The 57,671-nt window shown below is 38.7% G+C and carries 57 protein-coding genes, 1 tRNA gene and 1 pseudogene (2 of these 59 running past the window's edge); 30 read left to right on the top strand and 29 right to left on the bottom strand.

The window, feature by feature from the left end; all coding sequences use genetic code 11:
- The 5 genes from mobC to H8S90_RS24285 form a co-directional block, all read left to right on the top strand.
- A protein-coding gene (gene mobC / locus H8S90_RS24305) for a conjugal transfer protein MobC (RefSeq protein WP_187340350.1) crosses the window boundary here: on the top strand, window positions 1-1,898 show its 3' portion. The gene continues 130 nt to the left of window position 1, outside the view; only the last 1,898 of its 2,028 coding nucleotides appear in the window; the start codon falls outside the window, past its left edge; its stop codon occupies window positions 1,896-1,898.
- Window positions 1,899-2,005: 107 nt separating this feature from the next.
- Window positions 2,006-2,566: a hypothetical protein gene (locus tag H8S90_RS24300; protein ID WP_187340349.1), complete on the top strand. Its 561-nt coding sequence runs from the start codon at window positions 2,006-2,008 to the stop codon at window positions 2,564-2,566.
- A 204-nt stretch (window positions 2,567-2,770) separates the two neighbouring features.
- Window positions 2,771-3,331, top strand: coding sequence for a MauE/DoxX family redox-associated membrane protein (locus H8S90_RS24295; protein WP_187340348.1), 561 nt, complete (start codon window positions 2,771-2,773; stop codon window positions 3,329-3,331).
- A 34-nt stretch (window positions 3,332-3,365) separates the two neighbouring features.
- Window positions 3,366-3,653: a hypothetical protein gene (locus H8S90_RS24290; protein WP_187340347.1), complete on the top strand. Its 288-nt coding sequence runs from the start codon at window positions 3,366-3,368 to the stop codon at window positions 3,651-3,653.
- A 75-nt stretch (window positions 3,654-3,728) separates the two neighbouring features.
- Entirely contained in the window at window positions 3,729-3,974 is a 246-nt protein-coding gene (locus tag H8S90_RS24285) for a hypothetical protein (RefSeq protein ID WP_187340346.1), read from the top strand.
- Window positions 3,975-4,042: 68 nt separating this feature from the next.
- Here H8S90_RS24285 and H8S90_RS24280 read toward each other — a convergent pair whose 3' ends face one another.
- The 4 genes from H8S90_RS24280 to H8S90_RS24265 form a co-directional block, all read right to left on the bottom strand.
- Window positions 4,043-5,413, bottom strand: coding sequence for a redoxin family protein (locus tag H8S90_RS24280; RefSeq protein WP_187340345.1), 1,371 nt, complete (start codon window positions 5,411-5,413; stop codon window positions 4,043-4,045).
- A gap of 23 nt (window positions 5,414-5,436) precedes the next feature.
- Entirely contained in the window at window positions 5,437-6,819 is a 1,383-nt protein-coding gene (locus tag H8S90_RS24275) for a RagB/SusD family nutrient uptake outer membrane protein (RefSeq protein WP_187340344.1), read from the bottom strand.
- A gap of 10 nt (window positions 6,820-6,829) precedes the next feature.
- On the bottom strand, window positions 6,830-9,796 hold the full coding sequence (locus tag H8S90_RS24270) for a SusC/RagA family TonB-linked outer membrane protein (protein ID WP_187340343.1): 2,967 nt from the start codon (window positions 9,794-9,796) through the stop codon (window positions 6,830-6,832).
- 366 nt (window positions 9,797-10,162) lie between these two features.
- Window positions 10,163-10,777 carry a hypothetical protein gene (locus H8S90_RS24265; protein WP_187340342.1) on the bottom strand — a complete coding sequence of 205 codons (615 nt, stop codon included), beginning with the start codon at window positions 10,775-10,777 and terminating at the stop codon, window positions 10,163-10,165.
- 507 nt (window positions 10,778-11,284) lie between these two features.
- Here H8S90_RS24265 and H8S90_RS24260 point away from each other — a divergent pair.
- The 3 genes from H8S90_RS24260 to H8S90_RS24250 all read left to right on the top strand — a co-directional run bounded on the left by H8S90_RS24260 (window position 11,285) and on the right by H8S90_RS24250 (window position 12,594).
- Window positions 11,285-11,680 carry a helix-turn-helix domain-containing protein gene (locus H8S90_RS24260; protein WP_187340341.1) on the top strand — a complete coding sequence of 132 codons (396 nt, stop codon included), beginning with the start codon at window positions 11,285-11,287 and terminating at the stop codon, window positions 11,678-11,680.
- A gap of 2 nt (window positions 11,681-11,682) precedes the next feature.
- Window positions 11,683-12,036, top strand: a complete 354-nt coding sequence (locus H8S90_RS24255; protein WP_187340340.1) for a helix-turn-helix transcriptional regulator — start codon at window positions 11,683-11,685, stop codon at window positions 12,034-12,036.
- Between the two features lie 105 nt (window positions 12,037-12,141).
- A complete protein-coding gene (locus tag H8S90_RS24250; RefSeq protein WP_187340339.1) occupies window positions 12,142-12,594 on the top strand; it encodes a soluble adenylyl cyclase-like protein in 453 nt (150 codons plus the stop codon).
- Between the two features lie 35 nt (window positions 12,595-12,629).
- On the opposite strand, the gene H8S90_RS24245 is transcribed toward H8S90_RS24250, so the two are convergent.
- Window positions 12,630-12,839, bottom strand: a complete 210-nt coding sequence (locus H8S90_RS24245) for a hypothetical protein (RefSeq protein WP_187340338.1) — start codon at window positions 12,837-12,839, stop codon at window positions 12,630-12,632.
- Window positions 12,840-13,043: 204 nt separating this feature from the next.
- The gene (locus H8S90_RS24240; protein ID WP_187340337.1) at window positions 13,044-13,865 is read right to left on the bottom strand and encodes an Rpn family recombination-promoting nuclease/putative transposase; all 822 of its coding nucleotides are present in this window, start codon (window positions 13,863-13,865) and stop codon (window positions 13,044-13,046) included.
- Between the two features lie 146 nt (window positions 13,866-14,011).
- Here H8S90_RS24240 and H8S90_RS24235 point away from each other — a divergent pair, with 146 nt between their 5' ends.
- Both H8S90_RS24235 and H8S90_RS24230 read left to right on the top strand, forming a co-directional pair.
- Window positions 14,012-14,446, top strand: coding sequence for a hypothetical protein (locus tag H8S90_RS24235; protein ID WP_187340336.1), 435 nt, complete (start codon window positions 14,012-14,014; stop codon window positions 14,444-14,446).
- A 16-nt stretch (window positions 14,447-14,462) separates the two neighbouring features.
- Window positions 14,463-15,827, top strand: coding sequence for a M43 family zinc metalloprotease (locus H8S90_RS24230; RefSeq protein ID WP_187340335.1), 1,365 nt, complete (start codon window positions 14,463-14,465; stop codon window positions 15,825-15,827).
- 717 nt (window positions 15,828-16,544) lie between these two features.
- Here H8S90_RS24230 and H8S90_RS24225 read toward each other — a convergent pair.
- Both H8S90_RS24225 and dinB read right to left on the bottom strand, forming a co-directional pair.
- Window positions 16,545-19,487: a DNA polymerase III subunit alpha gene (locus H8S90_RS24225; RefSeq protein WP_187340334.1), complete on the bottom strand. Its 2,943-nt coding sequence runs from the start codon at window positions 19,485-19,487 to the stop codon at window positions 16,545-16,547.
- Between the two features lie 3 nt (window positions 19,488-19,490).
- Complete coding sequence (gene dinB / locus H8S90_RS24220; RefSeq protein WP_187340333.1) at window positions 19,491-20,651, bottom strand: DNA polymerase IV; 1,161 nt, start codon at window positions 20,649-20,651, stop codon at window positions 19,491-19,493.
- 300 nt (window positions 20,652-20,951) lie between these two features.
- On the opposite strand from dinB, the gene H8S90_RS26300 reads away from it, so the two are divergent.
- The 7 genes from H8S90_RS26300 to H8S90_RS24190 all read left to right on the top strand — a co-directional run bounded on the left by H8S90_RS26300 (window position 20,952) and on the right by H8S90_RS24190 (window position 27,763).
- Window positions 20,952-21,083 (top strand): hypothetical protein, encoded by a 132-nt coding sequence (locus H8S90_RS26300; protein ID WP_255501724.1) that lies wholly within the window; start codon window positions 20,952-20,954, stop codon window positions 21,081-21,083.
- Between the two features lie 52 nt (window positions 21,084-21,135).
- Window positions 21,136-21,498: a hypothetical protein gene (locus H8S90_RS24215; protein ID WP_187340332.1), complete on the top strand. Its 363-nt coding sequence runs from the start codon at window positions 21,136-21,138 to the stop codon at window positions 21,496-21,498.
- A gap of 23 nt (window positions 21,499-21,521) precedes the next feature.
- Entirely contained in the window at window positions 21,522-21,821 is a 300-nt protein-coding gene (locus tag H8S90_RS24210) for a transposase (protein WP_187339052.1), read from the top strand.
- The gene (locus tag H8S90_RS24205) at window positions 21,734-22,684 is read left to right on the top strand and encodes an IS3 family transposase (protein ID WP_187342851.1); all 951 of its coding nucleotides are present in this window, start codon (window positions 21,734-21,736) and stop codon (window positions 22,682-22,684) included. Before H8S90_RS24210 ends, H8S90_RS24205 begins: the two co-directional genes overlap by 88 nt.
- 189 nt (window positions 22,685-22,873) lie before the next feature.
- Entirely contained in the window at window positions 22,874-24,613 is a 1,740-nt protein-coding gene (locus H8S90_RS24200; protein ID WP_187340331.1) for an ATP-dependent RecD-like DNA helicase, read from the top strand.
- Window position 24,614: 1 nt separating this feature from the next.
- Window positions 24,615-27,170, top strand: a complete 2,556-nt coding sequence (locus H8S90_RS24195; protein ID WP_187340330.1) for a lipopolysaccharide assembly protein LapB — start codon at window positions 24,615-24,617, stop codon at window positions 27,168-27,170.
- A 26-nt stretch (window positions 27,171-27,196) separates the two neighbouring features.
- Window positions 27,197-27,763 (top strand): hypothetical protein, encoded by a 567-nt coding sequence (locus H8S90_RS24190; protein ID WP_187340329.1) that lies wholly within the window; start codon window positions 27,197-27,199, stop codon window positions 27,761-27,763.
- 93 nt (window positions 27,764-27,856) lie between these two features.
- Here the strand turns inward: H8S90_RS24190 and H8S90_RS24185 are convergent.
- From H8S90_RS24185 to H8S90_RS24170, 4 genes are all read right to left on the bottom strand, one after another.
- Window positions 27,857-27,930: transfer RNA gene (locus tag H8S90_RS24185), tRNA-Pro, on the bottom strand.
- A 371-nt stretch (window positions 27,931-28,301) separates the two neighbouring features.
- Window positions 28,302-29,078: an HAD-IIA family hydrolase gene (locus H8S90_RS24180; RefSeq protein WP_187340328.1), complete on the bottom strand. Its 777-nt coding sequence runs from the start codon at window positions 29,076-29,078 to the stop codon at window positions 28,302-28,304.
- 100 nt (window positions 29,079-29,178) lie between these two features.
- Window positions 29,179-29,886, bottom strand: coding sequence for an LrgB family protein (locus H8S90_RS24175; protein WP_187340327.1), 708 nt, complete (start codon window positions 29,884-29,886; stop codon window positions 29,179-29,181).
- On the bottom strand, window positions 29,883-30,221 hold the full coding sequence (locus H8S90_RS24170) for a CidA/LrgA family protein (protein ID WP_187340326.1): 339 nt from the start codon (window positions 30,219-30,221) through the stop codon (window positions 29,883-29,885). The genes H8S90_RS24175 and H8S90_RS24170 overlap by 4 nt, the downstream gene beginning before the upstream one ends.
- 128 nt (window positions 30,222-30,349) lie before the next feature.
- On the opposite strand from H8S90_RS24170, the gene H8S90_RS24165 reads away from it, so the two are divergent.
- Window positions 30,350-31,180, top strand: a complete 831-nt coding sequence (locus H8S90_RS24165) for an AraC family transcriptional regulator (RefSeq protein WP_187340325.1) — start codon at window positions 30,350-30,352, stop codon at window positions 31,178-31,180.
- Here the strand turns inward: H8S90_RS24165 and H8S90_RS24160 are convergent.
- The 5 genes from H8S90_RS24160 to H8S90_RS24140 form a co-directional block, all read right to left on the bottom strand.
- The gene (locus H8S90_RS24160) at window positions 31,177-32,553 is read right to left on the bottom strand and encodes an amidohydrolase family protein (protein ID WP_255501723.1); all 1,377 of its coding nucleotides are present in this window, start codon (window positions 32,551-32,553) and stop codon (window positions 31,177-31,179) included. The genes H8S90_RS24165 and H8S90_RS24160 overlap by 4 nt on opposite strands.
- 80 nt (window positions 32,554-32,633) lie before the next feature.
- Window positions 32,634-33,293 carry a hypothetical protein gene (locus H8S90_RS24155; RefSeq protein ID WP_187340324.1) on the bottom strand — a complete coding sequence of 220 codons (660 nt, stop codon included), beginning with the start codon at window positions 33,291-33,293 and terminating at the stop codon, window positions 32,634-32,636.
- On the bottom strand, window positions 33,290-34,120 hold the full coding sequence (locus H8S90_RS24150; RefSeq protein WP_187340323.1) for an ABC transporter permease: 831 nt from the start codon (window positions 34,118-34,120) through the stop codon (window positions 33,290-33,292). Before H8S90_RS24150 ends, H8S90_RS24155 begins: the two co-directional genes overlap by 4 nt.
- Complete coding sequence (locus H8S90_RS24145) at window positions 34,117-34,968, bottom strand: ABC transporter ATP-binding protein (RefSeq protein ID WP_187340322.1); 852 nt, start codon at window positions 34,966-34,968, stop codon at window positions 34,117-34,119. Before H8S90_RS24145 ends, H8S90_RS24150 begins: the two co-directional genes overlap by 4 nt.
- Window positions 34,968-35,513 (bottom strand): hypothetical protein, encoded by a 546-nt coding sequence (locus tag H8S90_RS24140; protein ID WP_222852185.1) that lies wholly within the window; start codon window positions 35,511-35,513, stop codon window positions 34,968-34,970. Before H8S90_RS24140 ends, H8S90_RS24145 begins: the two co-directional genes overlap by 1 nt.
- A 439-nt stretch (window positions 35,514-35,952) precedes the next feature.
- On the opposite strand from H8S90_RS24140, the gene H8S90_RS24135 reads away from it, so the two are divergent.
- Both H8S90_RS24135 and H8S90_RS24130 read left to right on the top strand, forming a co-directional pair.
- Window positions 35,953-36,366, top strand: a complete 414-nt coding sequence (locus H8S90_RS24135) for a nuclear transport factor 2 family protein (RefSeq protein WP_187340321.1) — start codon at window positions 35,953-35,955, stop codon at window positions 36,364-36,366.
- A gap of 212 nt (window positions 36,367-36,578) precedes the next feature.
- On the top strand, window positions 36,579-37,733 hold the full coding sequence (locus H8S90_RS24130; RefSeq protein ID WP_187340320.1) for an aldose epimerase family protein: 1,155 nt from the start codon (window positions 36,579-36,581) through the stop codon (window positions 37,731-37,733).
- A gap of 41 nt (window positions 37,734-37,774) precedes the next feature.
- On the opposite strand, the gene H8S90_RS24125 is transcribed toward H8S90_RS24130, so the two are convergent.
- On the bottom strand, window positions 37,775-38,203 hold the full coding sequence (locus H8S90_RS24125) for a CBS domain-containing protein (protein WP_187340319.1): 429 nt from the start codon (window positions 38,201-38,203) through the stop codon (window positions 37,775-37,777).
- 642 nt (window positions 38,204-38,845) lie between these two features.
- On the opposite strand from H8S90_RS24125, the gene H8S90_RS24120 reads away from it, so the two are divergent.
- Both H8S90_RS24120 and H8S90_RS24115 read left to right on the top strand, forming a co-directional pair.
- Window positions 38,846-40,135, top strand: coding sequence for an amidohydrolase family protein (locus H8S90_RS24120; protein ID WP_255501722.1), 1,290 nt, complete (start codon window positions 38,846-38,848; stop codon window positions 40,133-40,135).
- Window positions 40,136-40,159: 24 nt separating this feature from the next.
- Window positions 40,160-40,831, top strand: a complete 672-nt coding sequence (locus tag H8S90_RS24115) for an ankyrin repeat domain-containing protein (RefSeq protein WP_187340317.1) — start codon at window positions 40,160-40,162, stop codon at window positions 40,829-40,831.
- A 152-nt stretch (window positions 40,832-40,983) separates the two neighbouring features.
- Here H8S90_RS24115 and H8S90_RS24110 read toward each other — a convergent pair whose 3' ends face one another.
- From H8S90_RS24110 to H8S90_RS24105, 3 genes are all read right to left on the bottom strand, one after another.
- A complete protein-coding gene (locus H8S90_RS24110; RefSeq protein WP_187340316.1) occupies window positions 40,984-42,648 on the bottom strand; it encodes a WG repeat-containing protein in 1,665 nt (554 codons plus the stop codon).
- 89 nt (window positions 42,649-42,737) lie between these two features.
- On the bottom strand, window positions 42,738-42,899 hold the full coding sequence (locus H8S90_RS26060; protein ID WP_222852184.1) for a hypothetical protein: 162 nt from the start codon (window positions 42,897-42,899) through the stop codon (window positions 42,738-42,740).
- A 41-nt stretch (window positions 42,900-42,940) separates the two neighbouring features.
- Window positions 42,941-43,537: an SIMPL domain-containing protein gene (locus H8S90_RS24105; protein ID WP_222852183.1), complete on the bottom strand. Its 597-nt coding sequence runs from the start codon at window positions 43,535-43,537 to the stop codon at window positions 42,941-42,943.
- Between the two features lie 504 nt (window positions 43,538-44,041).
- Between H8S90_RS24105 and H8S90_RS24100 the strand changes: the two genes are divergently transcribed.
- The 6 genes from H8S90_RS24100 to H8S90_RS24075 all read left to right on the top strand — a co-directional run bounded on the left by H8S90_RS24100 (window position 44,042) and on the right by H8S90_RS24075 (window position 52,509).
- Window positions 44,042-44,887 carry a helix-turn-helix transcriptional regulator gene (locus H8S90_RS24100; RefSeq protein WP_187340314.1) on the top strand — a complete coding sequence of 282 codons (846 nt, stop codon included), beginning with the start codon at window positions 44,042-44,044 and terminating at the stop codon, window positions 44,885-44,887.
- 312 nt (window positions 44,888-45,199) lie between these two features.
- Window positions 45,200-47,368 (top strand): hypothetical protein, encoded by a 2,169-nt coding sequence (locus tag H8S90_RS24095; protein ID WP_187340313.1) that lies wholly within the window; start codon window positions 45,200-45,202, stop codon window positions 47,366-47,368.
- Between the two features lie 347 nt (window positions 47,369-47,715).
- Window positions 47,716-48,402, top strand: coding sequence for a hypothetical protein (locus H8S90_RS24090; RefSeq protein WP_187340312.1), 687 nt, complete (start codon window positions 47,716-47,718; stop codon window positions 48,400-48,402).
- Window positions 48,403-48,486: 84 nt separating this feature from the next.
- On the top strand, window positions 48,487-50,868 hold the full coding sequence (locus tag H8S90_RS24085; RefSeq protein WP_187340311.1) for an outer membrane beta-barrel family protein: 2,382 nt from the start codon (window positions 48,487-48,489) through the stop codon (window positions 50,866-50,868).
- A gap of 262 nt (window positions 50,869-51,130) precedes the next feature.
- A complete protein-coding gene (locus H8S90_RS24080; protein WP_187340310.1) occupies window positions 51,131-52,210 on the top strand; it encodes a linear amide C-N hydrolase in 1,080 nt (359 codons plus the stop codon).
- A gap of 104 nt (window positions 52,211-52,314) precedes the next feature.
- Complete coding sequence (locus H8S90_RS24075; RefSeq protein WP_187340309.1) at window positions 52,315-52,509, top strand: hypothetical protein; 195 nt, start codon at window positions 52,315-52,317, stop codon at window positions 52,507-52,509.
- Between the two features lie 71 nt (window positions 52,510-52,580).
- Here H8S90_RS24075 and H8S90_RS24070 read toward each other — a convergent pair whose 3' ends face one another.
- From H8S90_RS24070 to H8S90_RS26050, 8 genes and pseudogenes are all read right to left on the bottom strand, one after another.
- Window positions 52,581-53,156: a hypothetical protein gene (locus tag H8S90_RS24070; RefSeq protein ID WP_187340308.1), complete on the bottom strand. Its 576-nt coding sequence runs from the start codon at window positions 53,154-53,156 to the stop codon at window positions 52,581-52,583.
- Window positions 53,157-53,279: 123 nt separating this feature from the next.
- Window positions 53,280-53,714, bottom strand: a complete 435-nt coding sequence (locus tag H8S90_RS24065; protein WP_187340307.1) for a hypothetical protein — start codon at window positions 53,712-53,714, stop codon at window positions 53,280-53,282.
- A gap of 194 nt (window positions 53,715-53,908) precedes the next feature.
- Entirely contained in the window at window positions 53,909-54,283 is a 375-nt protein-coding gene (locus tag H8S90_RS24060; protein ID WP_187340306.1) for a hypothetical protein, read from the bottom strand.
- Between the two features lie 36 nt (window positions 54,284-54,319).
- A pseudogene (locus H8S90_RS26515) lies at window positions 54,320-54,556 on the bottom strand (relaxase/mobilization nuclease domain-containing protein); the annotation flags it as partial.
- 337 nt (window positions 54,557-54,893) lie between these two features.
- Window positions 54,894-55,760 (bottom strand): alpha/beta fold hydrolase, encoded by an 867-nt coding sequence (locus H8S90_RS24050; RefSeq protein WP_187340304.1) that lies wholly within the window; start codon window positions 55,758-55,760, stop codon window positions 54,894-54,896.
- 269 nt (window positions 55,761-56,029) lie between these two features.
- Window positions 56,030-56,599 (bottom strand): hypothetical protein, encoded by a 570-nt coding sequence (locus H8S90_RS24045; protein ID WP_187340303.1) that lies wholly within the window; start codon window positions 56,597-56,599, stop codon window positions 56,030-56,032.
- 137 nt (window positions 56,600-56,736) lie between these two features.
- Window positions 56,737-56,961 (bottom strand): hypothetical protein, encoded by a 225-nt coding sequence (locus tag H8S90_RS26055; protein WP_222852182.1) that lies wholly within the window; start codon window positions 56,959-56,961, stop codon window positions 56,737-56,739.
- Window positions 56,927-57,106, bottom strand: coding sequence for an Arm DNA-binding domain-containing protein (locus H8S90_RS26050; RefSeq protein WP_222852181.1), 180 nt, complete (start codon window positions 57,104-57,106; stop codon window positions 56,927-56,929). The genes H8S90_RS26055 and H8S90_RS26050 overlap by 35 nt, the downstream gene beginning before the upstream one ends.
- 102 nt (window positions 57,107-57,208) lie before the next feature.
- Here H8S90_RS26050 and H8S90_RS24035 point away from each other — a divergent pair, with 102 nt between their 5' ends.
- Both H8S90_RS24035 and H8S90_RS24030 read left to right on the top strand, forming a co-directional pair.
- Window positions 57,209-57,541 carry a helix-turn-helix transcriptional regulator gene (locus tag H8S90_RS24035; protein ID WP_187340302.1) on the top strand — a complete coding sequence of 111 codons (333 nt, stop codon included), beginning with the start codon at window positions 57,209-57,211 and terminating at the stop codon, window positions 57,539-57,541.
- 103 nt (window positions 57,542-57,644) lie between these two features.
- A protein-coding gene (locus H8S90_RS24030; protein WP_187340301.1) for a helix-turn-helix transcriptional regulator crosses the window boundary here: on the top strand, window positions 57,645-57,671 show its start. The gene runs 306 nt beyond the window's last position; 27 of the gene's 333 nt are visible here — the first part of the coding sequence; its start codon is at window positions 57,645-57,647; its stop codon lies off the right edge, out of view.

The following is a 57,671-nucleotide window of genomic DNA, read 5'->3' as shown; positions in this document are numbered from 1 at the left end:
CAGAAATAACCGACCGGATCATAGGGGTTATTACAAAAACAGGACTGTATTCAGGAATTACTTTACCCAAGCTCGCAGCATTGGGACTGCTCTTCATATTCCTACTTGGTATAAAAGGGAAAAAAGATGAGAAAATGGAGATCAGAACTATTATCGCCTATCTGATTACCGGACTGATCCTATATTTTATCAGTATCCTTTGTTTTTATATCCCAACCAATGTTGAAATTATTGCAGCACTTTATATCATCATTACTACAGCGGGCTACCTATTAATCCTGACAGGCGGTACTTACCTTTCAAGACTTATAAAAGATAAGCTTAATAAGGATATTTTCAATATCGACAACGAAACCTTTCCTCAAGAAGAGCGATTTTTGGAAAACGAATTTTCAATTAATCTTCCCGCCAAATACCGTCTGAAGGATAAATTTAGGAACAGTTGGATCAACTTTATCAATCCTTTTCGGGGGCTGTTGGTGGCAGGTACTCCGGGAGCAGGAAAAAGTTACTTCGTTATCCGGCACATCATTGACCAACACATCAGGAAAGGTTTCAGCATGTTCATCTACGATTTCAAGTTTGATGACCTTACTAAGATAGCATATAACAAGCTTTTACAATACCATAATAATTATGCCGTCAAACCAACATTCTGGGTAATTGACTTTGATACAATCTACCACCGTTGCAATCCTTTAGATCCCATAAGTATGGAAGACATAACAGATGCGACCGAAGCAAGCCGTACCATTATGTTAGGATTAAACAGAACGTGGGCCACGAAAATTGGCGATTTTTTCGTCGAAAGTCCAATAAATTTTTTAACCTCGATTTTATGGTTTTTAAGGAAATATGAAAATGGCAGGTATTGTACGCTGCCCCATGCAATAGAATTAATGCAAGTGGATTATGACCCGCTTTTTGCGGTATTACAAACGGAAGAAGAGATTAAGGTATTGATTAATCCCTTCACGTCAGCCCTACAAATGAAAGCAAAAGAGCAACTTGAAGGACAGATCGCAAGTGCCAAAATTGGGTTGGCAAGGTTATCATCACCCAAAATGTACTATGTTTTGAGCGGTAACGATTTTACGTTAGATATAAACAATCCCAAAGAACCTAAGATCGTAGCTATGGGGAACAATCCCCAAAAGCTACAGACCTATGGAGCAGTTCTGTCTTTGTACATTAACAGGATGATCAAGCTCGTTAATAGAAAGAAACAGCAAAAATGCTCTCTCATCTTTGACGAATTTCCAACAGTTTATGTTGGAGGTTCAACGGGTGTAGACTCACTTTTGGCTACTTCTAGAAGCAATTTTGTGGCAACCACATTGGCGGTTCAAAATTACGAACAGTTAAAGAAAGATTATGGTGGGGAACAGGCCGACGTTATTACGAGTATAGTGGGCAATATCATTAGTGGTCAGGTTACCGGAAACACAGCCAAGAAGCTATCCGAGATTTTCGGCAAAATAGTTCAGGATCGGGAAAGCTTAAGCATAAACAGCAGTGATACATCCATATCGAAATCTACCCAGCTAGACTTCGCCATCCCTGCTTCCAAGATCGCAACGCTATCTTCCGGTGAGTTCGTTGGAGTAGTTTCTGATACCCCAGATAGTAAAATACCTCAAAAAATCTTCCATGCAGAAATACAGAACGACCATGAGGCAATTAAGGAAGAAGAATCGAGATTCAAAGATCTGCCTATGGTGGCGCAGGTTACGAATGAAGATATCCAGGCAAATTACATGAACATAAAAGAGGATATAGAACGTCTCGTAAGAACAGAATTGGCTAAGATAACACAATCGTTACCTAAAGAACCAGATTCGGAAGAAAAGGAGAATGCGCCTTCAAAGAGCACGGATTCTGATACTTTATCACTTTAACAGCCTTCAATAACGAACTTATTAAATTGGGTGGTCATTTTTTACCACCCTAACCACCCACTTTACGTATAAAATAATTCTTTCTTAGCATTATAGATATTGAAGTTATGGAAGAATTACGCTCAAAACTATCAACTCTCAAAACAGCCGATATGAAAGCAATTAGTTTGCTCGAAGATCTTTTTGTACCAGTAAACTTTAAAAGAAATTTATTACTCTCATCCAACCTGACGGGCATTTCAGCAGCCAATCTTTACTATATCTCGAACGGTCTGGTCAAAGGGGTAATTTCAGGCCTCAAGAATGAATACTGTTTATGGATTATCAATCAGGGCTTTATAGTTCCGGGTAGCGGTTTTCTCACAGGAATTGAAACGAACGAAAACATAGAAGTTTTAGCCGAAACTAGAGGTTATTCCCTAAACCTTCTTCGAGCAGATACCATTGCCCGCAATAATATCAATATGTACCGTATGCTTTTAGAAATTTATGAAGAGACTTTATTGGAAGGTAGAAAAAGAGAGATTATGCTACGGATGAAAAAAGCTGCTGACCGCTACAAATATTTTCATAAAAATTACCCCACGCTAAGCAATAGGCTAACCCTTGAACAGCAAGCAGAATATCTACACATTGATCGCAAATATTTCTACAACATAAGAAATTAATTTGAGGCCGCTATTCCCTTTCTTTTCTTGAAAAACAGCAATAATAGGTTTGTAATGATCGTTTTTGTCAGAATTCTGACACCCTTTATGTCAGAATTCTGACATCAGATATGTCGGATTTATGGAAAAAGTTTTCAGAATTTACTACCTAAAATATATTGTTGTCTCCTTAATTTTATCACACTATATCACACATATAAAATTATGAAGGCAGTTATTTCATATTCGAAGAGCATATTTATACATCTTTGGCACACTGTACAAAATTTTTGGAACGTCGCTCGCTCTTGGGACTGGAAGGAGATTTTTTCCGTAGCAGTAGTAATGTTGACAATCTTACTATTTTCTTACACCGCAGTAAGTAAACTACTAGACCATGAAAGATTCGTGTTCCAAATGCGTTTGGCTCCAGTCCCACTGATGAAGACTGTGGCACCTTTTGTAGGATGGATTCTTCCGTTTATTGAATTGGCAGTAGCATTTATTCTCTATAAGGAAAAAACCCGATACCTAGGATTTATCGCCTCACTAATATTAATGATTCTTTTTGAAATTTATATCAGTTGGATGAAGATTGTCTCAATAACAACAGGTGTCGATTTACCTTGCACGTGCGGAGGTATCATATCCCAGATGGGTTGGGGACAACATCTAATCTTCAATGCAGTTTATATTATCCTTTTGGCTCTAGCAATATATTGGCACAAAAAGGAACCGCTTGGAAATGATAGATTTAAGCTAACAAATATTTATGAGAAACCATAATTCAAACTGTTTTACTTAATAAAATCCATAGGCCATGAAAAAGCTAAGTTTGAAATCAAAAATTCTTTTAGGCGCATTGCTTCTTGGAAGCGGGGGAGCAACAGCAAACGCCATAAACGGTAAAGTCGTTTTTCAGGAAACAACATACAACTGGACACATTTTAACACAGACGGTAGTCCAAGTGGATTATTTTTATTGGGCGCAACAATATCTAACGCAAGGACAACACTTGGATGTCCAGGGTTAACAAACATTGTTTGTGCATCGGGTGAAAGAGTCTCTGGGTCAGGGCCAATGATAGCTACAATCTATTACGAATAACATCACAATTCATATATTTTTTAACTCCTTAAATTTAATGCTATGAAAAAGCAAAGTTTAAAATCAAAAATCCTGTTGACAACATTTCTATTAGGTAGTGGTATCGCAGGTGCAACTGAAATCGTCAATCATTTTACCAGTTCAACACAGCAACAGTACAGTTGGCAGCAGGTGGATAGGCAAGGCAATAACATTGGGTTGCCTTTCAATGATACAGTTTCAGGTGCTCAAAGTAGAACTGGGTGTAGTGGTGATGAAGAGACATGTGCAACAGGGACATCCGGTACTTTGCCTCCAGTTACTATACAATACAATGATTAGCTACTATAAATTGTATTGTATAGTAACACCAAATGGATGAATAATTTCATCCATTTGTTGTTAGGTTGTTATTTGTCGCTAATTACTAATATGGGATATGGTTTGATTTTTTTATTAAAAGAAAAGCCTAAATTCTCCAAACGTTTCATAATAATTTCTAAATCTATCCCATTTTTACCGATATCTATACCTAGATCCTGACTGAAGTCTATCTCAAGATCGAAATAATATGGATAATCTGATTCATCAACTATAGGTTCATTCAAATTTTTAAAACTTCCCATTAGGAATTTAGCTAGATCTTTTGTCGTGATATTTTCAGCAATTAATTTTGGATATTCAATTCTAATTGGTGAATAGGTGTGTTTTTCAGGCATCTTAGATCTCATTTTTTTTAGCTTTGAAGCATTGCCTTTCAGAACGATGCACTGAATCTTTTTTTCGACAATCTCTGTTTTATAACCAAAAAATCTATCCAAATCTTGAAACATATAAGTGACAAAAAGACTATCTTGTATTCTTTCTGGAAGTACCAATTCATAACAAAAGAGATTATCTCTTGACCACAATTCATGGTTTTCATATTTCGAATTCAAGAGTAATTTATTATTGTTCTTTAAAGGTCCTAAAAGCCTTAGACTATCTTTTACATCTGCTTGTATGAGATAAGGCTTATAATTGGGTTGAAATAAACTATATGCATTCCAATAAAGAGTAATAATGCGATTGTTAAATGCAAAGAAACGGTTTACTTTATGATCCTTATAGTCCACTAATACTCCACTGTTGATTTCAGGTATCATTGGAGTGATTATGGAACGGTACTTATACATTTGGTCACCCAAATGGAAAGGCTGCAAAAAATCAAAATTCAGATTATCTTTTTTTTCCTGAAGATCGGGTGGAATGTCCTGATTTGCTAAAAAGTAACTAATGTTGCCTTTACTTATGTGTTCACCTCCTGTTATTGCTTTAATTACTCCTATAGAGTCAATCCAAATATTGTGAGGTAAATACCTATGTTTAAAATATTGGCTAAAGGTAGTGTCATTTGAAACAATCAAAGACGATTTGTTATTAATGTCTATGTTGGAAGGTGAAGACAGAAATCTTTGAACCTCTGAAGAATCTTGGTAGGTTATTGCTAGTGAACTAAAATTTTCTGAAAAATTTATTTTTAAAGAATCTATTTTTTTTAACTCACTTATGCAAGGTTTACACCAAGTTGCCCAAAAATCTATTATTAATAGTCCTTTTTCATATAGATTTTTTATTTTCAGGTTCTTATGATTCTTTCCTATGGTATTCCCTATTGTTAGATTGGGAATTGTGTCCCCAACTTTCAATTCCCTGATGTCGGAACTTAAGGACTGTCCGAGTACATTAGAACAAGATATACTCAGGACAAGAGATATAAAAACACTCTGCTTTTTAAACATGTCTCTTCAGTTGAAATTATAATTCAGTATCCTGAATTTTGAAATAAATTTGGGTTATATGTGATTTCATCTTGCGGAATTGGCAGTCTAGTACTTATCCCTGAACGCCAAGATGATTTATATTTCTCCATAAAATTATCTAGTGTCCCTGAACGCTTTAAGTCCATAAAACGATGACCCCATTCTCCAAAGAGTTCCAATTTTCTCTCATTTTTTATTACTGTTTGGATTTCAGTTATGTTATTATCAAAGGATAGAGGATTTAATCCCGCACGATATCTTATAGAGTTTATATCTTCAATAGCCCCATCGACATTGTTTAAATTTGACCGTGCCTCCGCTCGAATAAGATATATTTCACCCAAACGTAATACCATCAAATATTCAGGCTGACTAGTGTTATTTGTATTGTTCTTGTATTTATTAGGATAATAATAGATGATTTCTATCCCAGTACTTTCAGTTACAGTATTAGACGCTAACCAATCTCTCTTCCTTAAATCATTATCTTCAAAATCATTATAAAGGGACATCGAAATAGGGTAGTTTGGTATTGAAGTTGGGTTTGGGGGAATTAGATTTGTAATAAAAGGAACAAAGCCATTTTGTGTCCATAACTGAAGTATCGCTTCGTCACTACCCGCATAAAATACACTTGACGCATCAGAAAGAAAATACGAATCTGAACTTATAATAGATGATGCCTCCTTTTCTGCTGCTTCCCAATCCTCTTTGTAAAGATATATTCTCGCAAGTAAAGCTATGGCAGCCCACTTGTTCGCTCTAACCTTTCCAGTTCCTTGGTATCCATTCTGTAAACCATTTTTGGCATCGTTTAAATCGGATATTATCTGATCATACACAGAAGAAGAGTCTGCCTGAGATGCTAGTCTATTTTGGTTAACGTCAGTGCTAAGAATTAGGGGGACATTGTCATATAGATTTTGTAAATAGAAATATGAATATCCTCTAAGGAATTTTGCCTCGCACGATAAAAGATTCTTAGTTGTTTCTGTTAATCCATTGCTTGACGACACTTTTTCTATTATGTTATTACATGAATAAATTACCTCATAAAAGCGAGTCCAGATATTTTTATTAGTTGCGTTGTCTATAGAAACGGTACTTTGAAAGAATTGTTGAGGGTCAGTTGCTGAAGTCGTTAACGAATATTCATCCGTATATAGACTTATATTGTTAATGTAAGCGCCACCGACAGATGCGGATACGCTTCCAAGATAAGCATAGGTATTGACCAACGCTGAAACTGCTGATAATGAATCATTGAAAACAGTTTCATCTATTAGTTGATTCTTGGGATTACCGACTTCAATTAACTTTGAACATCTCCAAGAAAGGATTCCAGCCATCAAAATGGTAATTGTAAATATATTTAAAGTTCTCATTTGATTATTTCTATAAGCTAAATTGGGCTCCAAAGATAATTGCTTTAACAGGCGGGATATTCCTGACAGAAGAGCTAATTGCACCAGACTCTGGGTCAACTATTGCTGAATTTTTATCCCAAAAAGTAAATAGATTCTGCATCTGCACGGATAACCTTATGCCTTTTGACTTGAGTGTTTTTTTTATTTTGTCTGAAAAGCTGTAGGAAAGTGAAATATTCTTTATTCTAAAATAGTATACATCGAATAAATTGGCAGTTGAAAAGTTATAGTAAAAATCAGGTAGATTGGAGCTTTTGGGAACCGAAACATTGTCTCCAATATTTGCCCACCTATCCAATACAAGAGAGTAGTTATTGTAAGCATAAGCACCGGGAGAGTATAAAAGTCCTCCCTCTAACATCTGCTTTGAGAATTGGCCAAAGACGTCAAGTTGGAAGTTTTTAAAGATAATACTGTTCCCAATACCTCCGTAAAACTCTGGTGATCGTTTGCCTCTTCTATGGTACCCATAAGGTACAGATGATGCCTGCCCGTATTCATCAGAATATTGACCTAACCCTGTATTTGGATCTACACCAATAAATTGGTAGCCATAAATTCGAGTAATATCATAACCTATTTCATGAGTGTTCCTATAACTACTGTTTTCTAAATCCGTAAAGCTTTCTAGCTTGTTTTTTGGTAATGTGATATTAAAAGTAGTTGACCATCTGAAATTTTTATTCTGAATGTTAACGGTATTAAGCTCAACCTCCAATCCTGAATTTTGAACTACAGCAGGTAAGTTTGCCTGATAACTACTGAATCCCGTTAATGTAGGAATTGGATAACCAACTAATTGATCATCACTCTCATTAAAATAATAGCCAGTTGAAATCAAAATTCTATCTTTAAATGCTCCAATTTCGAGTGCTGCTTCTAGTTTCTTAGTTGTTTCCCATTTAAAATCGTCATTTGCAATTCTTGAAGGCCTCAAACCTGAGATATCCTGATAAAAATTCCCTGAACTATAGGTAGAAAGATATTGATAATCAATTATCTGATCATTCCCTGTTTTGCCGTAGCTTACACGTAGTTTTCCATAGCTCAATACGCTTATATTATCCTTAATCCAATTTTCATTACTAAAAACCCAGGCAAGACCAACAGAACCAAAATTCCCAAAGCGATTGTTCGGACCAAATCGGCTACTCCCATCCCTACGTAATACGCCGTTGAAAATGTACTTCTCAAATAGATTGTATGTAATCCTACCGAATACAGAGGCGTACTTATAATCAGTGAAATTATTAGTTCTACTGTCAACTGTCCCTGCTGATGAAAGATTCTCCATCAAGCTTTCATTACTGAAATTAGATGCCCTTATAAATTGGCTTTCGGAGTTGCTAGATTGATAAGTTGCCCCAACTAAAAACTCCATCTTCGAATGTTGAAAAATCTTCATATATTCTATTTGCGGTTCAACTATAAATGAATTTTTATCGTTGGTTCCAAAATTCGTATAGTTTACAGTTCCCGGATATAAAGAATTTGACGGGAATATCTGTGTTTGCTTTAAATCTATGCTATTGTATCCCGCACTTGCTTTAATATTCAATTCAGGAGTAATTGAATAAGATAGAGTTATATTACCGACTATATTATTTGTTTTTGCGTCGCTGGTTGCCTCTAATTGGGCTAGCGGATTTACACCTGCATACCAATTATAACTATTATCGGGATTGAATAAAGGGTAATTTGGCGGCAATAAAATGCTCTGATTTAAACCAATAGTTGGATTCGGTAAACGGTTGTCATCTGTGTTATAAGTACCCGAAAATATAAGCTTAAATTTTTGGTTATCAGACGAATGGTTTAATCCCACCTGAAATCCCGTTCTCTTATAACTGCTTTCTCCCGCTAAGATGGTACTCTCTTTTCGATAATTTGCTCCAAGCCTAAAACTTGTCAGGTTGTTTCCTCCTGAAACACTAGCTTGGATATTTGTTACATTTCCGTTATTTCCTAAAAGGTATTTTGGCCAATCAACATTCTGGGTCGTGTCCCATACCATGAGGTCTGGTGCATAATCGGGCGATAGAGGATCTGAGGAAGGTAACCTGTTATCATTGAGAAAGGCTTCATTTCTCATTTTTAAGTACTCTTGAATTTCTAATAGATCGGGATAATTGGCAACTGAATTTGTTCCAAACTGGACATTAAAGTCGGCCTGTGTTTGAGCATTTTGCCCTTTCTTTGTTGTTATTAACACTACTCCGTTACTCCCACGGCTGCCATAGATTGCAGTTGCATCTGCATCCTTTAACACAGTGATACTTTCTATATCGTTTGGATTTAAGCTGTTTAGTGGGCTAATCGCACCCAAAATATTTTGTGAAGTCAACGCACCAGCAGGATTAGTAAATGTTCCATCAAATGGCACACCATCAATTATATACAATGGAGACGTACCTGCTGCTATTGATCCTGTTCCTCGAATTTGGATGTTGATATTACCTCCGGGCAAGCCATTTGTGGTCTGAACGAATACTCCGGGCATACGCCCTGATAAAGCGGAAAGAACGTTTGTTACAGGTTGTTGTTCAATTTCCTTTGCGGTAATGGAAGAAATACTCCCTGTATTAAAGCGCCTACTAGTCTCTCCATAACCGATTACTACCGCCTCGTCCAATGAGTTTTCCTCTGGATCAAGATTAAAGTTATAGGATAGGCTACTGTTAATATCAAAATCGATTTCTTTGTTCTGATAACCTAGATAGGAAACTTTGAGTCTCCCATTTTCCTGATCGATGTTGATAGTAAAATTTCCACTTTGGTCTGTCTTGGTAACATTTCGTGTATTGTTGATTTGTATTGTAGCTCCTGCTAGCGGAGCATCGTCAGCACTTGACTTTACCGTTCCTTTTATGGTATAGGTCTGACAGTAGGCTAAATAGCCTGTTAAGGAGAGCATTAAGGTAAAAAGGGATTTCATTTATTTGAATCCCCCTTTCGCTGATGTTCTATTATTGTCTTGACTTGTGCTTAAAACTAAAACTGCTTTGGCAGCAGACCCCTGTCGCATTGGAGCCTGCATCGCCTCAGCAGCAAACACATGATTGTTTAATATTATTATAGATAGTCTTATATGATTAAAATGGGAAAGACATAGCAATCCCCTTATGAGCGTTAAGTCCATTTTCTTTATTAGGGTTGGTTTGGTTTAAAAAGAAGAAATCTCTGGCTTTTTTATTACAGGAGAAGGGAAAGAAAGGGGAATTACACGGGAGATTTTATTATGTTCTTGTAGAGGTTTTTGAGATTTGAACATTCTTTAATTAAGGGGGTACGCAGGAGGTGTCTATTGAGCATAAGACCCTCCTTTACTATTCAGAAATGAGTTTTCCGGTTTTTCTTTTGAAATGGTATATAGGGCAAAAAGAAGGTGCCTTAAATCGTTATTAAACTTGGCAAGTTCGCCTCTATTAGATTCTCCATTGGCAAGAGATGCCAAAAGGTCAAACGCTTCCTTTAACCCATAACGAATAAAAAAGCGTGTAGCGATATCCTTTAGCTGAAGATGTTTTGCCAAAAGCTGCCTTACTACTTTGAAGTCAATATGCTGATCATAATTTGATCTGTTTTCAATATTTTCAGATGTAGGAACTTTGTTAAAAAACGGCTGGTATAGAAGAGATACTGATTGCTTTAGCTTATTGGTTCTTTCAAGATTTTGGTTTTGGTGAGTTTTAGGTGAGGTATTGGTAGGCTCTAAGGTTAAAAGTAGTTTGTCGCATCGTTCTAAAAATGCTACGAGGGAGGATTTTCGATTATCGCTTATCCCTGATTTTTCGTCCAGCGCACAAATAGTAATTGCATCATATAACAACTCAAAGAGCAACCCACCCGGATATTCATTAAAGAAATCTTTAATGGTTTGGTTAGTTGATTGCGATATTTTGTTGTCAATGCTCATTATCGTTATTCATAGATAACGAGCCAAATGTCCGTGCAACTTACCCCCTAAAGAGGGGGTTGGTCGCACACTTAACATCTAATTGTAACCAGGGTACTGCTAAGACCCCCGTACTCACCCAACAAGGTCGGGTTTTCCGTTTCACTAGTCTTTTCAGACAAGCTTATCGCACAAAAAGACATAAGGTGCGCCAACCCCACCTTTTTTTGGGCAGGGGCAAATATAAAATATTTTGGCGCAACACTTATACCTCGTGCGATATTTTAGCAGTTTCGGTTACGAGGCCCGTTGCTACAATTCCTTTTAGAATTGCAAGTGTATGTTGTTCTGTTTTTTTTCTATTCTAAATTATTATGCAATATTTTTATTAACTTTAACTCTCAGTAGAAAGCTATAATGCTTCCTGCCATTTGAATGGTAAATATCAGTGTTTTACAAGAAAAAAGCAATTCGGCATTGTAATTACTTTATTCATCTTTATTACTTTTTGTGGTTATTTTGTAGATTATGAATATAGGTGCTAAACTAAAAAAACTTCGAGACGAAAACGGGTATAGTCAGGAATTTGTGGCTAGTGAATTGGGAATTAGTCAATCAACATACCATAAGCTTGAATCTGAACAAATAAGGCTTACAGTAGAAAGAGCTAAACAATTGGCTAAATTGTATGATATTGATCCAGAATATTTTTTTTCTACAGAAGCAAGTGCAATCTACTATAATAATGGTCAAGGCAATTACCATAACAGTATAAATAGTACTATCGAAACATATGATAATAGAACAGGAGATCTAAACAAAGAACTCTTTGAATTATTGAAAGATGAATTATCTCAGGCTCGGCAGGAGCGAGAAAAATTTACGTCATTATTAGAAAAATTCTTAAACTCTCAAAACAAATAAAAATGGTTTCCTCAATTATAATCGAAGAAGAGAATAAAAAACGAAAATGGACAGTAGAAGAAGCAGCAGAGTTAGCAAAAATTGATATTTCAGAGTTTAAAGCGCTCGCTTTAGGAGAAAGAGACCCAAGCTATGAAGAAGCGAACAAGCTGTCCGCTCTTTATAATTTACCTATTGCACTTTTTGTGTCTTCCAGCAAGCAGCCTATATACGTTAATACCGGTACAGGCACTTACAACAATAGTGTTAATTGTTATATTGGAACATACTCAGGAGATTCAAGCTTGAAGGATTTAGTAAAAGATTTGATTTCAACTATTAAGCCAGATATTGTTTGGCCTAAAGAAGAGAAATAACAGCTTATTTTCACGAATTTATTAGACCACCTCTAATTGAGGTGGTTTTCGTATTTTGTATTATACATTAAAAATTTTTTTAAGAAATTCAGCCGATAAAAGGTTATGGCGAGTCTAAAAGCAACACCTAAACAAATAATTGACTATCTCATGGAGTTAAAAGTGCAGCTAGAGCAAAAGATTTTTCACATAGATAGAACAATTTCATATTTATCCAGTCCGTCTATAAAAGAATTAGGAACTGCTACACCATCTGATGTTGATCAAATTGATATAAATGGCTCTTCAACCCATAAACCAAAAAATCACATAAGGTTAAAACCCGAAGAAAAATTCAATTCCCATTCCAAGCTCGACAACAAAATTGCCTTTGTCCTTACCCAAATTGGTGCTGGATTTAAAGATGATATTGTAGAAGAACTCTTAAAAGTCCAACCTCATCTTGATCCGTATAAGCTAGAAAAAGCGATAGCCGTCAGATTGTCTTATTTGCTAAAAATTGCGGCTATTCAGGGAAGAAAAATTTCTAGGCGTTATGAATACTCTTTATTTGAATAGGTTCACCTTAATGAATAGGTTGGTAAGTGTAGTGACTATATCTTACCTTCCTGTATATCCCGATAAAACTCCATCAAGTGCCAATAATCTGGACAATTGTTATAGTTGCCCTTGAATTGACTTATACACATCAAGGCATTGTCGATGAACTTCTTCGAGTCTGTAATCTTGGCCCATTCTTTCCACCGTATTTGTTTAGGAGGGGGATTGTTTTCAAAATATTCTTGCAGTTCTTGTGGGGTCATGCAGCGAAGATAAATATATTGATTTAATAAATGATGGATTTAGAAACAAGGAAGCCCTTCCGTGAATACGTGTGGGACGTGAGGAGGGCTTCCAACCTAAACCTATTGATACAAACGTACAAAAAACAATGTAGAGGATGCGGTCACCAAAAAATAAAAGCCATTTTGGGATGGCTTTTATCATTATATCTATTATGAAAAAGACTACAACTTCTCGATCTCTTTGAGAGAAAGCTTGGTGAATTTGGCAATCTGATCTACAGGTATCCCATCCTTTTTCATCTCACGGGCAATAGTAGTCCGCTCCTTTAATTCGCCTTTTGCTTCTCCCTTTGCCTCACCTCTACGGAATAAAGGATCTTTTTCCTCTTTAAAAAATTTTGTTATCGTTTCCATAGCTTCGTCGAATTGATGTTCTAATTTACGTAATTGAACCAAGACCCGCAACTGGTTAAAATATCGGCTCTCCGTTAAGTCACCGCCAGCAACAGACCTTATCTCCTGTAGTATCATTGTAATTGCCTCTACAGGGCTGTCATCTACAAAGTTAGCTAAAATTGCCAAGATTTTCTCTTCCGGTTTATCAGATTGAAGAAATATTTTGTAGTCTATCGTGGAGAGTGATACCAGATTATAACGGAACTGCAAATCTTCCGTTGCAAGGTTTACGGCCATGTTCGGTTTGGCCGCTCCAATGAAAATAACATACTGCTTGACGGAAATATGATATCTCCGCTGCAACATGATGCTGTACTCGGCCATGCGGAATATCATATCCTTATCGTTTTTAGCCTGATATTCTATATGGAGAACGTAAGTTTCTCCATTGGTATCGGTTACTTTTTTAAGCAGATCAGGCTTGCGCTCTTTGGTGTGCTGCACATCGTCGGGCAATTCTTCGCTACTCACAATGTTGAGCTTTAACAGATGTTCAACGATCCCCGGTAGTACTGTTTCCATGTTTTCACGGAAAATCTTATCATACTGATTGGTTTGTTTGTTCTGTTTGTCTCTGTTATTGGGCATATGCAAAAATAAGGACTGAAAGTTTAATTATGGCAATGATCTCTGGAAAAAACAAAATTAATTTCAATATTGATGTAGCAATAAAGATAGACTAAACGTCTTAATAATAACCATTTTACCGCATATACCACATTTAATATCCGCATATGAAAAAGTTCCTGATGACCATGATTATAATATCTTTATTTTTTAATAGTTCCTGTGATAAGGATGACAACGGTGACAATAACGGCCCCATTGCCCTTCAGGGGAAATGGAAACTGACAGAAACACTAAGGACGGATGTCTACTACACCGATGAACAAAATTCAGCATGGCAAAAGGTGCCGGACAGTGAATCTTTTGAAATTGAATTAACCGTAGACAGTCAGTTGATCTCTTACGAAACAGATCCTCCATGTCAAGGAACCTATTCCGTAAAAGAAGACAATACGATAGAAATAAAAGCTCCCTGCATGTCAGAAGGTTTTGATCCTACCTATCCCCCCGGTATGAGCCTTACAGAAGAGAATCTTTTAATCTCTTACAGAGCAGGTGATGAAGGGAGCTTTATCAGGAAGTTTACTAAAATTTCTAATTAACATAAGTTTTTAAGTTATGAATGGAACCACTGAAAATGAGAACGCTCAAGGAGCATTGAACATTGTTTGCGGTACGGTAACCGATATTCCGGATATCCTTTTGCAACAGGAGGCACTAGTAACCCCTTTATTGGAAACCCCCGCTTATTTTAAGTTTTTTTTCCATATTGTCCGATATAGCAACGGTTCGGGAAATGAACCGGCAAGTTATCTCAATAGTATGGTGAGCTCGATAAATCAATACTATGAAGACACTGATATCTTCTTTCTTCATGCGGGATACGATGAGATATTGAGCGACTATTTCGCAAATATGACGCCTAACATGTATGCTGAACTGTTCGCCACCAATGTTCAACCAAATGTTATTAATGTATACCTGCTTCCGAATGATTTTCCACCTGGCTCCGGTGGTTGGGGCGGAAGAGCTGATAACATACCGGGTACTGCCCTGATTATGGCTTATTCGAATTTTGTCATCGGTCAAAGCACATTTCCCCATGAAGTTGGACATGTTCTTGGCCTGTATCATACGCATCATGCCCTTGAACCCGGAGGGTGTGCCGAAACACCAACTAACTGTACAGTATGCGGAGATTTTGTCTGTGACACACCGCCCGATCCCGACCTGTCAAACACAGGATATGTAGATTCATGGACTTGTGCGTACACGGGACCATCGGGATATTCTCCTGATACGGCAAACATTATGTCTTATTCATTTGATAATTGCCGTACAAGGTTTTCACTGGGCCAGATCACAAGAATGAAAAGCATTATAGACGGTAACGTTCCTCTGCAACTCATGCTGTTCAGGATTGCCGGTCCCGATAGCATCTGTGATACAGGAACTTTTAGTGTTCCGGGTATAACTGGCGCCACTTATACTTGGAGTGTCGGTACAGGGCTGACAATATTATCGGGTCAGGGAACCAATTCCGTGCAGATACAATCAAATGTTCTTACAAACAGTGCCTCCATAAGTCTTTCGGTAAGCGGGCTATCCTATTTACCCGCAGGCGTAACCATTAGCCGTACCATTACGACCATACTGACACAGGATCTTATTACCTTTGAAGGGATTGCCAATAAATTTGCTGTTCCCATCTGTCCGGGTCAGACGATCATGGTTTCCCTATTATATAATGGTCAGTCGTTGTCGATAGGAAATCCATATGGTATAACAAGCGCCCAATGGGGGCCAGCAGCTCCGGGCTTATCGATCGCCCCAACAACGGGTACGCCAAGCCTTGTAAGCGGCTCATCATGTTATGTAACCAGAGCACCGGAGGGCCAGCTTATCGGTGGAAGTGTGAGCGTACACCTTGTGGACAACTGTGGTAACAGAACCGGGCAGTACATCACTTTCGTAAATTGCTAGTACTATTAAATCAATGATTTCAAAGACTTCGCAGTAGACGAAACTGTTGATTTATTCTCTATTTAGAAATTAATATTATCTTTACGTAGGTTTAGGTTGATTGCCCTGATAGCACTTCCCAAGTGCTGTTGGGGCATCTATATAATCTTTTTCCCGGACTCGATGCATACGATATGCTCATAAACTTAAAGTATGGATGACAGAACCGGATAAAACTAAATAGGCGATGAACAATCCCGTGTATCTAATGGCTTTTTTGATGGTTTTACCATGTCTAATCCTTGGTGTTACTATCAGTGCAATTGGAATATATTGGTTACAAGGAGGCACGAGAGGATTGGCATTGATACACGGTATACCAGTGTTGAAAAGAAGGAGTTTAAGGTTTTTGGAAAAAATATTCTATGTAGTTATCACTTTTCTTCCTTTGTTAATTTTTCTCACAGATCTTTCTATACTCAAGGTTGTAACTTTTTCAAAGGAAACCACCGAAACCTTAGTAAAGATTTCGATAATCCCGCTCTTGATTTTTACGATTTTTTGCGGTGTAAACGCAACAGAGAATAAGGTGAAGGAAACATTAAGTTCAAGAGAATATAAATTCTTCATTGCAATTGTATTTTTGTGCTTTTACAACAGTATTGTCCACGCTCTCACTTATCTTGCATTTATTGACCCAACGGGAGAAAGTCTTCGTTTGCGGCCATTTTAGCAGTCTTACCCCATTACAGGGTTGTCCTTTATTGGGAGCTTGGCAAACCTTGTTACCTCTATACTGGGGAAATCGAAATCCATCACAACCTTTCCCTCTATCAGATAACAGCCCGTACCCCGAAAAGGATATACAGGCGTATTGTTGGGGAAGTGGGTAGTATCGAAAAAATTTCCTTCAACATCCAAAAACGTACCGAACCACATTTTTTTATTGTTCTTGGTATGGACGGTTTTCTCGCACACATAGTTGCCTACCATTTTCACTACTTTGCCTTCGTAACGGCCAAGATCAGCGGCCATCAGATCACCTCTATAGTTTGTTTTTAATAGATCGAACATAGAAAGCGTGAGCGGATAGCCCAAAAGTTCCAGTTCCTGATAAGAACTTTCAAGCGGGCAGTCAGGCAGATCAGGCATTTTATACGCCTTCGCTGGGGTACTGAACAGTTCGGAACAGTTGCTTGGCTTTGTTTTCTGCCCTAGATATTGATGCACATTCCATAAAAGTGCTTTTTTTGTCATCCCTATAAAGCGCAGTGCGCCCAAACGGATCAATGTGATACAGTGTTCCAAGGTGATGCCTGTCCGTTTGATGAAGTCTTCGAGGTTTTTATAAGCACCATTCCTGATTCTTTCTTCGGGTATCCGTTGAACATAGCAACCATCCAGCCCCTGAATACCGATCAGTCCAAGATACACATCTGTACCTTTTATACTGACTTTTTCCATACTATTGTTAACGCATGGAAGATGTACGTTGGCTCCTGTTTTTTGAAGCTCATAGACATATAACCATCGCTGATAAAAACCTCCGTAATTGTTTAAAACGGCAACCATGAACTCCATCGGGTAATAGGTCTTGAGATAAAGGCTCTGGTAACTCTCAACCGCAAAACTTGCAGAATGCGCCTTACTGAAGCTGTATCCGGCAAAACTACTTACCTGCCGCCATACTTCCTTTGTCGTTTCCTCATCCCTGCCGATCTCATTGGCTTTCTGGAAGAATTTTTCCACCAGTTTATCAAATTCGGCTTTCGAACGATATTTGCCACTCATTGCTCTCCTTAACACATCGGCATCGGCCATGTCCAGCCCCGCATAGTGGTGGCAGACTTTGATCACGTCCTCTTGGTATACCATCACGCCATATGTTTCCTTAAGCTGTTCTTCCATCACCGGATGTAGATACTTTACCTCATCGGGATGATGGAAATAATAAATATAATTCTTCATCATTCCCGATGAAGCTACTCCGGGACGGATAATGGAACTTGCCGCCACCAGCGTAAGATAATCTCCGCACTGTAACTTTTTAAGCAGTTGGCGCATGGCAGGACTCTCGATATAAAAGCAGCCTATTGTATTCCCCGATTTAAGACGTCTGTTCACCTGATCATCTATAAGGAAAGACTGGACATTGTGTACATCTACCTTTTCCTTTTTATTGAACAAGATGAGATTGGCCGCTTCTTTGATATGGCCGATCCCCCTCTGGGAAAGGATATCAAACTTGTCCAATCCGATCGCTTCTGCCTCGTACATATCCCATTGAGCGGTCGGCATGCCTTTTGGTGGCAGATCCAAAGCGGTATAATAGGTAATAGGTTCTTCGGAGATCAGGACACCCCCGGCATGGATGCTCCGTTGATTGGGCATATCCTGCATATAGGCATGTATGGCCATTATCTTTTTAAATTCGGGATTATCCTTATTTTGCGCATCCCGTGTCGGATCGGTGAAGCTGTCTATCTCTGCCTTTGGTAGCCCAAGCACTTTCCCGATTTCACGGATAACAGAGCGGTCACCAAAGGTACTCATGGTACCGAGTAGGGCAGTGTGGCTTTTTCCGTAGCGTTTAAAAATGTAATCCTGTACATCCTCCCGTTCATCCCAACTATAGTCAATATCAAAGTCAGGGGGTGCAGACCGCTTTGGATTTAAGAAACGTTCGAAATACAGATCGAGCCTGATTGGGTCTACATCCGTTATGCGGAGCGAATATGCTACCGCACTGTTGGCGCCCGACCCCCTTCCAACGTGATAATAACCTTTCCCCATAGAATAGCGGATGATATCATATGTGATCAGAAAATAAGCAGAAAAATCCAGATCGTCTACCACTTTAAGCTCATTACCTATCTTCATTTGGGCCTTTTTATTGTTTGGCCCATAGCGGTACAACATGCCGTCGCATGTCAGTTTGTTGAGCAATGCCATATCGTCTTTTTTACTGCCTGTAAAAGTTTTACGGTTCAGTTTACCAAAGTGGTAGGCATCGGTATTGCAATCTGCAAGCAGATCTTTCGTATTCCCGATAATATGGGGATGATCTCCGAACATTTTTTCTACATCCATTGGAGAGATAAAATATTCGTCCTGATGGCATTTATCCTTTTCCTCTACTTTGCTCAAAACTGTTTTCAGATCGATTGCTCTCAGATAGCTGTGCAGGCGATACTCCAATGTACTTCCAAAAGTGACCGGATGTAATGCCACCAGCCTGTCTTTTATTGCCGATAAATCTTTCCGAAACATTTTTTTAAGTTCGGTATAACGGATACCGATCCGCTCATTTTCCAATAGTTTGATCGGTGCATTCGACAGGGGATAAATTGTATAAGCGTTTGTGAAATGAGGTGCCCTATCCGGAAGTTCAGTTTTGTCCAGGTTATGATCCGTCAGGAACTCGTTAATCTCTCGCATCCCTTCTTTGTTTTTTGCGATAGCAATATATAGCAATTGGCCGTTTTTGCGGAACTCCATACCAATAATAGGCCGTATGCCCGCTTTCCTACAGAGGCGGATAAACTTCATGCAACCCGAAGAGTTATTGATGTCTGTGAGCACCATTTCCGTGATACCCAGTTTAATGGCAGTTTCTACAATGGTTTCCAGTGCCATTGTGCCGTAGCGCAGACTAAAGTGTGAATGTACATTGAGAAACATACGTTAATAATCTAAATCCATCGTTCCCGCAAGCTTAACAGCATCCGTCCCATAGCGGTTCCTGATCCGATCCATCATCTGGTAGAGATTGTATATTTTTTGCCTGTCACTGTACAGTTCAATCTGTTCAAATCCACTTACAAGATGGGAAAACTTTACCCCGACCAGCCGAATGAGCATCCTACGGTCATAAAGTTGGGTAAATAGCTCTTTTGCTTTCTCCATCAGTACATTATCCAGCGCTGTATAAGGTATTTTCGCCTGCCTGCTTACCGTTTCAAAATTCGAATAGCGGATCGTAACCGTAACACAGGCGGTAAGTTTTCTTTTCTGCCTCATTTCGAAGGCAATATGGGTTACCATCGCCATCAATAGGTTTTTAATGGCTGTGATGTCCATTGTATCGGCATCGAACGTGCTCTGTGTACCGATCGACTTCTGCTCTCTGTACGGAACGATAGGGGAATTGTCTATGCCGTGGGCCTTTTGCCAAATGGAAAGCCCGTTCTTTCCCATTAGCTTGAACATCATTTCCTGTGGTACTTCGGTCAGCTTCCCTATAAAACGGATACCCATTTCAGACAGTTTAACAAAAGTGGCATCTCCAAGCCCAGGAATTTTCCTGATGGATAAAGGGTTTAAAAAAGGCTGTACCAATTGCCTTGCTACTTCTTTTTCGCCATTCGGTTTACATTCGTTGGTAACCATTTTACTGACTGTTTTATTGACGGACAGCCCAAAGGAAATGGGCAAACGGGTTTCGTTAATGACCTTTTCCCTTAGTTCGTGCGCAAATTTCATGCAGCCGAAGAAACGCTCCATTCCAGTCATGTCAATATAATGCTCATCAATAGACGCCTTCTCTAAAAGCGGCACCTGTTCGATAAGAATATCGGTTATTTCATGACTTGCCTTGGTATACTCATCCATGTTTCCCCTGATGAATATGGCATGCGGACAAAGCTGCTTGGCCATACGGGAAGGCATGGCCGAACGTACACCGTATTTCCTTGCCTCATAGCTGCAACTTGCCACGACACCCCGATCGGAAGTACCCCCGATGATGACAGGGGCATTCTTTAATTTTGGGTTTTTTCTCACCTCAACAGATACAAAAAAAGCATCCTGATCCATATGGATGACGTTTCTATCACCTATTACCATACCCCATTAAGTTAGATTATCGATTGCAAAGTTATGCTAATATTTTTAGTAAATACAAGTGTTGTGCTAAAATTGTTGTCAATGTATTAAAAATACGAGCTAAATAGGCCACAACAACCTTTACATATAGAAAAACAACTTTCACATATAGAATCCCGCCATTCAAACCAAGTTGCTTGAAACAGCCTGTATATCGTCCGAAATTCGGTAAAGGATATCCAGAAAACCTCATGGCCGTAGGTAGGGAGTAACCGAAAACCCTTGATCAGAGTAGGCATTGGTTTAACTATTAATACACAAATGATGAAACGCAAAAGAGGAAAATCCCGGATAAGTAAACTTTTCAGGCAGCCGATTACTTTACTCGCACTGGAAGTTTTTATGCTGGCAGCAGAGAAAGAAGAGAAATGTATACCCTATGAAGGACTATAGTTGTATTGTTTACTACCCGGCGGCGTTTGCTGTCGGGCTTATTCTTTAAGAAATGGATAACACCTTAATGAAAAGCAACAACCGCTACTTTATTGTGAACCATAAAAAATTTCCCCTGGGACCTATGCACCCCTTTTGGTATAAATTTCAGGTGGTGAGTGCCAGTTTCCGTAATTTCCTTCCATCGCTGGTATATAGCGAGCATGAGCCGAATTTCTTCAGATTATTGCTTAACCAAAGGCAAACCTACTTCGAGCAGTCGCTTCCGAGCGTACCCAATAACCTTAAAGTCCGTTTTCATGGATGCTCTTTACGGGATATAAGAGATAGACCGGGAGTGATCTCTACTTTTCACAGCGGGTCTTTCCGTGTGATAGGACATGGAGTTGCTACCTTTAAAGCGAGACAGATTTAGACAGTAATTTTAAATTTGTAGAAATGCATAGAAAATTTGATGATTCGTTTAAGATAATGGCGGTCGATTTGAGCGTTGTTAAGGGATCTGTAGCCGATGTAGCTAAGGAATTAGACATAGACCCCAGTTTACTGAGTAAATGGCGTAGAAATCCACGTTATAATGGGAATAAGGTTTTACCTGACAATCCCAAGATCAGTCCGGAGGAGCAGGAGTTAAGGATTTTACGCAAGAAATTAAGAGATACAGAATTAGAACGCGATATCTTAAAAAAGGCCATAGCCATCTTCTCCAGGGGAGACGGTCCATATACCGGTTCATAAAGGAGAACCGAGAAGTATATTCCGTAGAGAAGATGTGCGAAGTATTGAACGTTAGCAGCAGTTGTTTTTACCGTTGGCTGGTTTGGCCCGAATCCCCCAGGGAACAACGCAGTAAAGCACTTGTGGATAAAATACAGCAGGTACACAGTGACAGTAAGTATATCTATGGCAGCCCACGGATAACCGCAGAGCTGCACAAAAAAGGTGAAATGGTATCAAGAAGCTACGTAGCAAGATTGATGAAGAAACATGGGATACGAAGTAAGGTTAAGAAAAAATATAGGGTGACCACAGATTCGAGCCATAGTTATAGGATAGCTGAAAATCTCCTCCAAAGAGATTTTTCAGCGGATTCCCTATCGCAAAAATGGGTTAGCGACATTACTTACATCCATACCGGCAAAGGGTGGCTTTATCTAACAACGGTTATCGATCTGGCGGACAGAAAAGTCATTGGATGGTCTTTAAGCACCGATATGACGACTAAAAACACTTCTGTACAAGCCATCAAAATGGCTATTAGAAACCGAGGTATCAAAGATGGTCTTATCTTCCATTCGGATAGAGGGATCCAATATGCCTGCGATGAATTCAGGAGGGTAATTGTAAAAAACAAGATACTTCAAAGCATGAGTAGGAAGGCCAATTGCTGGGACAATGCAGTAGCTGAGAGCTTTTTCAAGACACTAAAGGCTGAAATGATCTACCATAGAAAATTCATCGATCAGCAATCGGCTAAATTGGAGATCTTTGGATATATTGAAGGTTTTTATAATACCAAAAGAACACATTCTGCCCTGGGATATAAAACCCCTAAGCAGATCGAAGAGATGCTATTGGAAAAAGAGAAAATGGCAGCATAAAAAAGTCTCCTATTTTAAGTTGCAATTCCACACAAGGCTTGCACTATACACAAGACAATTTATTCAAGCAAAGAACTCAAAGAGTTTAAAACCAAAGACGAAGACGGAACAGAAACTTTCAAATTTTACTTTGAAGTTAGAATAAGTGAAGACCCGACAAATACAGTTTACATCATTGACGAAGCCTCAATGATTTCAAATGTTTATTCGGAAGGCGAATTTTTTAGATTTGGTTCGGGCTTTTTGCTTAAAGACTTAATTCGTTACATCAATTTTGACAACAATGACCACAACAAAAAAATAATTTTCATTGGCGACAACGCACAGTTGCCACCCGTAAATATGAATTTTTCGCCAGCACTTGACGGAAGATACTTGCAAGAAAATTGCGGACTTGTTTCAAACGAATTTGAATTGACCGAAGTTGTAAGACAAAAAGCAGACAGCGGAATACTTCACAACGCAACCAAAATTCGTCAATCTTTAAAAGAAAATATTTTCAATAAACTTGACATTGAAACAGATTTTAAAGACATCAACAAAACAAAATATGAAGAATTGTTGTCGAAATATTTGCAAGCCTGCAACAACACAATAGACGAAGAAACGATAATTGTTGCTTATTCAAATTCAGCCGTAAAAGGTTACAACGACTTTGTGAGAAATCATTTTTTTCCAAATCAACAAACAATTACAGTTGGCGACAAAGTAATTTTATTGAGTAATAACTACAATTATCCACAAATGGAATTGCTAAATGGCGACATTGGTTTTGTTGTAGAAGTTTCACCAACACCCGAAAGAAGAACAACTCTACTAAAACGGAAAAATAGCAAAAACGTAGTTGAAGAAATAAAAGTTCCGCTAACTTTTCGGAATGTTACAATTACTTTCACAGACGAAAATTTTAAGAAACACGATATAGAATGTAAAATAATTGAGAACTTATTATACTCACATCAAAGGGATTTGAGTTCAGACGAATTGAAAGCACTTTACATTGATTTCAAAATCCGAAACAAAAATTTAAAAATCGGAACACAGCCATTTAAAGACGCTTTGCGAAGCGACAAGTATTTTAACGCTTTGCGTATAAAATTTGGCTACGCCATTACTTGCCACAAAGCACAAGGCGGAGAATGGAAAAATACATTTTTGAATTGCAAAACTTCAATGGGTTATTTCAATTCAAGTTATTTCCGTTGGCTTTATACAGGAATTACAAGGGCAAAAGAAAACTTGTTTACGCTTGATGAACCGCATTTTAGCATTGCAAGCAATATTCAACCGCCCAAAATTGAAAACATAAAACCAAGAGAAGATATTCTTGCGTTAAACACAGAAATTACGGAAATAGAATTGCCGTTTGATTTTTCAAATCAAACGAATTTTGTAAAACATATTTATCTGACAATTTGCGAATTTTTGAAAGATGAAAATATAAACATCAGCGACATTCGCCACACAAGCTATTTAGAGCATTATACATTTTCGCAAGGAAACGAAATTGCGATTTTTAAAATCCATTACAATGGACAAAACAAAATCACAAGAATAGAAAAGCCTGCAAGTTCAACGATATTTATTGAAAGTGTTTATTCAAAACTTGCTAATCTTCAAAACAAGACAATTATTGTTGCAGAATCCAAAATAACCGAAACGGAATTTGAATTTGAACAAGCGTTTCAAAAAGAGTTTTACGAAATTTTAAAGGCAAAATTAGAACCGTTCAATTTTCAAATTGCGAAAATTGAACACAAACAGTATCACGAAATTTATGAAATAAAGAAAAACGGTTTTACAGCGACATACAAATTTTGGTATGACGGTAATTTTAGGTTCAAAAAAACAGAACTCATTCCAACAAGAACAACAGGTTTAGGTTTAGCGGAAGAAATTAAGGAACTCTTATTAGAAAAAGTATCTTGATATGGACTCTAAAACCGTTTTTGAATTGCGAAAAGAAGCACAGAGTTTATCAGGGATTGAAAAACTCAATAAGCTAAACAATGCTCTAAATATCTCACGAAATCTATACTTAGAGGATAGTTCAGATGAATGGATTCAAAAAGCATTTGCTTGGGTTCTAATAGATTTGTGTAAATACTATTTAGCAGAAAGAAACTTGAATCAAGCAGGAGTATGTTATAACGAACTTAATACAATAAACTTTCGAGGTTATGATGATGATATAATTGAAAATCAAAAAAACTTTCTTCGTCCAAAGATTGACACAAATTATTCGGAGGTTCAAAGAGCGGAAGAATTAAGCAGAAACGGAAATCATCAAGAAGCATTAGCTATTTTTAAAAACCTGATTTCTCAAAACAGACTAACAGAACTACATCACGAAAGTTACGGTTGGGTAATCTACCGATATATAAAAGCAGAAGAAAGCAATCTTTCATCGGTTGAAGTAAGAACGTTTTTTAGAGATTATATGAACTTAAAGAATGAAAGACCGTCAATGCTTCATTCTATGATTTTAAATTTTGCTTTAAACTATTCAAAAACACACAGCGACTTTAAGTTTTACAACTTTTTCCTTTTGTGGAATCCTGACAATCTTCGCTACGAAGATTTGCACGATGGATATAAAGACGGAAAAGATATTCCTTCGCTTATTTCACGCATTTGCAGAGAGTTTGTAAATTCAGACACCGAAATAAACATTGAAGAATTTTTAAGCAAAATTGACCTTGGCAAAGAAACCGTCTTAGACTTTTTCAGAGAAACCATTTTTTGGAATATTTTCAATGCTCACAAGGAAAATAAATTTTCCGAATTGTGGAATTTGTTTGAGCAATACAATAACAATTACTCCAAACACGGACAATCAAAATGGCATTCCGAAATTTTAAGTCTTGCTGAAAGATTTATGAAAGAAAATGACGAATGGCGTTTTCTAAATTTTTTCAAGAATTGGAATCCCGAAAATTTAAGAACTGACGATTGGAAAGAAACAAAAAAAGACGAACACATATACAAACCATTAGCAACAAAAGCAATTAAAAAGGCTTTTGAAGTTATGAAAACTCAAACATCTGAACAGAATTCATCTTGGCTTATTCAGCCTTATGAAAAAGCAATCAAATTATTTCCTGACGATGAATGGTTGTTACGAGAAAAAGCCTTGCTTCATTTCAAAAACAACGAATTAGAATTAGCAATCAAAATATACAAACAACTTGTTTTGGAACTTGCAGACAAACATTACGTTTGGCAAGAATTTTCAGATTGTATTGTTTCCGAGAATTCCTTAAAAATCGGAATGTTGTCAAAAGCATTGAGTTTAGAAAAAAACGAAGATTTTTTAGGCGACATTCATTTGGATTTAGCAAAGGTTCTAATTGACGAAAACCTATTAGAAAACGCACTTGTAGAACTTGAAGCATACAAGAAACATCGGGAAATAAAAGGTTGGAAATTGTCATCGGTTTTTGACGAATTACACAAAAAGGCAAGTTCGGTTAAACAAAGTCTAAAAGACAATCAGGAACTATACAAAAAATACATTCCTTTTGCTGAAAGCTTTGCGTATGCTGATTTTGATTGTACAGAAGTTGTTCTCGCAGACAAATGGAGAGACGAAAAAGGAAAAGAGCGTTTGACTTTTACTGACGGAAAAACAATAGAGTTTGCAATTAGTAAAAATCGTTTTGAAGTATTGAAACAATCCGAATTAGGGCAGATTTTCAAATTCAAACTTTACAAGCAGGAAATTAAAAAAGAAGTTGAAGCAAAGTTCGCTTGGTTTGGCAAAACTGTTATTACAGAATACAAGTATATTCCACTCATTGCGGACAAGACGGAAAAAAAACATTGGGAAATACTGAATGACATTTTTGCGGTTGTTGATTACATCAACAAAGAGAAAAACATCATTCACGCAATAACAACGGAAAACAAAGAAGTCTTTTTCCCACAAATCAAAAACGAATTGCAAATTGGAGATTTCGTAACAGCAAAGAGTTACATCAAAAAAGTAAAAGACGAAAACAGAACAGAACTGCGACAAATTCAGAAAATTGACAAAGGTTCTGTCATTTCAAAATTCCAAACTCAAATTGCAATCGTTGACGGAGTGAACGAGCAAAAGCAATTATTTCATTTTGTTATTTCGTCCAAGTTGCAAGGAATTGTCAGGTTCACAGAAACAAATCTAAGACCAAGCGAAGGCGATTTTATTAAACTTTCATTTGCTACAAAAACGGACAAAGACAAAAAAATAAGAGTGAAAATATTATCTATTGAACTAACAGAAGAAGCAAATCCAAACTTACGAAAAGACATTGTGGGCTTTTTGGAGGTAAAATACAAAGACTATAATTATGAAGAAGAAGATCCTGACTTTGCTTTTATAGGAGATTATTATGTGCCGAAATACCTTTTGGAAAAACACAACATTACTGGCGATTGCAAAGTGAATGCAAGAGCAATTTATGCAGGCGACAAATGGAAAGTAACAGAAGTTCAAAAAACATAACACTTAAGAATATATAACTTGCATATATGGATAACAATCAAAATTTTAATTACCACATTATTCCAATAAAAACCAAAACACCATGGCTAATGGATCACCGTGTTTTTTATTTTCAATTAGGAAAAAGACCGAAATACGAAGCATTTGTTAAAAAGAACTACGAAGTGATAAACAGAATTGCGAATCAGAACGGACTATCGTTCATCTTCCATAGGCATTTTACAGAAAACAATATAGATCATTCTCAAATTGATCACGAATTTTTCAAGGAAATATCCAACATAGATGAAAAGAAGTTTTATGATGAGTTAGAATGGCAGATTTTTACTTATCAAGCGATAGACCCTGTATATATTGTAAGAAAATACAATGACACTTCTTTAATTGCTTGGGGATACGATACCTTTAAAAAAGGTAAAAGAGGGTTGAAGTTCCCTTATGAGGCGTTGCTCCCATTAGATGAAATAACTTTGGGAGAATATTGCCAGTTAGACCCTTATTCTGATCAAAATTGGAATCTTAATACCGAATATATGGCGTTAAGATTGGATAAAACAAAGCTACTTCTTAATAAAGAAACTTCACAACCTTAACTTTTCTCAACTTAACAACTTCGGAAAATCCACACAATTCAGTCCGAAATATGTCCGAAAATAGAAAAAGCCACTGATAATCAGTGGCTTTTGTCGGGGTGGCAGGATTCGAACCTACGACCTCCACATCCCAAATGTGGCGCGATACCGGGCTACGCTACACCCCGATCATGGCATCACCTTTATTGAGGTGCAAATATAGGCTTAAGTTTTAATTTGTCAAATGGTATTTAACAACAAACAAGTAACTTGCTGAATGCAAACGAAATAATTTACTCATTAAAATATAGCCGCTTCTTTATCATAAAATTTGATTATAACCACCACCATCCGCAGCGATCAACATAGCATCCGGCTTAGGGTTAAATGAAGTGAAAGCTAATTAGGTAGCTAAGAGAACTCCAGAATTTACTTATACAGATCACGGAAAATCGTTAGAAGGCATTTTAAATGAAAACTATAACTGGAGCGAATGTCAGAAAGACTGAGCTAAAGTGGGTTTTCAAAATAACGAAAAAGTGCGGATCATTTCACACATTCATCGCCACCACTCAAGCGGAAATTTTATTTCGTCGACAGACCCTACTACCAGATCAGGTTTAAAAGCATACCTCTCTAAATCTTCTTTTTTGGCAATGCCGGAGAGCACCAAAATTGTCTTATAGCCCATCTGTACACCACCTTGTATGTCAGTTTCCATGGTATCACCTATTACCGTAGTCTCAGCAGTTTCCAAACCCAAAAACTTTCTGGCCGAACGCATCATTACAGGGCTTGGTTTACCTATCACAAAAGCTTCCCTCCCTGTAGCCTCCTCTATCATTGCGGTAGTAGCGGCAATTCCCAAATTGTTCCAGCCAGGTTTTTTGGGAGAGGGATCTCTGTTCGTTGTGATAAATTTGGCACCTGCCAATATCATATCTACAGCGCGCAGAACCATTTCCAAGGTAAAATTCCTTCCCTCTCCCAACACAACAAACTCTGGATCGGTCTCTACCTGTTTAATTCCATTTTCATACAAGCTGGTTAACAGCCCACCTTCTCCCAACACATAGGCTGTACCGTTGGGGTTTTGGCTTGCCAAAAACTTAGCTGTAGCCATAGCGCTGGTATACACATGATTTTCAGTAACCGTTATCCCCAACCTTTTAAGTTTCCGAACAACTTCAAGAGCTGTACGCTGACTGTTATTGGTCATGAAAGCAAAAGGTATGTTGTTTTCCATAAGGTAACTGATGAAACGATCAGCACCCTGAATCATCGTCTCTCCTCCATAAATAACCCCATCCATATCAATTAAAAGTCCGTATTTCATCTGCATAATCTTTAGCACTTCAACAGTTTTACACGACACTTTGTTGGCTAATACCCGATGTTTTTAGTAATTGCGCCGAATATAATAGGGTTACAGATATTTACAGGGGAATCCAAATGGCTAATAGTCGTAAAATATATGGCGCAAGGAGAGCCGTTAGTATGCCATTTATAATCAGTCCCAAACTGGAGAATGCGCCAAAAGTAGGGCTGATATCCATAGATTTAGCAGTACCGATGGCATGAGCTGCCGTCCCCATAGACAGCCCTTGAGCTATCGGATTATCTATTCTAAAGAGCTTCATAATTACGTATCCGGATGAGGCGCCTAAAATACCTGCTATGATGACGATGCAAGCTGTTAAAGAAGGAATTCCGCCAATTTCCCGGGATACCTCCATGGCAATGGGAGTGGTAACGGATTTAGGTGCAATGGAAAAAATCACTTCTCTGGTTGCACCCATCAACCAAGCGGTCAGAACAACGCTGATAATGCCGAATACGCAACCAACAAGCTGACTGATAACAATAAGTAACACTTGCTTTTTGATTTTCTCCAACTGTCTAAAAAGAGGCACACCCAAGGCTACCACCGCTGGTTTCAATAAATAGGAGAGCATACGACTGCCCTCTTCATATTGTTCATATTCGACATGAAAGATCGTCAATAGCGTGATCAGTAGCGCTATAGACACGAGAATGGGATGTAAAAAAAACAGCATGGTGCGCTTATGGAGCTTTAATGCAAAAAAATAACAAGCTAATGTAACAGCTATGGAAAAAGCTGGGCTAACAAATATATTTTTCATCTCTTTTTTCTGAGCAATTGATGCGTCCAACCCGTTACCGCCAATATAACTACAGTACTGACCATAGAAGCTATAATGATCGACCAAAAAGATCTACTGATAACATCCACGTAACAAATAATCGCCACGCCTGCTGGCACAAAAAAAAGTCCCATATTGTGAAGCAGAACAGCTGCAGCCTTGTCCACAGCGTCTACTTTTATCCATTTTAACTTAAGAAAAAACGTAAGCAAAAGCATTCCCACAATGCTAGCAGGTAACTTCAGGCCTGTGACTGCCACAATCAGCTCACCTAATGCTAAGCAAATAAATATAAAAGTCCATTGTTTCATCATTGTATACGTAGTTCGTATGGTTGTTTAAGCTGCAAATTTCTTATGCACGTAGCGTTTATTTTTGGTAAGTAAACAACAATATCTTGTATATTCGCTTTATAAAAAGGTAATCAAAGCACTACACCTAAATGAAACAACTCAGGCAGTTCGCTCCATTAGTAGTAGAAGAGTTAGTAGAAAATAGTTTTCACGCCCCTTTACATCATCAGAATTATTATGAAATTATCTATATTGTGAGCGGAAGCGGTACACATAAAATCAACCAGAACCGTTTCCACTATCAGTCTGGCGACCTCTTTCTAATATCACCTGAGGATGAACATCATTTTGAGATAGCCGAACAAACCCATTTTATCTTTATAAAATTTACAGATGACTATTACCCTATTTATACCGGGATGAATCTGTCTAAGGAACCGATTGGAATAGCCCCGCTATTGCTGATGCGTCATAAGTTGCTTAAGGAGGTTAAGCTGTCATTTTTCCCACCTTTTACAACGATATTAAAAAACGTAATGGACAATATCGTAACCTACTGGCACTTTTATGAGAATATGCGCTCAGCGCTCATCTACCAACAGATAACTACCATTCTCTGCATTATTTCAGAAACACTCGACAGAACCCACATTAACCTAAAAAAAGAGCAGGTACCGTCAAATTCGGTATTATATTATTTACATGAACATATTTATGAGCCGGATAAGCTACTGATCAAAAACATCGCCACCAAATTTGGTATTGCTCCCAATTACTTCAGTACTTGGTTTAAAAGGACCTTTGATATATCCTATAAGGAGTACATCAACCGATACCGTTATCAGCTAATTCGCCGAAGAATCGACCACGAAAAGCAAAAATTGAAACAAGTTGCGAATGAGTTTGGTTTTACTGACGAAAGCCATCTCTCGCATTTTCTAAAAAAACAAGAAGAAGCAAACCGGCCTCGATCGATTTAATCCTTTATTGGACCTGTACTTACAGCTTTGCCCTTCTTATATACAGCTTCAATCATTTGGGTGTTTTTGATATCATCCAGCGGGTTTCCATTAAGCACAATCAGGTCGGCTATTTTCCCCTTTTCCAAGGTTCCAAAACGGTCGTCTATCTTCAATACTTTTGCTGCATTTTGGGTTGCCACGGTAATGGCCTGTAAAGGTGTCAATCCTGCCCGTACCAAAAGCGCTAGTTCACGGTGCTCGGCAAAACCCTGTGCCCTCACTGGAGAAGCACCAGAATCTGTGCCCAATGCAACCAAAATACCAGCATCAAAAATCTTTTTCAGATTAATAAGTGCCGTTTCAAAAGCTGCTTTATTTTTAGTGTAGGCGGCAGCTTCCTTCATTTTTTTCTGGTAGTCGGCCGAAGTGATCATTTCGTACACCCCGGGTTCCAAAGCCTCCTTAAAAAATGTCTCCTCTATCCAATCGGGTTTAATGGCATAAATATAGGCAAACTCATCTAAAGTAAGCGTAGGTATATATTTTACATCTTTTTCTTTCATCTGCATCAATAAGCTATCGTCCACCTCTTGATCCCTGATGCTATGTCCGATAACATCTACACCATCAGCTACAAGTTGGTGGGCATCGCTAAGGTAATAGGCATGGGCAACAACCGCTATATTATGTCTATGCGCTTCAGAAATAATGGTTTTATAAACAGCGCTATCGATTTTTTTTACCTCACCTCCGAAATCATCTACCCATATCTTAACGGCTTGTACATTCAAGCTTGCCAAGCTATCAATCTTGGCAGCCACTTCCGTAATACTATCTGGCCGATAAACCTTATCCATTGCACTGCCCATAGGAGGGGCTCCCTGAGGTGCTCCGAAACCATAACCGGCAGAATACATCGAAGCGCCTTCAAGTTGGCCATTTTTCAGCGAATCATACAGCCCATTTTCGAACAATAACGGTCTATCTGTGCCCATCGATAAAACATTTAGAATCCCATAATCCGCGTACTTCTTCAACTGGCGAAGTATGTTATCTCTTGTATAATTTTTCCCTGTGGCGTCTGTGCCCTTTAAGGTACCAACATGTACGTGGGCACTAATAAAGGCAGGCACCACCGTTTTTCCCGTAAGATCGATAACCGAGGCTATACCAGAGGTGTCAAGATGTTGACCTATAGCCGTAATCAGGCTGTCTTCTATTAAGATATCCGTCTGTTGCAGTGCATCCGCGCCAGTGCCATCTATGATCGTAGCATTTCGCAACAAAACCGCATCCGCCGAAACAGATGTATTATCCTGTCTATTCTCGCAGGTGCAGAAAATGAACGCCGTCACTGCTAAGAAAAATGTGTTTGCCAGTATTTTCATCATACGTATAATTTATTGATATCTTAATTCACAAACAAAGAAACCTCGAAATTGTTAAGCGGAAATGGTTAATGTATCATCAATTAGGATCTATACTGGATATCATAATCCTTCAACTGCATTTTTATGATACCCGTCTTGGTTTCTTGACTTTTCATTTGCTTTCGATCGATCTCGGTGTCTTTTCCCATAAAATTGAGCGGTATCTTTAAGCGTTCAAGGGCAAAAGAGGCTTCTACATGACTGGGTAAGACATCTTTGGTAGATGCATAACGCATGGATAAGGTATAAGAGCCTTCTTTACGTGTATTGATTTCTGATGCGAGGATGCGCATCGTGTGCTGATCGATGTATAAGGTTACCAAAGCCAATTCCGACAGTTTATCTGTGGGGATCACATTGATTACCTTTGCCAATTTTCCATCCCTTTGTTCCATTCCCCGGTCGACCGTAATAAAAGGATATCGAAAGATCTCCGATAAGGAAAAGTCGAGCCCTCGACGGGGAAGCATCACAAAATCATCAGAAGAGAATTTCATCCTTTTCCCCTCCTCATAATAGACCTTAGCCGTTTTAGTCGGCATATTAATAAAGGAGACCTCTAAGTCCAAAACAACGGTGGCCGAAAACTGCTGTACCGCATCCAATCTTTTTTTAACCTTTAAAAGATCCGCATCTATCTCTTGTGTATACCCTAACAAAAAAATGAAGCAAAGACATATACCCATTAGCAATCGTATCATTCTATATCTCGTTTGTGAAAAACAAAAGTACCGATAAATATCAGTAAAACGCTATATAGTGCGAGTACTGTATTGTTCATGAAGACCCTTTTCCAATCAGTTTCATAATAGAAAAATTCCTGCCAGGTATCTACCAACTTCGGGAAAAACAATATATTCATAAAAGCTGCGCCAAAGTCTATTTTCAACAATAAATTGGTAACTACCAGAACCAGTGCTGCCACTATCCAGGTTTTAGTCGCTTCCTTTAAAAAGATAGCAAGCGTGACGCTGATCACGCTGTAAAAAATCATCACCATACTACCACAGGCAAAGGCCCAACAAATCCGTTTGAAAGCATCAGCCGATTCAAAAAAATTCAGTGTATTTAGGTATACCACCAAGTCACCTTTACCAAAAGCGGTATAGGCAAGCAAGCACGTACTAATCATCATGAAAGCCATCACGAATAAAGTGAAACCGATCGCTATCAGGTATTTTGCAGTTATGAACTTCCATTTCTTCACCGCTTGCAAAAGTACTGTTTGCATCGTACCATCCTTATATTCATCTGTTAGCATACTAGAGGTAATAATCATCAATATGAGCGGCAAATTAAACCATAAGGAATTCAACACAATGTACAAAATCAGGTTACCGTTCAGCAAAGTACCCTCAAAAAAGAATGACTGCTTCAGGTTATCGAGCAACACATCCAGAATGGTACTTCCCTGATAGTACGCTGTTATCAGAATTAACAGTTCTATTACGAAAACAGCTCCCAAAGCATAATAAGTTTTACTCTGTTTGATTACTTTTAAAATTTCGGCTCGTAATAACAGCTTCATCTGATGGGTTTGATTAATTGTTCCAGAGTAAGTTCAGGGGTAAAGGCGTTTACCAGAATACCTTCTGCCAGCAGCTTCTGCAGCAGATCGGGAATTGCTGTTGCCGGGCACTCAACGCTCGCATCATGCAAACCCATAACGGCATTGTACTTTTTCAAAATGATCGAGCTGCTGATGTTCGTCGCCGTGATCGTAAAACGTTGAACATGTCGGTCAATTAATTGCGCAGGGCTTCCTTGGTTCACTACCCTTCCCCCATCTATAACGTATAAAAAATGGCAGCACCTGCTCAGTTCGCCCATCAAATGAGAAGAAAGCAAGATAGCAATGCCTTCCTTGCTTGCGAGTTGCTCAATGAGCTTAACCAGAGAAGCCACCCCAATTGGGTCAAGCCCCGAAAAGGGTTCGTCAAGCACCAAACATTCAGGGTTATTAAGCAATGCAATGGCTATTCCTAATCGCTGCTTCATTCCTAACGAGAAATTGCGCACAGGGTCTTTGCGGTCGATGGGCAACCCCACCTTTTTTAGGTGTTGCTCCAAGACAGGACGATCGGTTTTTGCCCCCTGTATACCAGCAAATATTTTCAGGTTATCATAGGCGTTAAGGTAATTATAGAGGCCTGGTTTTTCGATGATCCCACCAATAGGTTTCTCCCGGGTGGAGGCAATGCTTACCCTGCCTTCATCCGCCTTTATCAAACCGCACAGAATCCGGAATAATGTTGTTTTACCTGCGCCATTGCGTCCCAGAAGGCCAACAATCTGTCCTGCCTCGATGTTGATGCTCACCTTATTCAACGCCTTTCCCGAAGGGTATGTTTTGCTCAGCTGGTGTCCTACAAGCATTAGATAGAAAGTTTTTGGTTAAGCGCTCTAAAATTAAATTTTGGTTCGTAATGTTTTTCCATAAAAGTCCGCGACCAAAAGTATCTTTTAAATAAGAACAAGGGATCATTCACCATAAACTGTGGTATAAAATGGAACCATTTAATCCCGGTTTTCCGATAATATTTCTGTGCCTGATCTGCTAAGCCCAACTCTCGCGCCGCTACCATCAACGCATTACGCTGACATTTGGAACCGCTGTAGTGCCTGGCGACTTTCGCTGTAAAACCATGTACAAAGAAATAATCTTTTATCCGTTTATAGTTCTGGAACCGCGACCAGGCATCCATCACTACCAGAAAAATATGACTGAAAGAAAACAAGAGGCACCATAACCAGAAGAGGACCATCAGTATAGGATCATGCATATAAGCCTGTTTCAATCTGTCCCAGTAAAAAAGTGATTCCATCACAAAAAGCACCAGCGAGCAGTGTAAGAGATAGCCTACATTCCAATAAGAAACGATCAGGCTCGGCTGTTTCGGCAAAACATTATTGTTCATCATGCTATCATCCTATCGGTTGCCCATAGGCGAAGTGGTTCTGGCATATTAATTTATTTCCTTCATAAGCAAGGAGTGTAATTCAGAAGGGCACGCCTCTTATTGGGTATACGCAAACTTAACGAAAAACACCTTTATATACTAACGAACAGTATTCTTTTTTATGTTAAACAAAATAATATCCAGCTTGTCTAACTATGTATTTTTCTGAAATACAGCAACAAAAGTATCTAAGGCAAATGATAGTTTAGTACATCACTGAGCAGTATGCATCAACTGTGCAACTTGCGTAAAACTCCCGATTGGCGCCACCATCTCAAACATTTTGAAGTAATTGGCATTTATTAATCATTAATTATGATTAATAAAATCAAAATAAATCATTTTCAGCAATTAAAAATATTAAATAGATTTGATTCCAATAAATAAAAATGATTGAACTATGGAAAAGAAACATCCCCTACCTCCATTTATTTTTGAGACAGCTCTAAAGAAGGTACAACTTGCCGAAGATGCATGGAACAGTAAAGACCCGGTAAAAGTATCCAAGGCTTACACCAGAGATACCGAATGGAGAAACCGCGACCTATTCATCAATGGAAGAGATGAAGTTCTCCAATTTTTAAGTCAAAAATGGGAGATAGAACTTGACTACAAATTAAAAAAGGAGTTATGGGCATTTACCGATAACAGGATAGCTGTCAGGTTTGAATATGAGTATCATGATGAATCTGGACAATGGTTCCGCGCTTATGGAAATGAAAATTGGGAATTTAATTCAGATGGACTTATGAAAAAGAGATTTGCTTCGATTAACGATATACCTATCCACGAAAAGGATCGAAGAATCCTTTAACAGCACCACCATTTGCGTCGACTTTCTCTTTAGCCAGTCTTTGTCGTCATGAAAGGATATTTTTTTAACATAAGGGTATTAATCAGGTAGTTTATATTTAAATACGGCTTCCCACAACTAGCGAACAATTTGCATAAAGGCATTTTTTACGTATGTTTGAAAGGCTTTGGGCAATGAGTGCCTGAAGTGTTAATAACCCAAGTTACCTTCAAATGATCCGTGCTATATCCATCATTACTATCATTATTGTATCGATTACCTTACTTAATTCCTGCTCACAGGAAAAGGCAACATCAAATAATCAGCAGCCATTAAATAGGGCAGATTTTCAGACAGCGCTTCAAGGCGATTCTACCGATCTATTTATCATTCGGAATGACCAAGGTTTGGAAGCCGCTATCACCAATTATGGTGCCCGGATCGTAGCACTATGGGTGCCTGATAAAAACGGAGTGATGCAAGATGTCGTACTTGGTTTTGAAACGATCGACGATTACCTTGCTCAGCCTTCCTCTTTTGGCGCTACCATGGGGCGTGTAACGAATCGCATTGCCTATGGAAAATTTGTACTTGACGGCGATACCGTACGACTGGATAAAAACAATGAACAGCATACTATCCATGGTGGTAACAACGGTTGGCGGCAACAAATTTTCAAAGCTCAACAACCGAATGATAGCACATTGATCCTCACCTATTTTTCACCGGACGGTGAAGCTGGTTTTCCCGGCAATGTTAATGTGCAAGTAACCTATACATTAACGGCCGCTAATGCATTAGACATTGATTATACCGCGGAAACCGATAGAAAAACGGTCATAAACATGACCAACCACAGCTTTTTTAATCTTTCGGGCGACCTAACTTCGTCCATAATGGATGACATCCTTTATATAAATGCTGACCATTACACGCCATTAGACACCTCATTGATTACTACCGGAGAAATAAGACCGGTGGCTGATAGCCCTTTTGATTACAGGACCCCGATGAGCATACGTGAAGGTATTGCCCGAGACAGTGCACACAAACAGATTCAACTTGTTGACGGATTGGATCATAATTGGGTATTAAATACCAAAGGCGAAATTGATGTATTAACCGCCAAAGTGTACTCTCCAGCGAGTGGTATTGGTCTGGAAGTATATACCAATGAACCTGGGATACAGGTCTACACAGGCAATATGTTAGACGGATCTCAAAAGGGTAAAGGTGGTTATCCACTTAATAAACAGCAAGCCATCTGTTTAGAAACGCAACATTTTCCTGATGCACCAAATAAACCCGAGTGGCCGTCGACGGTACTGAAACCAGGAGAAACCTACCACAGCAAATGCATTTACAAATTCACGGTAGGCAACGAATAGCTTTTATATTTTGAGCATTTAAATCATAGTGCAATTATCTATCAACTATTGATATAACTCTCCAATTGGCTGATCGTTTCTTTTTGATCTTCAATAATGCTTTTCACCAAATCTCCAATAGACAACATCCCGATCACTTGTTTATTCTCCACAACTGGTAGGTGTCGAAAATGATTATTGGTCATCAAGCTCATACAGTGATCTATTCTGTCAAAGCTTGTAATGGTTTGCGGGTTTGCTGTCATCACTTCACGGATAGAGGTGTCTTTTGAAGCTTTCCCTTGCAAAATGATTTTCCGTGCGTAATCCCTCTCGGTAAAAATGCCCAGTAATTCATCGTGCTCAATCACCAGCAATGCACTGATATTTTTTTCCATCATTAGCTCTAAAGCATCAAATACAGAATCATGAGAAGATACTGCATAAACAATTGCTGGTTTGTTGTTAAGAATGTGTTGAACCGTTTTCATAATATGTTTAGTTTATAAAATGGGTGCGCTATGGCTAAACTAGTATACGACAGTAACGAGAAAAAGGTAATAATTGGGCGCTTAGTTTACTATAAGTTATATTGTAAAGTTAACCATTTTTACCTAAAATAAAAAGCATGTTTTTAACTACTAAACAAACACCCCTCCTACTTTTATGGCAAAAGCTTTGATATTATACGCTGCTGGCCCAATTATTATTTCTTATCATAAAACCAAGTACAATCCAAGGGCACAAGCCTACCTTTGTGTTAACGTAACGAAACTTTATAAAAGCCATTAACATGAAAGTTTGAATCCTAACAATGAGAGATATTCCCATTGGGGTCAATTTCAATAGACAAATTTTTAGGTATAGTTAAGGTTAAGTCTGTTCAGAGACTTGACATCTTTATGCAATACAGCAACAGGTATATCTCAGTACAAGTGGCTACTTAACTGGGCTTAACATCAATTCCCCACACGCAAATAAAGCCTTTCAAGTGATGCTATCAGCCTTTGTTATAAATTTTACAAGTAAAGGCATGATTTGGCCACTGCTTTCTTTGTCGCTAAGCTTACTTTTGCATAAAAAAGAATATGGTAGCATCAATTTCCCGTAAAAGCTTTATCAAAAGTTCTTCTATGGCGTTAGCCGGGTTATCGACTGGCGTCAGCCAATTAGGTACAAATCCGGTGAACCAATCATCTCTAGAAAAAGTCAATAATATTGGCAGCAAATTCAGAATAAAAAATGTGCGGTTAGAAACCGGTTTTGAGTATGAGGAAGGAGAAGTCAGCGCAACCACAACAGCGCTCTTCACTGTTGAAATCAGCGATGGCAAAATCCAGGCGATACGACCTAATACATCACAAGCAGATGATATGGATGCGAAGGGCTTGCTGATGCTACCGGCCTTCCGGGATATGCATATTCATTTAGATAAAACATTTTACGGAGGGCCTTGGAAGGCAACAAAGAAACGACAAGGAGGAGTAAAGGGCATGATTGCGTTAGAACAGGAAATTCTTCCAACCTTATTAGAAACCTCTACACAACGTGCAGAAAAACTCATCGAATTGCTACAATCATGTGGATCTAATTTTGCAAGAAGCCATGTCAACATCGAACCGACCTCTAAACTAGAATCACTACAACATTTACAAACAGCCTTAGCGAATAAAAAAAGAGGTTTTGAGGCAGAACTTGTAGCTTTTCCACAGCACGGCGTATATTATACCCAATCTGAACAATGGATGAAAGAAGCCGCCGAAATGGACATAGGTTATATTGGTGGTGTTGACCCCTATACGGTAGATGGAGCCATTGAAAGGACGATGGACTTCACAATACAATTGGCTTTAGACCATAATAAAGGTATTGATATACACCTGCACGAAAGCGGAGATTCGGGCTTAAAGACAGTGGAGTATCTTATTAATAAGGTCAATGAAAATCCTATATTAAAAGGAAAAACATACCTGAGCCATTGCTTTGTACTGGCCGCACTGGAGAAAGCAAAACAGGAGGAGATGGCAGAAAAGTTAGCAGATGCTAAAATAGGGGTTATTTCTACCATTCCTTTTGGCGGGCTCATTATGCCTATCCCAACCCTTTACCAATACGGCGTTGAGGTGATGACTGGTAATGATAGTATTATTGACCATTGGAACACCTGGGGTCTGGGAAGCGTTCTCCAAAAAGCCAATATGATGGCCCAATTATATGGCTATTCAACTGAATTTGACCTTTCAAGAAGTTTAAAACTTGCTACCTGCAACGTATTACCTTTAGATGACAATGGAAAGCAACAATGGCCAAAACCGGGTGATATGGCTGATCTGGTGTTGGTTGATGCTAGCTGTTCGGCCGAGGCCGTGTCTAGGGTTTCGCCTGTAAAATCATTAATTCATCGGGGTAATGTAATATATTAAAGTTTAACATCAACTTTTTAAAGCATGCACTATTTACTATCGATCTTCACTTTATTATTTATGATTCCGTCAGAAATATCAGCTAATATGGTACATCACAACAAGCAAGCAACAATATTGGAGGCTGTTAAGAACAACAAGCCTGCAGCGGTAGAACAAGCGCTAAAAAAGGGAGCCAATGTAAATACACAAGATGCCGCTGGTAGCTCCTTGCTACTGATAGCTACCCACAATGCCAATCTTGAAATGACTCGTTTATTAGTAGCAAAAGGTGCAGATGTGAACCTACAGAATAAATCAAAGGACAGCCCTTTTTTATTTGCAGGTGCGGCTGGATATACCGAATTGGTAAAACTTTTTCTGGCAAATGGTGCTCGATTCGATGTGTTCAATAGGTACAATGGGTCCGCACTCATTCCAGCATGCGAAAGAGGCCACATAGAGGTCGTAAAGATACTCGCCAATACGGAGGGATTTCCTATTGATCATGTCAATCGCTTGGGGTGGACAGCGCTGTTGGAAGCAGTGATTTTAGGAGATGGATCTGAGAAATATGTTAAAACAGTTCAAATTTTGGTAGACGCTGGCTGCGACATTCATATTCCAGATTCAAAGGGAGTAACTGCTCTACAGCATGCTAAAAATAACGGGTATACTAAAATTGCCCAATTGCTGGAAAGCAGTTCAAAAATGTAATCGGATAACGCTTGAACAGTATTATGAAACACGAAGTCGCGATTGGGAAAAGCCCACCTTCAACCCAATTTAATTCCCATTTCTGATAAGTTTTTATCTCATCAATATTCTTGATTGCTATTATGTTAAATAGTATAGCTGCGGTTTGCGTATCACTTCTCTTTGTTTTGTTTATACTGCAACATTCCCGTTTCCATGTCCAAGCCCTGCGTACTAACAAAACTTGCAGTGAAGTTGTTAACTACTGCATATGAATTTCCTTCTACCTTAAGGATGACATAGCTCCTGTTTTCGTCTTTGATATTCTTTTTTTCTTCTACTGTCGGATAATGATCATCCCACGTCGCCAAGTAAAGGTTTTCTACTTGATAGAATGGCATAATATCTGAATAGACACCCGTCGGCACAATTGCTTCCCCCCTCTTATTATATAAACCAATATGCTCTTCTATGCCCTTTTGTACTTGCTTTTCTTCGACTACAAGTATATCTCCCGTTTTTAATACGTCAATACGTTTATATACCGGGGGTAACACCTCTTCTCCTCTCCAATTGATTAGGCCATGCTTTTCTATGGTTTGATTCGATTCCTGCTCCATCAAATTTATGTAATTAAATCCAACCGACGTCGTACCGGCAACTGTTTTTCTAGTGGAGTCTTCACCTTCTTCAAAAGGCAACATTTTCTTTCCGCGTAGATCGTATAAGTGCAACTCGGTAGCCGTATTATTACTTGCCACAATACAAAAAATATCAAAAATACCTTTTGCTTTATTTCTGTAGGAGCCTCCGTAGTTTTTTTGTAAATAAGAAACATTGTCGTCAAACGGGAAGACGACGACCCCGTTCAACAACTTTAAGTAATCATGCTGCGCAGGAATGATAATTTGATCTTCTTTTTTTAGTCCGGTTTGCCCATGCGCATTGACAAATAAACTATAACCTAGATTTTCTAAGCGTGTCTTCACCTCTTCATGATTCATGGTTTGGTATTCTAGATACATTGCATTTGGATTTACAGTATCAGCATCCGGCTCAGGTAAGGTTAGTAAGTGATTAATTTCACTGATTTTTTCATCAACACTTTTATCCTTATTCGTTCCCAAAAATGTATTTATGCCATCGAGCTCGTAATGTTGGAAACCGTTAGTATAGTTGGTTGAATACCGGGATGCTAATTTATTGAGCTGCATATCGTAAATATCGTGTCTGCCTTTTTCTGGTGAGAATTGATATGGATTTTCACGGAATTGCTCATAGAAGCTACCTATTGTGGTATCAACTTTTTGGAATGACGTATAAAATGGGATATTTTCATAGGCATCTAAGGCGATGATATAGGTAAAATGGTGAGGCAATACTTCTTTGCCACTACTGTCTATAAGCCCTGAAAAAAAAGAGGTATCACGAGAAATGTAATATAGCCCGCCCGCTATTTCTAAAGCGCTCAAGTCGTAGTACTCGGGCTGAATAATGTATTCGCCCTGTTTATTGATCACCCCGTAAAACTCACCTTGCCGTACTATAGCATGAGCTTTTAGGAAACTGCTTGCACCATCAAATTGAAATCCGACTGCCAGGTGATGGTTTGCATCAATATAACCCCATTTTCCTTCGTTTCTTACCGCGGCAAGCCCTTCCGAAAACCGGTTAACATCACAGTATTCAGGCGGCACGTTTTTGGCTCGATTTTCCATATTTACAAAACCATAGGTGTTTTTAGAACAGTTACCAAAAGAGGAAAATAGCTCCTGTGCACTTGTAGACATAACGGTTATCAGGTATAAAAAGACAGTAGTGTACCGTAATGGTTGCATTATTATTTAATTTTTAGGGAATGTCTCCCCATTCCAAGGAGTTGGATTGTTATAGAATAAATTGCCATCCGCGAATAATTGTCGGTCAATCATTCATTTGTGCTTCCGCGTCTATCTATTTCCATTGCATCATCGTATAATCCAGTAAAATCAGTTATTTGCAACTTCAAAGCTTTTCTAAATGAATAAACCGGCAAATAGATCGTCAACCAAAGTAAAATATAGGTTGCCAGTATTCTTATTTTACTCATCTCTTTCAAAATATCAGTTCATCCATCCTGGGCAAACAAGTTTACTCCACCTCAAATCTTGCCAACAGTCTATAGGTATTTTTATTTATTCCTGCGTAATAAGATTCAGAACGTACGCTATTGTAGGCGTCGGATACAGAAATAATGTCTCCCAATTTTTTCCTCATGGCTTTGGCTATCACAACAGCTTGTTTTTTTGCGTCTTCTAGGGCTTCTGCGATTATTTCGTCCGGATTGTCTAATGGTTTGTAAAAAACCTTATTGTCATACTTAGCTGTTCCTTTCGTATTTTTTAAATTGTTGAATTTGACAAAATCCGCTTCCGATGCCGTTTCAAATACATAAACGAGCTGCTTTTCTTGCACTCCCAATATCGGTTCATCGCTTTTGACAAACTGGCCTTTCTCAAAACCATTTTTTTCCATCACTTCAAAAAATGTCTTTTCAAGATCCTCCAATGTCGCCTTATCTTCTTCATAAGCGTAGTATTCATTAGCAGTAATAGATATTTTGGCCTGGTATTTATCTATTTGGTTTTCATAATCTACTTCGCCCCGAACCTCAACAAAACGGTGGTTATCCTGCGCTAACGATAAAAAGGGCAAAAGTGCTCCAACAATTAGAATCAGACTTTTCATTTTCATATGCTTAAAATTTATTTCGAAATTTTCCAATAAATGAGCCCGTTTTTGTAGGACTTTAGGGCTATTGATTAGTTAACAACTTCGGATACAAATTTAGATTGCTGAATCGTCCAAAACAATTTTCTGCTGTATACACGGCAACTACCAACCCCAAAAAACCGTCTACAAAGCATCTACATTTTTATTTTTTTATCTTTGATCAGCTGGGGTGCTTATATTTGACTAGATATCTTTGCAATTGAACTTTTGTGGAAGATCAATAACATGATGATTATGGAAAAACGTCGAGCGTATTCGATTAATTTAAAAGGAAAACCGCTAAACCGGCCTTTGCCAAAGAAATAATCGCATCAGCAGCGTATAAATCAGTATACTGATAGATGCTGTGATGATCATTCTGCCGCTTGTGGGAACGGTATTATCGCTCAATATCAGCCAGTTAATTTGGCAGGTAATACCGCTGTCAATCATCCCTGAACTCTTAAATTAGTTGGCTATATGAAAACGAAAGACCATTTTCCAGTTTTGGATATTACCGAATTTCAGGGTAACCGGCTTAGCAAATGTGATTTCTTGTATCATGAGCTCCATGGAGAACGGCATATCGATAAGCCACATAAACATGATTTTTTTCTTTTTCTTCTATTTGAAAAAGGAAATGGTATACATTCGATCGACTTTGTTGACTACATACTATCAGACCATCAAATTCATCTCTTATTTCCTGATCAAGTACATCGATGGACTTTTAAGGAAGGAACTACCGGCTATCAATTAATGATAAGCCGACCGATATTCGAGGTTTTCTCCACCTCCTTAAGGTTCTCTTTTATACATTACCGTAACTATCCTGTGCTCGACCTATCGCCCGATATATTTGAAAAACTACTGTATGAATTCAAGGCAATTCAGCAAAATCTCAATGAAAGGCCCGTATTCTGGGATCTGGTACACACCCGAAGTAAAATCATCGCATTGTTGGTGAGTCGGGAAGCTGAAGATCGGTTCAAGGATTTTACAGTTTACAACACAAAACCTCAACTTTTTAAGTACCTCTCCCTCATTGACACCCATTTCAAGGAAGAAAAAACAGTTTCCTTCTATGCTGAAAAACTAAACATTACTGCTAACTATCTAAATATTCTCTGTAAAAGGCACTTTCATGTTTCGGCGACCTCCCTAATTCAAAACAGGGTTGTACTGGAGGCTAAAAGGCTTATCCAAGCTTCTGAATTGTCGATAAAAGAAATTGCATTTGAATTGGGCTTTTATGACCATTCCTATTTTTCCAACTTTTTCAAGACACAAACCGGGATCGCGCCAACAGCATTTAAGAAGCAGTAATAAGGTCTCTATTGTCGCTTTATCATTAATGCCACTCCATAATGGTCGACTTATCGGTGGTCTTACAAAATGAAATGATGAAGTACTGTTATAATAAGCACAAAAAATGAGCAATTTATGTGTTGTACGCAATTCCTTCCTTTCAATCTTCTCTGTGGATGAAAGATGGATATATGGGTCTTCTAAAATGTTTTCACTTTGCATTCGTCACAGTAGCGTTACGTATGAGCTAAAGGATTATTTATTATCTTCCGAAACCTAAAAATCGAATATTGTAACAAACGATAGAAATCATTAAAAAAGAACATTCTTATGAGTAAAAAAGTAATCTCTGTATTTACAGTATTTGCAGGTATGTTGATGTTATGCAGTTTTGTAACATTGTATTCATCTGATAAAAAAAAACAGGAGAATAAGATAGAGGGTAGGATTGTTTACAATAAGAAGAAACATAGCATAACGTTATCATGGCCAGCATTCGGCTCTTCTGGAGATTATGTAATCACAAGAGGGGGCAGTCGTTTGGCGTCAGATTTTGTGTCTGTGGGTTCGACTTCCAGATTGACATTTACAGATAATAAGCCAAATGCAGATAAGTACGAAAACTATTATAAAATTACCCGTAACACGATAACAATAATACTTTCGCTGGAGAACCAAATTTTTGGTAACAATATGTATTTCTACGATAGAAAACATGAAAAAGCAGAAACTGCACGAAACGAAATTAATTCGCACTTTGATGCTATTGGTCTAGGCGGATCAAATGGCGAGTGGACTACAAAACGTCAGGCATATTATTTCAAAGCAAATGTTGATGGTCAAACTTACGATTCGGGTGGTTCGGGTTCTGCATCATCGGCAGAGGCTAACGCCATAGAATTAGGATTCTACGCTCACATTGGAGGTTTGGGCAAAGTGCCAACAGATGTTAAATTGGGTTCTATATTCACTAGGCCTCACCTTTCGGGTGGAGCAAATGCTACGTGCACATTTTGGCGTTCTGTGGAAAATGTGGCTGTGATGCGAGATTTTGCTTGGACAGTTTCCCAATCAACTAGTGCACGAAGAATGCTGATTGAAAGCACTTCGAAATATATTTCAGATGTTGGAGACACCAACTTTTGGGGTAGCGGTGGCTTTATCGCCGACACTCGTTACACATCATCCAGACCAAACTGGGGTGGACAACAACAATGGTACACCAGAAATGCTATTTTCCCTTCAGGCTCAGAAGCTATGGGTGGATCGTATAATATGGTTTGGCAAGGGTGTGTCAATCCTCCACAAGCGGATGATACCAACTCTCCAATTCCTGCTACACCTATTATCAGAGAAAAACCTTTCCTTTTTATAGATAACGATGGTGAATACAAAGTATTTGTTCCCGCGTGGCAAAAGGATAGAGTTGGAGTTTCTTGGTCGTCAACAGATATGGGCAAAGGCGAAATTCAAAATTTGCTTACCGACTGGTATGTTGCCAAAGAAGGCGACACCGATGTAGAAATCAATACAGCGCTAAAGGCTGGCAAAAATATATTTTTCACACCAGGGCACTACGCATTGAATGCTCCTATTCAAGTGAATAGAAAAGACGCCATACTTCTAGGTGCTGGTATAGCTTCGGTAACGCTAGAGCCTACCGAGAAAAATACTTGGGGCTGTATCTATGCTGACGACAAAGATGGAATTATCATTGCCGGACTTCTTATGGATTCATTCAATAGTACAACTTATCAAGTTAGAATTGGTGACGAAGAAGCAAATGCAGACCATTCTCCAAATCCTATCTTGCTCACAGACATCACCTGTAGAGTAGGTGGAGTGCAATCAAAAAATATTCAGATACATACTTCTATGCAAATAAACAGCAACAATGTGGTGGGTGACCACTTCTGGCTGTGGCGTGCCGATCATGGTTCGCAACGTGGCGGAGATGTACGTTGGGTAAGAGATAGATGTAAAAATGGACTTATCATTACTGGCGATGATGTTACGCTTTATGCCCTATTTGCCGAACATTATCAAGAATATGAAGTACTGTGGTTGGGAGAACGTGGTAGAACTTATTTCTTCCAAAACGAACCACCGTATGATGCCCCAAATCAAGCAAGTTGGAGCAGTCAAGGAGGCAGAGTTGATGGTTACGCAGCATTCAAAGTAGCTAATACTGTAAAAGAACATCATAGCATAGGAATGGGTTCTTATGCAGTTTTCACAGGAACTGATGGCAATGTGAATAAGAAAAATGGGTTTGAAATACCTAATAGCCCGAATGTGAAACTCGAAAAAATAGTTGTCACTCGTTTTTCTGGCCCGGGTAATATCCAAAATGTTATCAATGGTTTTGGTGGTAGCACAGCAACCGGTGTAAAACGTGTGGCATTATACAACGATGGTGCAGGTATACAACCATACGACGAAGAATTTGATTTGCCCAATCGTGAATCATATCCTGTGTATATTGCTATGGATAAGTAAATAAGAAAAGGTGCATCCTTACTAGAAAATCTTCCTAACAAAGCAAAACGCTGAAGACCGATTAATCTTCAGCGTTTTTTCATTTCTCAAAGCGGAAAAAGATGAAATAGCACCAAAAAAAGCAACGAACTCCACTCCTAAAGAATACATTAAGGCAAATTCAAAGGTTAATTGACCGCAATTCTGTTCAGCTGCATCCATGCGAACTGCTCTTAGTCACCGAAGAGTTATCATTGCATAAAAAAAATAATTATGAAACCGAGATGTAAATATTATTGACATACAGGGCAATAATTATTTACATCGAGCTCCCATCAACAATTGAAAAAAATAAAAAGATGAAAACAATGAACTCATTCAAGTCTGCAATTGCCCCAAAAATCCGTAGGGTCATCGGTAGCATTTTATTCGGAAGCGCATCTCTTGCAACGAACTGTTTTGCGCAAACACCCGCCCGCGCAGGTGTTATTGCACAAGGAGATAGCCAGCAATCTAAAACGGTACCTCTGGAAAAGTTCTCAGGATATTACCAGTTTCCCAGTAAAGCAGGTTTTATTCAATTTGAACTAAAAGACAATACACTTTTTGCCAAACAATTATGGGATAACAAAGAATACCAGCTCATCCAGATCGATGAAACGAATTTTGAATCAAAAGGGGAAGGTCACAAAGTCGAATTCCTAAAAGACAATTCCGGTCAGTTTACCCATGCTAAATTATTGGGAAGAATCATAACGGTAAAAGTCGGATTTGATCCCAAAATAATCAAACAGTTATCGGCAGCACAACTTAAAAGGCTAGAAGGAACTTATATCTTAAAGGATGACAGTAACCTTAAGCTCGATATTCTATCTTCAGGAACAGGATTAACGATAAAGCAACTATGGGATAATAAAGAAGTCGCTTTTACGCCCAGATCAGAAACTTTTTTCCTAAATGATGACGGTACTTTCCCGCTGACGTTTTTATTGAGCGATGGAGAAGCCGTGCAGGTCACCTGTTTTAAAGACGATATATGGCTCAAAGCAAAATAGACAGTGATGATACAAAAGATTTTAATCAAATCTCAAAATCTTCCTGAACGCTAACATCTATAATTAATTTATTAATACCAGAGGATGAAATTTTTCTTACCTATTATTTTTCTTTTAACCAACCTTACTTTATTTGCTCAAACTAAACTGACTGGCGTAGTTGTTAGTGAAAGTGGAAAGCCAATTCCTTTTGCCGCTATCCAAATAAATTCATCTGATGGCCAAATACGAGATTCAACATTCAGTGATCAAAAAGGACAGTTTGAGTTCTCCATTAATAAAAATGTAACGCTTCTTTTTAAGACTAACGCTATGGGATATAAGGGAGAAACAAGGGAAATTGCATTTGATACAGATGAAAATACACCGCTTAAAATCACTTTGTACGCGGATGTTATCAATTTAGAAGAGGTGTCAATAACTTCGTCGAAAAATGTATTTGAGCAACAAGCTGATCGTTTGGTAGTTAATGTTAATCAAATCCCGTCCGCATCTGGACTTTCAACTTTCGAGCTTCTAAAAAGAATTCCCGGTCTTTTAGTTTCAGATGATAAGATAGAACTAGCAGGTACGGGAAGTGCAACTATTCTGATCAATGGCAGGGAGTCTAGATACAATGATGTCTCTCAAGCGTTGAAGGGACTGAATGCTGCCAATGTGGAAAAAGTGGAAGTTATCTCACACCCCGGAGCCAATTACGAAGCGGCTGGAGGAAGTATAATTAATATTGTAACGAAACGAAAGAAAACCGGTGGTTGGAGCGGAAGCCTAAATATGCTGGGAGGAACTGGTATCTATAATAAAAGAAGAGAGAAGGTGGATAGGAACTTTAATACGATTAGCCCTTCTATCAGTCTAAATTATAGTACCAATAAGGTAAGCTTGTATGGTTACTATAGTTATTTTTATAGTAATGTATTTGATCATAAAGAATTTGAGCGAACGATAGACTCCATTTTGTTTTATCAAAGTTCCTATACACCTTGGCATGCGAAGAACCACAATGTGATGTTTGGTGGGGATATTTATTTGACAAAAAGGAATACGCTTAGTGTCGGTGTCAGTACACTAAATAGGGCAATAAGCAGGGAAAGTAATAATTTAACGGATGAACTGTTCGCTAACAGCGGTGCCAAAATTAGCTCGTTCAGTAGTTTAATCGATTTGAATGAAAAGCAGCAAAATACTACCTTAACTGTTGGTTGGCAATTAGATGTAGATACAGTGGGAGGGAAATTATCTGCTGATGTTGAGTACTCAAAATTCAAAATTAATAGCATAGGCGAGTACGATAACTTTCTCGATATGGGCGAGAATTATGTTAATCATCAATCTATCAGAAACCCGGTTGAGCTCTTTGTTGCCAAAACAGACTTCAAAAGAAGCGTATTTACAGACTACTCTTTAGAATTAGGTGCAAAGACAAGTTATGCAAGTATAGATAACAGTCTGCGTTTTTTGAGAAATGGTGTGATAGACAGCGAGACGAGTACAGACTTTGCTTATAAAGAAAATATTAATGCGGCCTACCTGTCCCTTGAAAAACGTTTTAAATTCGCGGAAGTTAAGTTGGGAGTGCGTGCAGAACAAACCAGAGCGACAGGAGATGAAAAAGGGGAGGAAGTGTTAGATCGAGATTATTTGCAATTATTTCCTTCTTTATTTATTAAAAAAGATATCTCTAAGAAGTTTGGAACTGTATTTCAATACAGCAAACGCGTTAATCGACCGAGTTATCAGCAGCAAAATCCCTTTATACGATACATTGATTCGCTAACATATACTAAGGGAAATCCGCTATTGCAACCTGAGACGGCAAATCAATACAAACTTGCGCTGACATTTAGAAATCATCCGTTCTTTATTCTCTCCTACAATAACAGAAAAGATGTTATTTTTCAAAATGCACCCCAGCAAATTGGAAATATTACCTATACGATGCCGGATAATCTTGGAAGATACGAAAACTTTTCAGCACAGTTAAATTTACCGATTACGTTTATACCTAATACCGAAGGATACATCAGTAATCAAATCATGTCAAATAGATATCGGGCGCATTATTTAAACGGAATTTTTGATCAACAACAATGGAATGTTCTTTCTTTCCTACAGCTTGCTTATCGGTTCGATAGCAAATGGGTGTTTGAAGTATCTGGATATTATACAAGTAAATCCTTGAATGAATTTGCGTTAATTGAAAGTAGAGGTAGTTTAAATTTGAGTTTACAACGTACCGTATTGGGAGGAAAAGGAAAAATCAATTTAAATGCAAATGATATCCTTTATACCGACAAAACCAGAGCTAGAATTCATTACCAGGATATCGACATCAACTTGAGACAACGAATTGAAAGTAGAAATTTCAGACTTTCTTTTACCTATAATTTTGGTGGAAAGGATGGAAAAACACGTCGTAAAGAAGTGGAGAAATCGGAAGAATATAATCGTGTTAAAACTGACTAGTTATGAGTAAAAAGGAAGCTAAAAGACAGTTCCGGTCAGCCGTTGTCACTCAGCCGCTAATCGTGAAAGGATAACAGGCACGTGTTGCGAACATGGAATGATTGGGAGAAAAACAATGTAAAAGGCATGATTTTTGATCATAATTCGTTTATCCGATAGCTATAAAAACCAAGAGTAAAAATCGCAAATATTTTTGGGAAATAAACAATAGCTTTAAATAGCTATATATACTATGTATCAACCAAGGAAAGGAGGTAGTGTTATGCTTTTATTCACTAAAGGCAGCTTTCTACTGAAGGCAGTGGCATTGATAATGGTTTTTTCATTTGGTGCAAACCTTTTCGTGCCATTGGCCCTTGCTTGCACCCGTGTGATGTGGCTCACGGAAAACGGTCATGTGTATGTGGGACGAACACAAGACTGGACGGAAAGGGTTAATAGCAAATTCCGCAAATTCCCCCGCGGGATTTCCAGGGTAGGGGTGGTTGCGGAAAACCCAGCCAAATGGACATCCAAGTACGGCAGCTTTGCGATCACTGGCTATGATATCGGTACGCATGAGGGAGTAAACGAGAAAGGCCTCAGTACCCATCTACTCTTTCTTGCCGACGAGGCGTCAGATTATGGTAAACGTGACCCGTCTATTCCCGGCCTCAGCATAGAGTTATGGGCTCAGTATTACCTTGATAACTTTGCTACCGTGACCGAAGCTGTTCAAGACATCAGGCAAGGGAAACTACAGGTGGTGCCTATAATCTTTCCAAATGGTGCCCAGTCACGCTTGCACCTTTCGCTCGAAGACAAAACCGGCAATTCAGCCATTGTAGAATATATCAATGGCAAGCCCAAAGTTTATATGGACAAGAGCTATGCCGTAATGACTAATGAGCCGACCTATGATAAGCAGCTTGCCAACTTGAAAAATTATCGCAGCTTTGGCGGCAATAAGCCTTTACCCGGGGAGCGGACACCCATGGACCGTTTTGTGCGTGCATCCTATTACACGAAAGCATTACCGCAACCCGCCAATCCAGAGACAGCGGCTGCTTATATGTTTAGTGTGATACGTAATGCATCCGTCCCTTTTGGAGCAGGTGAACCCGACAAGCCAAACGTTGCCAATACCATTTTTCGTACGGTTATAGACCTGACCAACCAACGGTATTATTTTGAAAGCACGTATGCACCCAATGTTGTATGGGTTGATTTTAGCGAGCTGGATTACAGTGAAGGAAGCGATGAAGAAGAACTTGCCGTCGAGCAGGAAATTTTTTCGCTAAATGGCTCTGCCACCGACAGGGTAATACCTAAAAAGCCGTTCGTTTTCGGCGGGCAGATATAGTATTGTGGTCAAAAACGATAGACTGTTGGCAGTTGCCGTCAAAAGATTTCTTGATCTTGGCTACGATCGCTTGCATCATCGCGTCGCCTATCGCCTATTAGCTAATGCATAACTGGTTGCAACACTATGAGTATCGCACAGCAGTCGGTTGGCAGGTTTTTGTGGTTGCAGGCGCAGCAGCTTTGCTGATCACCATTCTGACTGTTAGCTTCCAAACCGTTAAGACTTCGTTAGCAAATCCTGTCGATAGTGTCTACGGAATGAATAGTGAGCGGGGATTCAGAGGCATATCAGAGTAGAATCTCTACTAGAAAGTAAAATAGGTAGAATAGTTGTACCGCAATAGGCAAGTTAAGATACTGTTTTTTTGTCAACACCTTGGTTTACGGGTCTTGCGAATTTTCTGTTGCTTCTGTTCTATATCCTTTTTCGTCTCAAAACCCGAAGAAAGTTCACTAATCCGTTGGATAGCAACTTCAAGCAGTCTATCGTTAAATTGAGAGTTAAACCAACCGATATTCGAATTCAATACGGCATGCTTTCCATTTTGGTAGTAGTAGGCAATAACCGGAGCTATTCCTTTTATGCCCGTATCCACGAATTTCACGCGGTCATAACGGTGCATATTGTCCTTTACACGCTTTATGCCCTCTTCATAATTGAAGATTATTTCGTCCGTCTCAATGAAATGCCCTCCCAATCTAACACGGGTATCCACACGTATCGCTGCCGTCTCCACATCATCCAATCCGAAATAGATAAGATTGGTTTCATATCCGGCTTTTTTGAACGTGTCGGTTATCTCTATGGCAAGGTCATTGGAGTAATTGCTTTCAAAGGCAAAATCCCTGCGTTGGGCGATGGCTTCATCTCTTTCGTTTTCCAAGCGGGTAGGCACGCCACCTTTTAGTTTTTCAGGGTCATAGTCCGGATACTTTTGTGACAACCCGGCTTATACCAAATCACCGTTGAAGATATGTGTGCCCTTAGGTATATGTTCATGGCCATAAGTTGACTTACCAGCCCCGTTCGGACCGGCAAGGATAAAAAACTGCGGTTTCATGGCTGATTATTTGGCTATGGAAAGCTTCGACCAATATCCCTTACCCGCAGGCAATAACGATCTCAATACCGAGTAGCTTCGTGTAGCTATATCGTATCTGACCAAATCTTCCGAGCCGTCGGGATTTGCCCTGATAAATTCCTTTGGGGCTTTAGCCCGTTCGTCACGGTAGAACATGGGAACACCCTTTGAAAAGGCTTCTCTATGGATTTCTGTGGTGAGCTTTGCCGCTTTCTCGTCGGTTTCGGCAACCGTTAGCTTATTGAGCATTAACTGGTCGAGCTTTCTTTTTTCATTATCCCTATCGGATTGCAGGCTATCGAAATAGTCAAAGAATTTGGAGCCTGTTTTTAGGCTTTCCTTTAATTCCATGATATCGTCCGCAGGGATAAGCACCCCCGACAAAGTTCCTTTTTCGTCCCTTATTTCTTTTAGTTTCATAACGCCTGTATTCATGCCTGTTACAAACCTAGCCAAACTTGCTTTCAAATGCAAGTTTGGCTATTTCTCATCTGCCGATGAAAAACTTGATGTTAGATGAAATTTAATCATTTTATATCTTATTTTAAATCTCTGTCTTTTTGCTCTTTCAACCGCTTCAATCTTTCGGTTGCCAACTCTGCCTGCTCTTTGGATTACCTTGCGGTCTCTTCAGCTTTGGTGATGGCAAGTAACCTTTCTTCTTCCTGCTTTACCCAAATTTTAAGTTCTTTGGGGCTTTTGTTGTAGATGGAATCAATATCCAATGATACCTTTGGATAAAATAACCTCACCATCCGGATTTTGGTATCGCTATCGTGCAGAGCGGAGTTTGACCGCCAAAGCTGAAAGCTGCCGAAAAGAGAAAGTACTGACACTAGTATCAATGCAGCACCCGTAATGATATACGGTCGCTGTCGTCCTGTAATGCGATGCTCCACATTGACCTTTATTCGCTGTGCCAATTCGCTTATCGTGTTTCCACGAGGTGGCTTTTGCCATGATGGATTTAAGGGCATCGTGTATGGCATAACGAAGTTTATCGTTGCCCCGAAGTGCCTGCCTGTTCACCTTTGCCCTTGCCAAGATGGTAACCATAACGCCCCGGTCATCTCCTTGCATACCTTTCGGCTCTTGTGCCAATGGTTGAAATTGCCTATCGTCTTTCCATGGTTGTCCACTCGGTTATAGACGAGATGCAGATGGGGATGTCTCTTGTCTTCATGCGGTGCAGTGATATATTGGGTGACCTTGATGCCCATCTTTTTCATGTATTCCCTTGAGTGTTCCGCCATCTTCTCTACGGTAAGTTTATCCCTGTCCTCGTTGCTCCGTTAAAAAACCTGTTACCATACGGATGGACACAAACGGTATATTTCCTACCGATTTGGATACAAAGGAATGGAGTAAAGCCGTTCAGAGGATGACCATCGTGGGCGTTTGGTCAAATTTGTATCTGGTTTTAATGGCTCTGTAGCTTCAGGAATGTATTGAATTTTCAGCCAGTATGCAATACAATTTGTCAACTAAGTATTGCTAAAGACAAAGTACTGAGCTTCGTATTCATTTCGTAAGAATTGTCTTCTATCTATATCCGCCGGTCGGATTAGTATCGAAATATTTTTTGCATACGTATATCTTTCATCCTCTTTTCATAAAATTTTCAATTAGAGTCAAAACCTCTTCAAAGTTCGTCTCCAAGGCCATATGTCCACCGTCCAAAATATGCGTTTGGACATTGGACAAATCCCTTTTATAACAATATGCTTCGGCCACATCAAAGTAAACATCATGTTTTCCCCAAATAATTAGTGTAGGTGGTTGATGTTCACGGAGATATTTCTGAAAATCTGGGAACAGTTCAAAATTTGTCGGATAGGTGAGATTTAACGTATATTGAATATCAAGGTTTCCAGGTCTGCTTAACCTTTCCCAATCTATTATCCAACTTTCAGGGCTTATGTTTTGGTGAAGTTTCTCGGGTACGCCTGCAAAATACTGTTCTTTTGTTCCCTCTTCACTTAAAAATGCATACACCTTTTCCTTTTTTTCGTCAGTTGGATTTTTCCAATATTCTTTGGTTTCTTCCCACTGTGGTCCATGACCTTCTAAATAATTGTTGCCATTTTGTACAATAATTGCCTCTATTTTATCGGGATTTTTTAAACAGATCCGCGCTCCAATGTAACTCCCATAATCATGGAGGTAAATCGTAAATGATTTTAGCTTTACAGCTTCGGTAAACTTGTCCATATATGAAGCAATATTTTCAAAAGAATATTCGAAATCTTTTGCTGGAGGAACATCACTGAACCCAAAAGCTGGGTAGTCAGGTGCAATGAGATGGTAATTGTCAGAAAGTGCGATCATTAAGTTTTTAAACATTAATGATGAAGTCGGAAATCCGTGTAATAGCAATAGAGATGGGTTTTTACTGTCGCCTGCTTCCCTATAAAAGATATTTACGCCATCTACCTTTATAGTCTTGTTATATATTTGTCTGTCCATGTTCTTTTTTAACTTAAATAGCTCCTTTCTAAATTTAACTCAAAAATACATACAACAGCTTTTTTTCCCAAGTTTTAACCTTGATTCTCTATGGGTAAAATCCTGAAAATCTTGCCCCTTTCCCTTATTGGACGGTATTTTGAATTTGGTTTTTCTTTATTGGAAGTAAACCTGCTTCTTATCGTCTCGATGCTGAGTCCTTTGTCTCCGTGCTGGAAATATTTACATATCATCTTTACCCATACGCTATCGGTCTATACACTCAAAAGTCATGTACTGTCTTTGTTCGGGATTCTGATTTCCGGAAATTGGTATATCAGGTCTATAAAAGCACTCAAATATCCGCTTGTTATTTTCACTTTATATTCACTTTCATATATCCTCAACTCTTCAAGCTCTTTTTTCTTTTTTGCAAGTTCCTTTTTCAGCGAAGCAATCTCTGTATCATAGCGTGTGATGGTAATATCCACGGGGTCACGGTATCCGTATGTGTTTATAGATATGAGATAGTCCCGGAATATGCGCAAGCATTTAAGATTGATGCGATTTTGGGCATGTTTACGAGAAAACGGTGATTCCTTTCGTATGTATTCAATATGGTCTGCCACGATTTCCCTTACGTGTTCATAAAACTCTGCTTCGGTATATTTTCCTGTACTAACGGCATGCTCCTTGTGATAAGGATAATATTGTTCCTGTTCTTCGTTACCTATTACGTACAGTCTGGTAAGAAAATGGTTGTCATCGTAGTAGTTCCAAAACCTGATAGGATTACCGATGTCGTAGCGGTGCTTTCTTCTACTGAATGGTCGGCGTATCTTGAAATAGGTATCTCGCATGGCAAATCACTTTTTAAAGAAAAAAGAGACAGTCCGTTGTACTGTCTCTAACAAATATACTGAATTGAAGCGTTTCGGAAAACAGCGGTCTTTTTCAGCTTCCCAATACCATACGCTCCCGTAGGTTCTGCATATCCTCACTTAACTTGTGCTCGACCACTTTGGCGTAAATCTGTGTGGTAAGGATGCTCGTGTTGTGCAGACCCCATTACCCGCCCACGGATGACCGCCCCTTCTACGGTACTTCCCGACAATACCAATGCTTGGTAGGCATCAATGATTTTTGCCTTGAAACGGGCAAGAAATCGGTTAAGTTTAGCAGTTTCCTCACGGCTTCCCTTTGCCAAGCCCTTTTTTTGCATCCCATCCCGAAACGGATATGGAACGTTTAACGGATATTTCCGTACGTTTGCCGTTCACCGTTACCCTTGCATAGATAGCGGCTGTTCCCTGTGCTGTTGTTTTCTGCTTTCTTGAGGTAAAAGATAACCCCGAATGTGCATTCATGCGTTGCCTTGTTTGCGTTTTGAAAGCCAAACCCTAAAACCGAGGGGTTTTTCTTACCCCGAAATCCCTATCACTATAGGTGATCACATACGAAAGAAGCGTATGGACTTAAAACTGCTCCAAAGGGATGTGGCGAGCATTTGTGACGTTACTGAGGACTGTATAACCCTTTGGGAGAAAAACCATTCTGTTCCTCAGATTAGGTATTTTCCAAGAATTATTAAATTTTTAGGCTATTGTCCAATTGAGTTTAACGAAGCAAACCTTTCAGGGAGATTAAAGGCTTACAGGTGGAGAAACGGATTTAGTAACAAGAGGCTTGGAGAAGTTCTTAATGTTGATGGCTCGACTATTCTCGCATGGAAAAACGAAACCAGCATTCCCAAAAAGGAACATTTAATGAAATTAGAAGCGTTGTTAAAAGGTGGAATATAAACAGGAACCATAGGAAAGGGAGGTGCGCCTAAAACAAAAAAAATAAAATGCACTTTGTTAGTTTAAATTATTATCGTAATATTGCGATTATAAAACATTAGATATGGGGCTTACCAGATCAGAAATATTT

It is taken from the genome of Olivibacter sp. SDN3 (assembly GCF_014334135.1).
GTDB lineage: Bacteria > Bacteroidota > Bacteroidia > Sphingobacteriales > Sphingobacteriaceae > Olivibacter.
Note: the sequence above shows the minus strand (reverse complement) of the source record. Positions and strands in the feature narration are given on the sequence as shown.

Bases quoted from the DNA above. Each gene is read 5' to 3' on its own strand.
- H8S90_RS24300 (WP_187340349.1), top strand. From the start codon at position 2,006: ATGGAAGAATTACGCTCAAAACTATCAACTCTCAAAACAGCCGATATG.
- H8S90_RS24295 (WP_187340348.1), top strand. From the start codon at position 2,771: ATGAAGGCAGTTATTTCATATTCGAAGAGCATATTTATACATCTTTGG.
- H8S90_RS24290 (WP_187340347.1), top strand. From the start codon at position 3,366: ATGAAAAAGCTAAGTTTGAAATCAAAAATTCTTTTAGGCGCATTGCTT.
- H8S90_RS24280 (WP_187340345.1), bottom strand. From the start codon at position 5,413: ATGTTTAAAAAGCAGAGTGTTTTTATATCTCTTGTCCTGAGTATATCT.
- H8S90_RS24275 (WP_187340344.1), bottom strand. From the start codon at position 6,819: ATGAGAACTTTAAATATATTTACAATTACCATTTTGATGGCTGGAATC.
- H8S90_RS24270 (WP_187340343.1), bottom strand. From the start codon at position 9,796: ATGAAATCCCTTTTTACCTTAATGCTCTCCTTAACAGGCTATTTAGCC.
- H8S90_RS24265 (WP_187340342.1), bottom strand. From the start codon at position 10,777: ATGAGCATTGACAACAAAATATCGCAATCAACTAACCAAACCATTAAA.
- H8S90_RS24260 (WP_187340341.1), top strand. From the start codon at position 11,285: ATGAATATAGGTGCTAAACTAAAAAAACTTCGAGACGAAAACGGGTAT.
- H8S90_RS24255 (WP_187340340.1), top strand. From the start codon at position 11,683: ATGGTTTCCTCAATTATAATCGAAGAAGAGAATAAAAAACGAAAATGG.
- H8S90_RS24250 (WP_187340339.1), top strand. From the start codon at position 12,142: ATGGCGAGTCTAAAAGCAACACCTAAACAAATAATTGACTATCTCATG.
- H8S90_RS24245 (WP_187340338.1), bottom strand. From the start codon at position 12,839: ATGACCCCACAAGAACTGCAAGAATATTTTGAAAACAATCCCCCTCCT.
- H8S90_RS24240 (WP_187340337.1), bottom strand. From the start codon at position 13,865: ATGCCCAATAACAGAGACAAACAGAACAAACAAACCAATCAGTATGAT.
- H8S90_RS24235 (WP_187340336.1), top strand. From the start codon at position 14,012: ATGAAAAAGTTCCTGATGACCATGATTATAATATCTTTATTTTTTAAT.
- H8S90_RS24230 (WP_187340335.1), top strand. From the start codon at position 14,463: ATGAATGGAACCACTGAAAATGAGAACGCTCAAGGAGCATTGAACATT.
- H8S90_RS24225 (WP_187340334.1), bottom strand. From the start codon at position 19,487: ATGTTTCTCAATGTACATTCACACTTTAGTCTGCGCTACGGCACAATG.
- dinB (WP_187340333.1), bottom strand. From the start codon at position 20,651: ATGGTAATAGGTGATAGAAACGTCATCCATATGGATCAGGATGCTTTT.
- H8S90_RS26300 (WP_255501724.1), top strand. From the start codon at position 20,952: ATGATGAAACGCAAAAGAGGAAAATCCCGGATAAGTAAACTTTTCAGG.
- H8S90_RS24215 (WP_187340332.1), top strand. From the start codon at position 21,136: ATGGATAACACCTTAATGAAAAGCAACAACCGCTACTTTATTGTGAAC.
- H8S90_RS24210 (WP_187339052.1), top strand. From the start codon at position 21,522: ATGCATAGAAAATTTGATGATTCGTTTAAGATAATGGCGGTCGATTTG.
- H8S90_RS24200 (WP_187340331.1), top strand. From the start codon at position 22,874: ATGATTTCAAATGTTTATTCGGAAGGCGAATTTTTTAGATTTGGTTCG.
- H8S90_RS24195 (WP_187340330.1), top strand. From the start codon at position 24,615: ATGGACTCTAAAACCGTTTTTGAATTGCGAAAAGAAGCACAGAGTTTA.
- H8S90_RS24190 (WP_187340329.1), top strand. From the start codon at position 27,197: ATGGATAACAATCAAAATTTTAATTACCACATTATTCCAATAAAAACC.
- H8S90_RS24180 (WP_187340328.1), bottom strand. From the start codon at position 29,078: ATGAAATACGGACTTTTAATTGATATGGATGGGGTTATTTATGGAGGA.
- H8S90_RS24175 (WP_187340327.1), bottom strand. From the start codon at position 29,886: ATGAAAAATATATTTGTTAGCCCAGCTTTTTCCATAGCTGTTACATTA.
- H8S90_RS24170 (WP_187340326.1), bottom strand. From the start codon at position 30,221: ATGATGAAACAATGGACTTTTATATTTATTTGCTTAGCATTAGGTGAG.
- H8S90_RS24165 (WP_187340325.1), top strand. From the start codon at position 30,350: ATGAAACAACTCAGGCAGTTCGCTCCATTAGTAGTAGAAGAGTTAGTA.
- H8S90_RS24160 (WP_255501723.1), bottom strand. From the start codon at position 32,553: ATGATGAAAATACTGGCAAACACATTTTTCTTAGCAGTGACGGCGTTC.
- H8S90_RS24155 (WP_187340324.1), bottom strand. From the start codon at position 33,293: ATGATACGATTGCTAATGGGTATATGTCTTTGCTTCATTTTTTTGTTA.
- H8S90_RS24150 (WP_187340323.1), bottom strand. From the start codon at position 34,120: ATGAAGCTGTTATTACGAGCCGAAATTTTAAAAGTAATCAAACAGAGT.
- H8S90_RS24145 (WP_187340322.1), bottom strand. From the start codon at position 34,968: ATGCTTGTAGGACACCAGCTGAGCAAAACATACCCTTCGGGAAAGGCG.
- H8S90_RS24140 (WP_222852185.1), bottom strand. From the start codon at position 35,513: ATGATGAACAATAATGTTTTGCCGAAACAGCCGAGCCTGATCGTTTCT.
- H8S90_RS24135 (WP_187340321.1), top strand. From the start codon at position 35,953: ATGGAAAAGAAACATCCCCTACCTCCATTTATTTTTGAGACAGCTCTA.
- H8S90_RS24130 (WP_187340320.1), top strand. From the start codon at position 36,579: ATGATCCGTGCTATATCCATCATTACTATCATTATTGTATCGATTACC.
- H8S90_RS24125 (WP_187340319.1), bottom strand. From the start codon at position 38,203: ATGAAAACGGTTCAACACATTCTTAACAACAAACCAGCAATTGTTTAT.
- H8S90_RS24120 (WP_255501722.1), top strand. From the start codon at position 38,846: ATGGCGTTAGCCGGGTTATCGACTGGCGTCAGCCAATTAGGTACAAAT.
- H8S90_RS24115 (WP_187340317.1), top strand. From the start codon at position 40,160: ATGCACTATTTACTATCGATCTTCACTTTATTATTTATGATTCCGTCA.
- H8S90_RS24110 (WP_187340316.1), bottom strand. From the start codon at position 42,648: ATGCAACCATTACGGTACACTACTGTCTTTTTATACCTGATAACCGTT.
- H8S90_RS26060 (WP_222852184.1), bottom strand. From the start codon at position 42,899: ATGAGTAAAATAAGAATACTGGCAACCTATATTTTACTTTGGTTGACG.
- H8S90_RS24105 (WP_222852183.1), bottom strand. From the start codon at position 43,537: ATGAAAAGTCTGATTCTAATTGTTGGAGCACTTTTGCCCTTTTTATCG.
- H8S90_RS24100 (WP_187340314.1), top strand. From the start codon at position 44,042: ATGAAAACGAAAGACCATTTTCCAGTTTTGGATATTACCGAATTTCAG.
- H8S90_RS24095 (WP_187340313.1), top strand. From the start codon at position 45,200: ATGAGTAAAAAAGTAATCTCTGTATTTACAGTATTTGCAGGTATGTTG.
- H8S90_RS24090 (WP_187340312.1), top strand. From the start codon at position 47,716: ATGAACTCATTCAAGTCTGCAATTGCCCCAAAAATCCGTAGGGTCATC.
- H8S90_RS24085 (WP_187340311.1), top strand. From the start codon at position 48,487: ATGAAATTTTTCTTACCTATTATTTTTCTTTTAACCAACCTTACTTTA.
- H8S90_RS24080 (WP_187340310.1), top strand. From the start codon at position 51,131: ATGCTTTTATTCACTAAAGGCAGCTTTCTACTGAAGGCAGTGGCATTG.
- H8S90_RS24075 (WP_187340309.1), top strand. From the start codon at position 52,315: ATGCATAACTGGTTGCAACACTATGAGTATCGCACAGCAGTCGGTTGG.
- H8S90_RS24065 (WP_187340307.1), bottom strand. From the start codon at position 53,714: ATGAAACTAAAAGAAATAAGGGACGAAAAAGGAACTTTGTCGGGGGTG.
- H8S90_RS24060 (WP_187340306.1), bottom strand. From the start codon at position 54,283: ATGCCATACACGATGCCCTTAAATCCATCATGGCAAAAGCCACCTCGT.
- H8S90_RS24050 (WP_187340304.1), bottom strand. From the start codon at position 55,760: ATGGACAGACAAATATATAACAAGACTATAAAGGTAGATGGCGTAAAT.
- H8S90_RS24045 (WP_187340303.1), bottom strand. From the start codon at position 56,599: ATGCGAGATACCTATTTCAAGATACGCCGACCATTCAGTAGAAGAAAG.
- H8S90_RS26055 (WP_222852182.1), bottom strand. From the start codon at position 56,961: ATGCAAAAAAAGGGCTTGGCAAAGGGAAGCCGTGAGGAAACTGCTAAA.
- H8S90_RS26050 (WP_222852181.1), bottom strand. From the start codon at position 57,106: ATGAATGCACATTCGGGGTTATCTTTTACCTCAAGAAAGCAGAAAACA.
- H8S90_RS24035 (WP_187340302.1), top strand. From the start codon at position 57,209: ATGGACTTAAAACTGCTCCAAAGGGATGTGGCGAGCATTTGTGACGTT.